Origin of the sequence: Roseibium album (assembly GCF_001404515.1) — a bacterium.
Taxonomy (GTDB): Bacteria; Pseudomonadota; Alphaproteobacteria; order Rhizobiales; family Stappiaceae; genus Roseibium; species Roseibium album.
In genome coordinates, this window is sequence record NZ_CXWE01000006.1 from 57,672 (window position 1) to 115,342 (window position 57,671).

A 57,671-nucleotide genomic window follows, 5' to 3' on the forward strand; every position below is an offset into this window, starting at 1 on the left:
AGTGATGCACACTTGCGTCCACTTCGCAAGAGCCAGATAGGTATTATCACGCAGCTTTTTATTGCTCCGGCCGGGTGGATCGCGCTTATTGTGCCAGCAATTTGAAAACAGACCGAGTCGAACTACGATCAGAAACGTTTTGGATGATTCACTGATTGGTCGAAGACACATGTCAGATACACTCACTATCCGTCGCCTGAAAGAAAACGAGCTTCACATTCTTCTTGAAATGGCAATGCAGGAAGGCTGGAATCCGGGAATTGAAGACGGTCCGGCGTTTTTTGCAGCCGATCCAAACGGTTTTCTTGCAGGTGAAATCGACGGCCAACTGATCAACGTGATTTCTGCAGTCCGGTACGGCGATACTTTCGGATTTATCGGGTTTTACATCTGCAAGCGTGACTTCAGAACAAAGGGCTACGGGCACCAGATCTGGGATCACGCACTGTCTTATCTCGGCCCAAGGTTATTAGGCCTGGATGCCGTCAACGAGCAGACCGCAAGCTACGGCGAGCACGGTTTCAGATCGACCTACAGAAATATCCGGCAGATGGGTGTCTCCGTGTGCGATATGCCGATGGACGCGCGAATTGCGCCTCTCGGCCAGGGAATTTTTCCTTCGGTCAAGGACTATGACCAACGCTTTTTCCCAGCACCGCGCCCCGAATTCCTGACGATGTGGACTGCACCCACTCTGGAGACCAGGCGCGGGTTTGTCTTTGTGGATGACGGTTCAGTCAAGGGTTATGGCGTCATCCGACAGTGTCATGAAGGGTTCAAGATAGGTCCCCTGTTTGCCGATACTCCGGAAATTGCCGATACATTGTTCCGTGCGCTGGCTGGCCAGGTAAAGGGTCAATTCGTGATTCTGGATACGCCCGAACCCAATTCGTCAGCATTGCTGCTGGCTGAAAAGTACGAATTGTCGCCGGAATTCGAAACCTATCGAATGTATCGCGGCCCGGTTCCCGATCTGCCACTGGATCAGATCTACGGCATTACGACATTCGAATTGGGTTGAAGGATCGAAGGATAGGCGTCAATGCTCGACGTTCTGGTAGGCGAGCGTTGCTCCGGCCAGATCCTCCAATGCCGCGCCAACGGACTTGAACATGGTTATGGTTGCGTCCGATTGACGGCCCGGGTGCTCTCCCCGGCAGAGTTCATAGAGGTCAGCCTTGATATCCCCGGGCGTAATCAGGCCGGACTTCAGCGGCTGAACGATGTCGCCTCCTTCCGACAAGCAACCATCACGCGTATCAACATATATCTCGGCACGCTCGATTAGGTCATCGTCGCTTTCGCGCATCGTTGGCTTGAAGGCACCAACAAGATCAACGTGCGCACCGGGCTTCAGGAGATCTCCCTTGATCAAGGGCTCAGTGGACAATGTGGCCGCGCTGACGATGTCGGCCAAACCAAGAGCATCCCGAAGACTGGATGCGGCCTGAATACGAATCGGCAACTGTCCATCAAGATCACGCGCAAACTGTGCCGTCTTCTCCTGCGAACGTCCCCAGATCGTCACTTCCTCGATCGAACGGATAGCCATATGTGCCGCGATCAGGTTCGGCGCAAGACGACCGGTTCCCAGCACGAGCAAGTGTCTGGCGTCTGACCGGGCCAGATAACGGGCTGCAAGAGCTGAAGCTGCTGCGGTGCGCCGGGCGGTCAACTCGCCGCCATCTATCATGGCGAGCATTTCGCCCGTTCTGGCATCGGACAACAGATATTGTCCGTGAACGGCGGGAAGGTTTCGTTCCGAATTTCCCGGAACGACATTCACGACCTTGACCCCCGCATACCCACCCGGCACCCAGGCAGGCATGAGCAGCATGGTTCCATCCGGCTCTCCGGGTATCTTGAAATCATGATGGTGACGGGTCGGCATTGTGCAACCTGACCGGAACATTTCCGCCAGCGCATCGATCAGATCCGGATATGGAAGCGCATTGCGCGTTTGGTCTTCAGACAGGAGCAGCATAGGAGATCATTCGATTACAGTTAAAACACCGCGCGACCAAATCACAGAAGATGTGCCGGACCAAGTCGTTCAAATTGCAGATATGCACTTTCGCCTGCAATTTTCACGATAAATCGAAGATCATCATCACATAGGCGGCAAACAGCGCCAGATGCACAGCCCCCTGAAGATAGCTGGTCGTCCGCGTGCTGAAGGTCAGCAAGCTTACGAACAAGGTCAGGACAAGGAGAATAATATCCGCATATTCGAGGCCCAGTTCCAGCGTATGCCCTGTGACCCAGCTGACGACAAGCACGGCCGGTACCGTCAGACCGATTGTCGAAACAGCTGCCCCGAGGCAGATATTCACGGCTCGCTGCAACTTGTTTTCCAGTGCCGACTGCAAGCCACTCATTCCCTCGGGCATGAGCACCAGAGCGGCAACGATGAACCCGCTCAGCGCCAACGGTGCGCCAATTCCGGATATTCCGAACTCGACGTAAAGCGCGAGTTTCTTTGACAACAAGATAATGGGTATCAAGGCGCCGAACAGCCCCGCGACGTGAAACGGAATCGATCTCACCACCACACCATGATGGCCGTCTTCACCGTCGACCGCATCGGGCTGACGGAAGATATCACTGTGCGTCACTGTCTGCATGGCGAGAAAAACGCCATAGAGCAAAATGGACATTATCACTTCGAAACCGGCCTGGAGCGGGGACAACTCACCTCCGGGCGCGGAATGCGTGACCCTGGGCAGCACCAGTGCGAAGATGGCCAGGGGAACAAGCACGGACAAAAACGCATTTGCCCCTTGGAGATTGTATGTCTGGTTCCCGTGCCGCAGTCCACCTGCCAGGAGGCACAGCCCGATCAGCCCGTTCAACACAATCATAATCACCGAAAACATCGTATCCCGCGCCATCGTCGGCGCCGCCTGACCAGAAATCATGATCGCCACGATCAGTGCCACTTCAATGCCGACAACAGCCAGCGTCAGAATCAGCGTGCCAAAGGGCTCACCCAAGATCGTGGCAAGGCATTCGGCGTGTCTGACAACCGAAAATGCGCACCACATGACAGTGAGGAAAAGAAGAGCAAGCAGACCGAGTGAAGGCCCTACGCCTATCGTTTCGGGATTGAGGACATCACCTGCTGCGGTGAATGCGGCAAAGACAATGAAGCCGGTAAGGCTTGGCAATTCGTTTCTTAAGATGGACACATGACACCAGAGTGCGGGAGTTTGCAGGTTTCAGGCTTGAAACAATAAGGTGTTGACGAGAAAAACTGCAAGTCACACAAAAGCCCGGCGCAATGCACCGGGCTTTTGTTCCCAAACAGACAAACTCAGATAGCCAGATATTCCTGACGCAGCTCCGCGTTGTCGAGTACTTCCTGCGCGGTGCCGTCAAAAACTACTTCGCCCATGTCGAGAATGACCGCACGGTCGGCCAGATGCAGCGCGGCGATCGCATTCTGCTCGACGATAATGGTCGTGATGCCAAGTTCCTTGACACCTTCAAGAATGCGTTCAATTTCCTGCACGATCACCGGAGCAAGGCCTTCGTACGGTTCGTCCAGAAGGAAGAGCTTGATATCCCGGGCCAGGATCCTTGCGACCGCCAGCATCTGCTGCTCGCCACCTGAAAGCGTGACAGCCTCCTGAAGACGGCGTTCCGCCAATCTTGGAAAGTGATCATAGATCCTGTCAATCGACCAACCTTTCGGTTCCGCGATCTGGGAGAGTTCAAGGTTCTCCTGAACCGTCAAGCCCGGAATGATCCGTCGGTCCTCGGGAACCAGACCGACGCCGACACGTGATGCCTGATAGCTTTTCATGTCGTGAAGGGGCTGGTGATCGAGCCAGATCTCGCCATGGGTCAGGTTGGGATCATCCATACGCGCGATTGTGCGCAAAGTTGAGGTCTTGCCCGCCCCGTTGCGACCAAGAAGCGCCAGAATCTCGCCTTCGCGGACATCAAAGCTGACACCCTGCACGATGTAACTTTCACCATAGTAGGAGTGCAGGTCCCAGGCCGAGAAAAATGCCGGCGCCGTTCCCCGCGCTTTTTGCGGTTTCACGGAGGGTGCCGTTTTTCCGGCAAACTGATCTTCGAGAATGGTCACAGGTGTGCTCCTCCCAGATAGGCTTCCTGCACGCGCGGATCCCCCTTGATCTCTTCCGGCTTGCCTTCGGCGATAATCGCCCCCTGGGCCAGAACGGTCACTTTCTCGGCCAGCGAGAAAACAACATGCATGTCGTGTTCGATAACCACCTTGGTGATTCCCCGATCGCCAATCCGCTTCAACAAATCGATCGTGTTGTTCGTATCCGCGCGGGACATTCCCGCGGTCGGTTCGTCGAGCAACAGAAGCTTCGGATCTTGCGAGAGGCACATTGCGAGTTCCAGCCTCCTCTTGTCACCTCGTGACAAAGACCCTGATATGTCGTCCCTTTTTTCCACCAGGCCGACGTCCTCCAGCATATGGAGTGCCTTGTCGCGGACCTCGGCATCCTGATCCAGGCGCTTGAAGGCATGAAGCGCAAACGATCCATCCCGTTTGGCCATGGTCGGAATCATGATGTTCTCGATCAAAGACAATTCGGAGAATATTTCCGGCGTCTGAAAGACGCGGGATACACCGACCTGATTGATCTCGTAGGGTTTCATTCCCGTGAGCGATATGTCGCCGAACATCACGGTTCCGGTGTCCGGAGCAAGACGTCCGATCATGCAGTTCAGGAATGTCGACTTACCGGCGCCGTTCGGGCCGATGATGGCCTGAACGGTTCCCTCTTCTACGGAAAAGTTCACATTGTTGAGGGCTCTCAAGCCTCCGAACGATTTGTTCACGCCCTCTACGCGCAAGATTTCCATGTCTCTTGTTCCTTACTCAGCTGGGGCGGTCGCACCGCTCGGTTCGGCTTTGGAAGACGAACGTTTGAACAAACGCCCGATCCTGGAAACGCCTTCCATGATGCCTCCCGGCAGAAAAATCACGATCAGCATGAACAAGACACCGAGGGTCAAGTGCCAGCCTTCACCGACAAACAGGCCCGCAACGGAAACGACAGGATATTCCAGAAAGTCCGGCAAGAAACTGAATACTTCGTGCAGGGTCTGTTCGTTGAATGCGGAAAAGATGTTTTCGAAATACTTGATGAGCGCCGCACCGAGAATCGGACCGAGCAACGTGCCGGCTCCGCCAAGGATTGTCATCAGCACCACCTCACCCGATGCGGTCCATTGCATGCGTTCGGCACCGGCGAGCGGGTCCGTGATGCACATCAAGGCACCAGCCAGACCTGCATACATGCCTGATATCACGAATGCGGCAAGCGTGTAGGGACGCGGATTGAGCCCCGTGTAGTTCATTCTGTTCTGATTGGTCTTGACGGCACGCAACATGATGCCGAACGGCGAGCGGAATATTCGTTGCGCAATGAAGAAACCGATCAGCAGCACAACGGCGCAGAAATAGAACCCCGCATAACCCGTCATTTCGATCCCGAAGAGGTTGGAAATCAGCGGGCCGTCGGCATTGGCCGAGCTGTCGAACAATCTTGGATCGGATTCCAGGACGCGCAGACCGGTTTCACCGTTGGTGATCGGTGTCAGCACGGAATAGGCCAGATTGTAGGACATCTGTGCAAAGGCAAGCGTCAGGATGGAAAAGTAGATGCCAGATCTGCGCAGGGAGACATATCCAATTGCCAGCGCAAAGACACCTGACGTCACAACCGCCAGAATGGCAGCGGGAATCGGGTTCATGCCCAGCAACTTGAAAGACCAGACGGCAGTATAGGAACCAACTCCAAGAAAGGCCGCGTGGCCGAAGGACAGATATCCGGTCAGTCCAAACAGCAAATTGAAGCCGGTGGCGAAGAGCCCGAAGATTGCAAATTTCTGCAGCAGGTCCGGATATCCGGCCCCGATCGGCGCGAGCCACACGGGCATCGTCAGAACCGCGATGGCAAATACGCCAAACAGGAGATAGTCGCGGGCAGGAGAAATTTTTGTAACCATGTTCTTAGTTCTCCATGACGCCCTTACGGCCCATCAATCCACGTGGACGCACGAGGAGGACAATCACCGCTACGAGGTAAATTATGATCTGGTCGATACCGGGAAAGATCGCCTTAACCTCGTTCATGGAAGCGAAGGACTGCAAAATTCCGAGCAAAAACCCGGCCAGGACGGCGCCGGAAAGAGAGCCCATTCCACCAACCACAACAACAACAAAACTTAGCACTAGGAAGTCCATTCCCATGTGATAGTCCGGTGGCAGGATCGGCGTATACATCACGCCTGCAAGCCCAGCGACAACCGCAGCGATGGCAAAGACGATCGTAAAACGGCGCTCGATGTTGATGCCAAGCAGTCCAACAGTGTCTCGATCTGCCATTCCCGCCCTGACAACCATTCCGAATGTCGTGAATTGCAGGAATGCAAACACTCCAGCAATCATCACTCCGGCAAATGCCAGGTAGACCATGCGCCAGTAGGGATAAACAATCACTCCCGGATCAAACCCAAACAACGCGCCGATATCGGCTGCACCGCGCACTGCAACCGGCGCGGCTTGAGGTATCGGGTTGGCGCCGTAAATCGACTTGATGATTTCCTGTAGAACGATGGCAAGGCCGAAGGTGACCAGGATTTGGTCAGCGTGCGCACGCTTGTAAAAATGCTTGATCAGGCCACGTTCCATGACGAAGCCGACGAGCAGCATCACAGGTATGGCTATCAGGATTGAAACCGGCACAGAGTAGTTCAGGATCCAGGCGCCGAAATCGCCAAGATAAGCTTCGACATAAGGGGTCCTGACTTCAAGCGGCGTTCCCCAGGCCGTGGTTTGGGTTTCATCGACCGTAACCACTTCCAGACCGAGCAGTGCATTGAAGGACACCGCACAGAATGCGCCAAGCATGAACAATGCCCCGTGGGCAAAGTTGACGACCCCCAAGGTTCCGAAAATCAGGGTCAGTCCAAGAGCAATCAGCGCGTACGCCCCGCCCTTATCCAGCCCGTTGAGCAATTGTAGAAGAATCACATCCATAGTTTCGCCGCCAGTTTCTGCACCCCTGCCACAGAAATACAACAGCCGCCGGTGGCCGGGCCTCCGGCGGCTGTTTTATTCATGGCTTTATGCGCCGTTGTTACACGCGCCGAGTTCACCACCGAGCATTTCAGCAGGATATTCAACCTGCGAACGCGGGGTAACTTCCACAACTTCGAGAACGTCGAACTGAGAGCTCGGGTTTTCCTTACCCTTCACAACCAGAACATCCTTGAAGCACTGGTGGTCTTCCGCACGATAAAGTGTCGGACCATTGCCCATGCCGTCGAACTCGAAGCCTTCCAGAGCGGCGGCCAGAGCACAAGGCTCGAAGGTACCGGCCCGCTGCGCGGCATCCGCATAGAGCAGTGCCTGACAATAGGTGGTATGGGCAGCCTGGCTCGGCGGGAAGCCGTATTCCTGGCCAAAGGACTTGACGAACGCCTTTGAGCCTTCGTCCTGTAAGGACCAGTGCCAGTTGGTGGATCCGAAGATCCCCTTGACGTTTTCACCGGCACCTTGAGCCATCAAACGGGAATACAGCGGAACAACGATCGCAAAATCCTTGCCGTTGACCTGTTTGTCCCGAAGACCGAACTGAACCGCCTGAGTCAGCGAATTCACCATGTCCTTGCCGTAGTGGTTGAGAACCAGAACGTCGGCACCGGAATTCAACACAGGCGTGATGTACTGCGAGAAGTCGCCCGCGCCAAGCGGCGTGCGGACGGCTGCTGCCGTGTTCCAGCCCATTCCTTCGGTGTATTTCTTGATCGACCCTTCCTGGGACCAACCCCAGGTATAGTCGGCGGTCAGGTGATAGGCAGTTCGGTCGGTTCCGAATGCATTCTTAAGCACCGGAGCCAGGGCCGCGCCCGACATTTCCGTATTGAAGAAGTGGCGGAACCCGTTCTTGCGCTTGTCCTTGCCGGTCGTGTCATTGGAGTGCGTCAGACCGGCCATGAAAATGACGCCGGCTTCCTGGCAAAGAGACTGCACCGCAATCGCAACACCGGAGGACGAACCGCCCGTGATCATGACCGCACCATCTTTTTCAATCATGCGTTTTGCGGATGCGCGCGCAGCGTCAGACTTTGTCTGGGTGTCGCCCGTCACATAGGCAACCTTCTTGCCGTTCACACCGTTGCCCTGCAACGCCTTTGAACTGAAGGTGTTCAGCATGCCGCCGTCGCCTTCACCGTTCAGGTGTTTCACGGCCAGTTGATAGGCACGCAGTTCGTCGGCCCCTTCGTCGGCGTAGGCGCCGGTTTGCGGGACATTGAATCCGAGAATAACTTCAGCGCCGGTCGGCTCATTCAAATACCCTGCGGACCAGACCTTGCTGGTGAAAATGGTAGGTGTTGCCAACGCGGCTCCGCCAACCGCGCCAGCGCGCAGAATTGAACGACGATTAAGGGGTTTACGAATTAAGCTCATACTTTCCTCCCAGAAAGGCACGGCACGCCCCCGTCGGACGCACCTGCGATAGCTGTACAGCCGCTCGCAATTCTGGACTGTTCCCCGACCGGGAGACCGGCTCCTCAACGCCAAAATCGCAAGCTTCGGGGACTGTAGAAAAAGTCCTTACAAATCAGCAATACGACTATCGGATCGCATCTACTTTTCGCATCATTAGACTTTCGAAGTATTCGCAGCTTCAATTCGATCTTCAATCTGTAATAATATTGCGATGCAACATCGCTTTTTCGAAAACTAAACAATACGTTATTCAATCGAAATTTGGCAGTGCAATATATCGACGGCCAGTTGACTGAAAATGGAAATGTCTTCAGCCACTTAGACCAAAGTTGCACGGGACCGTACCCTTCCGGTTGTATTCGTTGAATTTGACGCGTAACTGCCTGCACATTAAGTGTGCAACAACATCTCCATTCCCGCCAATTTCGATGACAGGACATTCTCATATGGCTGTAATTTCCACTCTTGATGAGCTGCATGATCACTATGGTGTCGTCGGCGAGGCCTCTCTTATCAAAGAGATTGATTCGCTGAGTCCCGCGTATCGCAAAATCGTCGAGGCATCATCGTTCTGCACCCTGGCGACGTGCGGACCGGAGGGACTGGATTGCTCGCCTCGCGGCGATGAGGGCTGTGTTGTCCGAATCCAAGACAACAAGACACTGTTGCTGCCGGACCGTCGCGGCAACAACCGCATCGATTCACTTCGAAACATCGTCCGGGACCCTCGCGTGGCATTGATGTTCATGGTGCCAGGCTGGAACAATGTTCTACGGATCAATGGCAAGGCTGTTCTATCGGTTGATCCGGCCCTCCTCCTCTCCTTCGAGCGCGAAACACACCAACCGCGCTCGGTAGTCGTTGTCACAATTGAATCTGTATATTTTCAATGCGCGCGCGCGATCATGCGGGCTGGGCTCTGGAACCCGGACAGCCAAATTTCGCAGGGCGACCTCCCCTCTGCCGGAATGATCATGCAGGAAATCAAGTCAAGTTTCGATGGCCGGAGCTACGACGCGGAATGGCCAGCACGTGCAGCTAAAAGCATGTGGTGACAAGTCTTGGAATAACGCATCCAGCGCGCCATATCTGGTCCACACACCGCAAATCGGAACAAGAGATCCCACATGACCACAAATCCGCTGCTCACAGACTGGACCACCCCGTTTGAGCTACCGCCATTCGACAAAATCAAGCCGGAACACTTTGAAGAGGCCTTCGAGACGGCGATGGCTGAAGCAAAAGCGGAAAGCGACGCAATCGCGAAACAGTCGGATCGACCAGACTTCGGGAATACGATTGCCGCACTTGAAAAATCAGGTGAACGGCTGACGAAGGTGGCCCGTACCTTTTTCAACCTCACGAGTGCGGACACGAACGAGACGCTTCAACAGATCGAGCGCGACATTGCACCAAAGCTTGCCAGGCATTCGTCCGACATGCTTTTGAACGAAAAGCTCTTTGAGCGTATCGCCGAACTCTGGAACCAACGGGAAACGCTCGGCCTGAACACCGAGGACGCGAAGGTTCTGGAACGCTATCACATGATGTTCCAGCGCGCCGGTGCCGGTCTCGACGAAAACGGGAAATCCCGTATCGCCGAGATTTCGCAACGCCTTGCAACACTCGGCACACAGTTTTCCCAAAACATCCTGAGAGATGAGTCGGACTATCAGCTGGTTCTTGAGACGGAAGAAGACCGTGCGGGTCTTCCAGACTTTCTGTTGACGGCTGCGGCAGAGGCGGCACGTGAACGCGGGCATGACGGCAAACACGTCATCACGCTTTCACGATCCAGTATCGAACCCTTCCTGCAGTTTTCAACCAACAGGAGACTGCGCGAAGAGGCTTTCAATGCATGGAGCGCACGAGGAGAACTTGAAGGAGAAACAAACAACGCAAGGATCATCACCGAAACGCTCGCACTTCGATCTGAGAAGGCAAAACTGCTTGGTTTTGAAAATTTTGCTGCATTCAAGCTCGACGACACGATGGCCAAAACGCCCGACAATGTACGCGACCTGTTGACAAAAGTCTGGGAACCGGCTGCCGCACAAGCGCGCGCTGAAGAACAGAAGCTTTCGAAAATGGCGGCGAATGATGGCGAGAATCACACGATTGAAGCATGGGACTGGCGTTTTTATTCCGAGAAGGTGCGCAAAGAAGAACACGACCTCGATGAAACAGAGCTGAAACCCTATCTGCAACTCGACAGCATGATACAGGCAGCCTTCGACACCGCGACACGGCTGTTTGGGGTTACATTCAGGGAACTCGACGACATTCCGGTTTATCATCCCGACGTCCGGGTCTTTGAAGTTCTGGACCCGTCCGGACAACATGTCGGTCTGTTTTTGGGTGACTATTTCGCCAGGCCTTCGAAACGTTCGGGTGCCTGGATGTCCGGCTTCCGGTCACAACACAAGCTGAACGGCAACGTTGCGCCGATCATCGTCAACGTAATGAATTTTTCCAAGGGCGCTCCTGGAGAAGCCACTCTGCTCACATTCGATGACGCCCGAACGCTCTTCCACGAGTTCGGCCATGGTTTGCACGGACTGCTTTCAGACGTGACCTACCCGATGATATCTGGAACGAGTGTTGCCCGCGATTTCGTCGAGTTGCCGTCACAACTGTACGAACATTGGCTCTCGGAACCGGAAGTCCTTTCGAAATTCGCGACACATTACAAGACCGGCGATAAAATGCCGACGGACCTGCTGGACAAACTGCTTGCTGCCGCGAATTTCAACCAGGGTTTCGCAACTGTCGAATACACGGCATCCGCGTTGATCGATCTGGAACTGCATCTTCTGGATTCGCCAGACGAGATTGACATCGCTGCTTACGAAAAAGCGGAACTCGGCAAGATCGGAATGCCCAATGCGATCACGATGCGTCACCGGATTCCCCATTTTCAACATGTCTTTTCCGGAGATGGTTATTCAGCCGGGTACTACAGTTACATGTGGTCGGAGGTGATGGATGCCGATGCGTTTGGCGCTTTCAAGGAGGCTGGAGACATTTTTGACGAGGAGACGGCGGACCGTTTGCTGACGCATATATACTCCGCTGGAGGGCGTCCGGATCCTGAAGAAACCTACAAGGCCTTCAGAGGACGCGCGCCAAAAATCGACGCCCTCTTGAAAAAACGCGGATTTGCGGCCTGAATATCGACCGGCCGGTGATCAACCGGCCGGTTTCAGAGATTTGGGATCGAAAAATGATAAAACCCATGGCGCCACCGCCTGAACCAACCGCAGGACTGCTGCGTTTTTGTCTCGTGTTGAGCGGCATAGCTGGAGCGGTTGGCATCGTCACGCTTGCGCTATCGGCACATTCCGGCATTTCGGCTTCGCTTGAAACTGCGGCCCAGATGCTGCTGTTTCATGCCCCGGTGTTTCTCGGCATCGGCGTTCTTTCGCAGATACGACAAGTACTGATTCTTCCCTTTACAACACTGAGCATGGCAACGGGATTGACCCTGTTTTGTGGCGACCTCATCACAAACGCCTTGCTCGGCGATGGATTGTTTCCGATGGCTGCTCCGATCGGCGGGATGCTTTTGATTGTCAGCTGGATTGCCCTGGCCCTTGGAGCGCTACGCGTCGTGCCGCGGCAATCCTGATATCTCCGATATCCTGCTTTCAGCCTTTCAACCGCTCAGCGTGCCAGGCAACGTGGTCGCGGGCAAAAGTTGACACGAAATAGTAGGAGTGGTCGTAACCTTCCTGTAGCCGGTAGCAATGTGCCGTTTTTGTTTCGATCAGGGCGTCCGACAATGCACTGGCTTTCAACAGGTCGAAAAACTGGTCATCGGCTCCTTGGTCCACAAGCACGTCGCCGACCCATCCCTTGTCACGCAGCAGCATTGATGCGTCATGGGCTGGCCAGAGTGTTTCGTCAGCCCCCAGATAAGCGCCGAGTTGCTTCCTTCCCCAGTCGGAGTTTGCCGGATTGGAAATTGGAGCAAACGCGGAAAGCGACTGGTAGTGACCGGGATACTTCATTGCAAGCGTCAGCGCACCGTGTCCACCCATGGAGTGTCCGGTGATACCGTGGTGAACGGAAACTGCGAAATTCTCGGTGACGAGATCGCGAAGTTCGCTTGCGATATAGGTTTCCATCTGGAAATGCGGCCCCCAGGGCGCCTCGGTTGCATTGACGTAAAAACCTGCTCCTTGCCCAAGATCGTAAGCATCGTCATTGGCAATATCATCGCCACGGGGACTGGTATCGGGGAAAACAAGAGCCAGACCAAACTCGGCAGCATGCGCCTGCATTCCGGCCTTGGTCATGGCGTTCTCATGCGTGCAGGTCAATCCTGAAAGATACCATAGGCACGGCACCGGTCCTTCCTGGGCCTGTGGCGGCAGATAGACGGCAAAAGTCATCTCGCAGCCACACGCGTCTGACATATGGGTGTAGACGCCCTGAACGCCGCCAAAAGCCTTGTTCTCGGAAATGGTTTTCATGAAATTCCCACCGATTTAAGAATGTGGAAGACGCCAAGGAACACGCTTGGCGTCTTGCGTTGTTTCCCTCCGCCGGTCTCCGCCGTCCCTGCAGCGGTGTAAACCGGGGGAAAGTCCAAAAAAGATTTTCAGCCCGGAGTAATCAATAGACGACAACGGAACGGATCGACTCGCCCGCGTGCATCAGGTCGAAGCCCTTGTTGATGTCTTCGAGCGGCATCGTGTGAGTGATCATCGGATCGATCTCGACTTTCCCGTCCATGTACCAGTCGACGATCTTCGGCACGTCTGTTCGTCCCCGAGCACCTCCGAAGGCCGTTCCCCTCCAGACACGGCCGGTAACCAGCTGGAACGGGCGGGTTGCAATTTCAGCGCCTGCCGGCGCAACACCGATGATGATGCTCTCGCCCCAACCCTTGTGCGCAGCTTCAAGTGCGGTACGCATGACCTGAACGTTTCCGGTGGCATCAAATGTGTAGTCCGCACCGCCTTTGGTCAGATTGACCAGATAAGGCACCAGATCTCCTTCAACCTCGGCCGGATTGACGAAATCAGTCATGCCGAAGCGTGTCGCCATTTCAATTTTCGCAGGATTGAGGTCGACGCCAACGATCTGGTCGGCTCCTGCAAGACGCAAGCCCTGGATAACGTTGAGCCCAATGCCGCCGAGCCCGAATACGATGGCCCGCGAGCCTTGTTCGACCTTCGCGGTATTGATGACAGCACCGATCCCTGTCGTGACGCCGCAACCGATGTAGCAAACCTTGTCGAACGGCGCGTCCGGACGGATCTTCGCCAACGCAATTTCTGGCACGACCGTGTAGTTGGCGAATGTTGAGGTTCCCATGTAGTGCAGGATCGGATCTCCATCCAGCGTCGTGAAACGCGAAGACCCGTCGGGCATCAGGCCCTGCCCCTGGGTCGAGCGGATCGCCTGACAGAGGTTGGTTTTCGGATTGAGGCAATATTCGCAATTCCGGCATTCCGGCGTGTAAAGCGGAATAACATGATCGCCCGGTTTCAACGACGTGACGCCAGGGCCGACTTCAACCACCACGCCGGCTCCCTCGTGCCCGAGAATTGCCGGGAAAAGACCTTCCGGATCGGCCCCCGACAAGGTGAACTCGTCGGTATGACAGATGCCGGTGGCTTTTACTTCCACCAGCACTTCGAAAGCGCGCGGTCCCTCAAGGTTTACCGTTGTGACTTCAAGCGGTTTTCCAGCGCCTACGGCTACAGCTGCACGAACTTCCATGGAAGGTTCTCCCCTGTTTGATCTTTCCGGGAGAGTTACCGCCCCATGTTTCAAATGCAAGAACCGAAACGACCTTTGTTATAGGGAATGCGCAAATCAGCAACAATTCGAGCGAAATTTTCCGGTCCAGCGCGTGCAATGATATTCGGTTCGCCCGTTTTTGGTCCACTTTTTCCACCGGTTCAGATCGTACGCGACACCTATGTCGTATTCTGACAAACAAGCGACCGAAACCTGATACGCAAGTTGCGGCGCAAACATGAATATGCCCGGCAATAGACCGTCCCTGACCCCGTGGTTATGGTAGCGATCTCAAACCTCAACAAGTCAGGCAACACTCTTGCTAGATCCGCAGGAAACCGGCCTGAAACGTGCGGAGCCGCTGCTTCATGAAGCGTTATTCCTTTCTGGAACTGGCGAAAAACGCCTTTTCCGCGCACCAGAACTGGGGACGCCAGTGGCGATCACCAGAGCCAAAGGCCGAATACGATGTCGTGATCGTCGGCGCAGGCGGCCATGGCCTTGCCACCGCCTACTATCTCGCCAAGCAACACGGTATCCGCAACGTTGCGGTCATTGAGAAGGGCTGGCTCGGAGGTGGCAACACAGGTCGAAACACGACGATCGTGCGTTCGAATTATCTCTGGGAAGAAAGCGCTGCACTCTACAATCACGCGATCGGATTGTGGCAAGGACTGTCACAAGACCTGAACTACAACGTCATGTATTCGTCGCGCGGTGTCATGATGCTCGCGCACACCGTCCACGACGTCCAGGTCGCCCAACGGCATATTCATGCAAACCGGCTTGCGGGTGTGCAGAACGAATGGCTGACACCCGAACAAGCCAGGGAATATTGCCCGCCGCTCAACATTTCCAAGAACATTCGCTATCCCGTTATGGGAGCGGCTCTTCAGCGCGTCGGTGGAACGGCGCGGCACGACGCTGTTGCCTGGGGGTACGCACGCGGTGCCGACGATCTCGGTGTCGACATTATCCAGAACTGCGCGGTGACGGGCATCAAGCGCGGCCAGGATGGCGCCGTTGAAGGCGTTGAAACGTCGAAGGGCTTCATCAAGGCGAAGAAGATCGGTGTCGTGGCAGCCGGGCATACCTCGACCGTCATGGATATGGCAGGGGTCCGCATGCCACTGGAGTCCTATCCGCTGCAGGCGCTCGTTTCCGAACCGGTCAAGCCGGCATTCCCATGTGTGGTGATGTCCAACACCATCCATGCCTACATATCGCAATCCGACAAGGGCGAACTGGTGATCGGTGCCGGTACGGACCAGTTCATCTCCTATTCTCAGACGGGCGGCATCCACATCACCAATCACACGATTGACGCAATCTGCGAACTGTTTCCGCATTTCCGCAGAATGCGCATGCTGCGCAACTGGGGTGGTATCGTGGACGTGACACCTGACAGGTCACCAATCCTGTCGAAAACTCCGGTTCCAGGACTATACGTCAACTGCGGTTGGGGCACAGGCGGGTTCAAGGCAACACCGGGCTCAGGTCACGTCTTTGCACACACGATCGCAAAAGACGAACCGCACCGTATCAATGCACCTTTCACCATCGACCGGTTCCGCACCGGACGTCTGATCGACGAAGCGGCTGCCGCCGCCGTCGCGCACTAAGGGGAGTTTTCATCAGATGTTGCTGGTTTATTGCCCCTACTGCGATGTCGAACGGGCGGAAACGGAGTTTTCCTGCCGTGGTCAAGCGCATATCTCCCGGCCCTCGGATCCTTCACAAACAAGCGACGAGGACTGGGTCAATTATCTCTATATGCGAGCCAACACCAAAGGCGTCTATGCCGAACGCTGGCGTCACATTCACGGCTGCGGACGTTTCTTCAATGCCGTGCGTGACACCGTCAGTGACAAGTTTCTGAAATTCTACAAGGCTGGAGAACCGATGCCGGACCTTGAAGCGCTTGCCAAGGAGGCCGGCAAATGAGCCAGCCATTCCGTACTGAAAAGGGCGGCCGGATCGAACGGGCCGAACAACTCACCTTCACTTTCGATGGCGAGGAGATGCACGGGCACAAAGGCGATACTCTCGCTTCAGCCCTGCTTGCCAACGGTGTTCATCTGGTTGGCAGGTCATTCAAGTATCACCGCCCACGCGGGATCCTGACAGCAGGTTCCGAAGAGCCCAATGCGCTGGTTGGCATTTACCGGAACGGTGACCAGACCCCGAACTTGCGCGCGACGCAGGTGGAGCTCTACCAGGGCCTTGAAGCAACTTCACAGAACCGGTTTCCATCGCTCGGATTTGATATCGGTGCAGTCAACGACCGATTGTCGATGTTCTTTCCGGCCGGGTTCTACTACAAGACCTTCATGTGGCCGAAATCGTTCTGGGACAAGGTCTATGAACCTGTCATCCGGTCCGCAGCAGGTCTCGGAAAACCGCCCAAAAATCCGGATCACGATTTCTACGGCAACTTGTACGCTCATTGCGATGTGCTTGTTGCGGGATCAGGCCCGGCGGGCCTGACGGCTGCTCTTGCTGCCGCGGAGACAGGCGCGAAGGTGATATTGTGCGACGAACAGGCAGAATTCGGCGGCTCGTTGCTAAGTGAAGTCAACGCCAGTATCGATGGCAAATCCCCCACTGAGTGGGCCGGAGAAGCAATCGCCAAGCTCGATGCGATGGACAACGTCACTCTTCTGACAAGAACCACTGCATTCGGTTACTTCGCGCACAACTACGTCGCACTCGTTGAGCGGGTCACCGAACACCTGTCGAGCCCTGATCCGAAACTGCCGCGCGAACGGCTTTGGCAGGTCCGGGCGAAAGAGGTCGTCATTGCGTCCGGTGCCATCGAGCGTCCCATGGTCTTTCCGGAAAACGACCGTCCGGGCATCCTGCTCGCCGAAGCTGGCCGGACCTATCTCAACCGATACGGTGTCAAGGTCGGTCACAAGGTCGTTGTCACGACAGCATGTGACACGGCTTGGCAAGCCGCCTTCGATCTTGCCGACCATGGCGTCGAGATCGCCGCAATTGTCGATATGCGCGAAACACCGCCGGAAAGCCTTCTATCGATAGCAAAGGCACGGGGTATCCGGGTCGAAGCCGGTTGTGTCGTCACGGGAACGCTGGGACGCAAGCGCGTCAAGTCGGCATTGATCGGTCGATTGATGACGTCCGGCAAGGTCGCCTCGGGAGGTCAGATCGACTGTGATGCACTGCTCATGTCCGGTGGCTGGACACCGACCGTCAGCCTCTATTCCCAATCCCGCGGCAAAGTCGTCTGGAATGCAGACATGGGAGCATACGTTCCCGGCAAGTCCTTCCAGAAGGAACGCTCTACCGGAGGCGCCAAAGGCCTTTACGGCCTGCAGGCCACACTGGAAGACGGCTATGCTGCCGGTGAAGAAGCTGCCAAAGCTGCCATCGGAAAATCCGTCAAAATCACCTACGCCGCTTCAAGCGGCGGCGAAGCAGGCGAAGGCGGTACCCTCGGAGCACTGCCACACGACCGCAATGCGACAAAGGTCAAGGCGTTCGTCGACTATCAGAACGACGTGACAGCCAAGGATGTGAAACTTGCCGTGCGCGAAGGAATGCAGTCCATCGAGCATATCAAACGTTACACCACAACCGGCATGGCCACTGACCAGGGCCGCCTTTCCAACATGAACGCGCTTCAAATTGCCTCCGGAGCGCTAGAAAAACCCATGACGGATGTGGGACTGACGACTTTCCGGCAACCTTATACACCGACAACTTTCGGTGTCTTTGCAGGCGTCGCACGGGGTGATTTCTTTGATCCTGTCCGCAAGACCCCGTCCCATGACTGGGTGGTGGAACATGGCGGTGTTTTCGAGGATGTCGGCCAATGGAAAAGAACCTGGTACTTCCCGAAGAGCGGTGAGGACATGCATGCCGCCGTCGCGCGCGAGTGCAAAACGGTTCGCGACAGCGTTGGTCTTTTCGACGCGTCAACCCTTGGCAAGATCGAGGTCGTTGGCCCGGACGCTGCCGAATTCCTGGAACGGATGTACACCAATCCCTGGAAGAAACTCGCGCCTGGCCGCTGCCGCTACGGCCTGCTCCTGAACGACGCCGGTTTCATCACGGACGACGGTGTCATCGGCCGCCTTGCCGAAGACAGGTTCCACGTGACGACAACGACCGGCGGTGCGCCGAACGTTTTTGCGACGATGGAAGACTATCTCCAGACTGAATGGCCTGATCTCGACGTCTGGATTACATCAACAACGGAGCAATTCGCCGTTGCAGCGGTTCAGGGACCGAAGGCACGCGAGGTTATTGCCCCATTCATAGAAGGTATCGATCTTTCAAACGATGCTTTCCCGCATATGAGCGTCAAGGAAGCGACGTTCTGCGGCGTTCCCTGCCGACTGTTCCGGATTTCGTTTACCGGTGAACTCGGTTTCGAGATCAACGTTTCGCGCCAGAATGGCACGATGATGTGGGAAACGCTGGCAAAGGAAATCGAAAAACACAATGGCACAACGTACGGCACAGAGACGATGCACGTGCTTCGTGCCGAAAAGGGTTACATCATCGTCGGACAGGACACAGACGGCACAGTAACGCCTCAGGATGCCGGGATGACCTGGGCCATCGGCAAGAAGAAGCTGGATTTTGTCGGCAAACGCGGCCTGGACAGGCCGGATCTTGTTGCCGAGAATCGCAAGCAGTTCGTCGGATTGTTCACCAAGGATCCGCAAGTGAAACTCGAGGAAGGCGCGCAGGTTACGTCGGCAGAAAATCCGGAGACCGGAACGCCTGCCGAGGGACATGTGACCTCGTCCTATTTCAGTCCTGCGCTCGGCCGAAACATTGCGCTGGCGATTGTCAAGAATGGTCACGCGCTGGACGGCAAGACACTGTACGTACCGATGCCGGACGGAAGCATTCCGGTCGAAATCACCGGACCCGTGTTTTATGACAAGGAAGGAGCACGGATCAATGTCTGACACTCTGGCAAACGATCTGATTACGCCTGACGTGGACGCTGCACCGCTCCTGAGCCAACCCGGCGTCTCTATGCTGAAGGCTGCGCCAATCACCCGCTTGTCCCTGCGTGCAAGAGAGGCCACGCTGAAAGATGCCGGATCAGCTTTCGGTGTCGAACTTCCGGTCAAGCCGATGACCTGTAACACGGGGCAGAAGCGTGCTGTGCTCTGGATGGGGCCGGATGAATGGACGCTACTGGCACCGGCGGACGACCTGAAAGCAACCTTCGATGCTATCGAAGGCAAACATGAGTCCCACTCTCATGCACTGGTCGATATCTCTGAAAGATCAGAGGCGGTCATCGTAAGCGGAGAAAAGGCGGTCTGGTTGCTCAATACCGGCATCTTCATCGATTTTTCGCTCGAGACCTTTCCGGTCGGCACCGTCACCCGGACGATTTTTCACAAGTCTCCCGTTATGGTCTGGCGCACGGGCACCGATACCTTCGTCGTCGAGGCCTGGGTGTCCTTCATGGATTATGTTTCAGGTCTCCTGGTACAATCGGCACGCGAACTGGAAGCTGCCTGAGGACGCAGTCTTCGTCCAAAGAAACACAAACCCTTGTGGGATCCTCCGCAAGGGTTTTTCATTGGGCTGGTGAGCGCAGAGAAAACCCAGACCAGGGTGACTTCACGAATTCTCCCGGCAACCTATCAATCCGTTTACTTGCAAACCGTCCGCAAATCCCGCAAGTGTGGTCTGCATGCTCAAAATTGGTTCCTATAACATTCAAAAGGCCATCGGCCTGGATGCTCGCCGAAGACCGGACAGAACACTCAAGGTGATTCAGGAGTTGAATTGCGACGTTCTTGCGCTTCAGGAAGCAGACAAGCGGTTTGGACCGCGCGAGAGCACTCTGGACAGGGACACCATTCTCTCGGAGACGGACTATCGACCCGTTCCATTCGCGAAGCGCGAGAAGAGCCTTGGCTGGCACGGCAATGCGATCCTTGTTCGCAACTCGATCGGGATCCTCGACTTTCGCAGACTGGATCTGCCGACGCTGGAACCGCGGGGCGCGGTAGCAGCGGACCTGGAAATCGAAGGAGTCAAAATCCGCGTCGCCGCGATGCACCTCAGCCTTGTCAGTCATTTCCGGAAAAAACAGATCACCTCGCTCATGCACCAATTGCATGAGCATCTGGAATATCTGCCCACGGTGCTCATCGGCGACCTGAATGAATGGCGGGACACGGCAAGAAGCCTGAAGCTGTTCGAAGAAAGATATGAGGTCACGACACCCGGCAAGAGTTTTCCAAGTCCCCTGCCCGTCGGCAGCCTGGACAGGATCATTACAAGTCCTGAATTCACCGTAAGCCAGGCAGGCGTCCACACGTCCAAGACCGCGCGTATCGCGTCTGATCATCTGCCGGTGTGGGCCCATCTCTCTCTCGGGACGGCAGGTCATCTGGCTCCAGCACCGGATGCGCACTAGAGCGCATCCATTGAATGTTGGTTCGTTTGATGCCGGAAAGCAGGTCACTCGGCAAGGCGCGTCACGAAGGGCGATGTGGTGCATCGGTCAAGTGGCGCAACGCTGCCGATGCGCTGCTTTCCGGCACCCGAAGGGCCGGGCTCTTTCTCCCGCTGACTGCGTTGGCTTGCGCTTGTGGTGGGGTACACCGCTGCACACAAGCCGCCTGGTCAGCCGAAGAAAGCGCGCCGGTCAAATGATCCAACATTCGATGGATGCGCTCTAGGTCCAGAAATACCCCAGTATGTTGTACAAGACTGCCGCCAAAAGCGCTGCTGCCGGTACCGTCACAATCCAGGCTGCAACGATGGAAAACAGAGCCGTTCGTCGCACCAGCAGACGTCGCCTGCGTTCCTCGCGATTGCGAACAAACTTGCGTTGCCTGAGCTTTCCGCCTTCAGGAATGTACCTGTTACGATGCCACTCGCGATAGAACCCGACACCAAATACAGCGCCGACGGCAATATGAGTGGTTGAGACCGGCAGACCAAGACCTGAGGCCGTCAGAACAGTCGCTGCAGTTGCCAAAGTGATGCAGAACGCGCGTATGGGACTGAGTTTGGTGATCTTTTTTCCGACCACCGTTACGAGACGACGGCCGAACAACAGCAGGCCTGCCGAAATTCCGAATGCCCCGACAGCTGTCACCCAGATTGGTACTCGCGTTTCTTCGACACTTCCAAACCAGGTGCTCAGATCCTGTAGTTCCAGCGATTGACTTTGCACGATCGCGGCCAACGGTCCGATCGCATTTGCCACGTCATTTGCACCATGAGCAAAGGAAAGGAGGGCTGCGGTGACCATAAGCGGAATTGTAAACAGATCACGTAACGCGCGTGCGCTGTTTTCCAGGTCGTACAGTTGAGAGGCAACAATACGGCGATACCCCCACCAGATTACGAACCCAATTGCCAACGACAACGGCAATGCCAGCCAATCCGGCACCATGGATGCACGATCTGTCGCCTTGAAAAACACATATGCGGAAAAGACACCTCCAAGAGCGCCAAGAAGCGCAGGTAGCCAGAAACGAGCCGCTTCCAGCTTATCGTCCACATAGAGAAGCCGCGCATTGATGAAAGCCATCAGCGCGGCGGCAACCAATCCCCCCAATACCGGTGAAATGACCCAGGTTGCGGCGATGGCAGAAAACGTCGTCCAATTGATTGCCGCAACACTGCTGGCTGCAATGCCGGCGCCAACAATGCCACCGATAATCGAGTGGGTCGTGGAAACCGGTGTCCCCACATAGGTTGCAAAATTGATCCAAAGCGCGGCTGCAACCATCGCTGTCAACATCGCCTGCACAAACGAGAAACTGTCGGGAACGTCGTCCGGGCTGAATATATCCCTGGAAACCGTCGACACCACTTCGCCTCCAGCCAGCAAAGCTCCGGCACTTTCGCAAATCGCTGCGATAACCAGCGCTCCGGTCAGACTGAGAACGCGCGCACCGACAGCCGGTCCCACATTGTTGGCGACGTCATTTGCACCGATGTTCAAGGCCATGTAGCCCGCAATTGCGCTTGCAGATGCGAGGATCAAAGCATCTGAAAGTTCAACAGATGTCACCGTGAATGCGGCAACCGCCACGCAGAGCGTCAGGAATACCAAAGCCAGGCCAAGACCGCTTAGGCGACGTCCCATTGCTTCAGCGGCATCACCGAAAAAACCGAGTCGTTCCAGATCCTTATCTATACTCTTGGTGTCTATATGCTTGTTTGACAGCAACTAAGAGACCTCATTCAACAGGGAAGATTCCAGGACAGGGAAAACGGGTGTTGAAAAGCCGTTTTCTGCACTTGGTGCACAGACTTCGCCGTATAAAAAACAACGACACGCACGCTACGCTTTGAAAGAATTATTCCGGGAAAGCTAACCGATTTCAGCTCTGTGACGCCGAAGGAAGCGCTTCAAACCGGTTTCGTCGGCCATTTCAATGGCTTCTGATACTGGAGCCCAGACACACTTTCGCTGTCCGACCTCAGGAAACTTGTTGAGTTGTTTTTCGAATTGAAGTTTGAAAACCAGAACTTTGGTCCTGATCTTCAGCCCGCTTGCCAATCCCTTGAAAGCGCGAAAACTGCCCATTGCGCGCGGGTCCGACCTTCCCACGACGCCTGCTTCCTCGTACGCTTCAATAACAGCGGTCTCGTAGGCTTTCTTGTTTTTTTCCGGCCACCCCTTGGGCAAGATCATGCGTCCGGTGTCCCGCGTGGAAACGAGAAGAACCTCGGTTTCCACCTCTCCTGGCCGAACACACAGAGCCGCGATCTGCAAACGGGCCGGCTTGACAAACAAACCGCTAAGACCCTGCAGCCACGAAACATCATGTGCCATGATTGACCTGGCGAGACTCATTTCCACACCTTTCATCGAGTGGCGCGTGTATAAAGATTTTTGATTTGTCCGTCCAGTCAAAAGTGCACAAAGTGCACTATATTGTTAACGGGCAGGCTCATGATATTCGCTCGTTTTCAACGCATATTGAAACATGACCGGCGCTCCAAGCCCCTGGCCATACTTCAGCTTTTCCATTTTTGAGGCGTCGCAGCTTTTGAATTGGAACATTCACATTCAACAAAATGTCATCGCCCGCATTTCCATTAGACGGCTTAATTTCCGCACCTATTCCGTCAAACCCGAATTCCTCTTCGCAAGGCAGGTACAGCGCGGCTCCCGAAACATTCGATTCGTTTTGTGTTGTTCCCTTGGCAGCGCCGATAACACCGCATACCGCAACAGCGCACATGTGTTCGATCGCTCGCGCCTTGGCGCATCCATAGACCCGGTGATAGCCGGACAGTTTTTCCGTCATGGAAGGAACCAGCAACAAATCCAGTTCCTGTTTAGCCAGCAGGCTGCTGAGTGCCGGCATCTCGACATCGAGGCAAATCAGAATTGCCATCTTGAGCCCGTCAAGCTGAAAGACGGTGAGACTGTTTCCCGGTGTCAGCATCCAGGTGTCCGCGCTTTGCTCGAATGGTGTCAGGCAAAGCTTGTCCTGACGGATTTCCCTGCCATCCGCCGTAAACAGAATTGCGGTGTTGGTTATGCCGGCCGCCGACTTGACCGGCATCGTTCCAGCAAGGAGCGAGATTCCGTAATCAGTCGCCAATGGCGCAATGCGGGAGATTAGCTCAAGGCCGGTATCTGCAAGAAAAGCCATTTCCTGGTCAGGCCGCAATCCCTGCGGCTTGAAAGCCAGACAACACTCTACAAGGTATTCTGGGAGCATCAGGAGCTTTGCTCCGGAACTCTTGGCCCTTGCCATGCCCGCACCAATTTCGTCTGCAAGCGCGTCAACAGATGCCGGCGCCTTGCCGAGATTAAACGACCAGAGCGCAATGGGATAATCTGTCATAATGCCGACGGCCTTCATCAACTGGTACGACAGACATAGGAGCGCATGTCACACAATTTCAAGTGTGATAATGCGAACCTCGATCAATCGAAAAAAAGCCCCGCAAAGGCAGCCAGGACAACAAGAAGCCCTGTACCAACGGCAGAACCGTTCGGCTCCTTTGGCAAGGCCTTGAGTTTCGCGGAACGGCGAATTTGCCGTATGCCCTGCAACGCGTTGTCGGTTCGCTTGTCGATTTCCGCAAAATACGGCGAAAGCTCATTCTGAGCGCGCATGCCATTTCCCCACGATTCCTTCGTAGGGAAAAAGCTAGTTCAGGACCCTTAGATTTTGGTTAATGACCTGTTGACCGGATTTCGATCACAAGCGGCTCTTTTGAGGATCAGCAACGTCCAATATGCGCAGTTGGACTTTGGGTGTCCCCTGCCAGGTGTCGATTGAAAGGGTGCCTGTGACGTGAAGGTTCCTTCCCCGGCCCTCGAGCAGCATTTTTCCGTGCGGCTTGTCCTCGGCCTTGAAGCAGATTGCCTTCAGTGTGGTCCCATCTCCCGCTGCAACAGACGCACGAACGTGCCCCTTGCCGACAACATCCGCGAACGCGACGCGATGGGAAGGAAATGCAAAAACCGGTTCTGAATGCCCAGCTCCGTATGGACCCGCTTTTTCAAGAAGTTCAAGAAGATCCAACGTCGCGCCAGTTGCCGTCAGAGCCGCGTCAACCTTGATTTCCCTTTTTGCCGTAGCAGCTTCAACATCAGATTTAAGAGTTTCGTTGAAGAATATTCCCAACGCTTCGGCTTTGTCCCTTTGCACAGTGAGGCCGGCTGCCATCGCATGGCCACCTCCCTTTTCAAGCAAACCGTTGTCAACAGCTTGCCGGACTACTTTGCCGAGATCAACTCCCGGAACAGACCGTCCGGAGCCAGTTCCTTTCCCTGTCGCGTCATAGGCAATCGCAAAGGCCGGACGTCGGTGTGCATCCTTAAGCCGGGAGGCGATCAAGCCGACAATTCCAGGGTGCCAATCTTCTGACCCTGTCAGCAAAACGGCCGGATCCCGGTCATCAATGGCTGCGGCAGCCTCTGCACCGGCCTGTTCAAGCATCAAAGCTTCCATCGCCTGACGCTCGCTGTTCAGCTGATCCAGCCTTTCAGCGATCGCACGGGCTTCATGCGGATCTTCCGTGGTAAGCAGCCTTGCACCAAGAGCTGCGTCGCCGATCCGGCCGCCGGCATTGATCCGGGGACCGACTACGAAACCAAGGTGATAGGGAGCCGGTTTGCCATTCACCCGAGTAACATCGGCAAGAGCGGTCAGTCCGTAGTTTCGCCTCTGGTGCATTACGGCAAGACCGCGTGTCACAAAGGCCCGGTTCAATCCCTGAAGCGGAACCACGTCACAAACGGTTCCAAGAGCAACAAGATCCAGTAATGCCATCAAGTCAGGCTGCGACCGATTTTCAAACGCTCCGCGCCGACGCAACTCCCGATTCAGGCCCACCAAGAACAAGAATGTGACGCCGACCGCCGCCAGATGCCCCTGGCCGGAAAGATCGTCCTGCCGGTTCGGGTTGACGAGTGCATCAACTTCGGGAAGCGTTTCCCCGACCTGGTGATGGTCAATGACGACCACATCAAGACCAAGCTTGCGCGCCGTTTCGAACGCTTCGAAGGACGTACTGCCGCAATCGAGCGTCACCAGCAGTTCCGCACCGTTTTGATGGAGATGTTCAATTGCAGGCCCGTTGGGGCCATATCCTTCGATAATCCGATCTGGAATGTGAATTATCGGTTCAAGTCCAAGCCATTGGACGTATTTGGCAAATATCGCCGAGGACGTTGCGCCATCGACGTCATAGTCGCCGAAGATCGCAATCTTCCGGCCTGCCTGCAGTGCGTCGGCAATCCTGGCGACCGCGTCGTCCATGTCCTGAAGCCTGGAAGGGTCCGGCATCAGGGACTTGAGCGAGGGGGTCAGAAAGTCCCGTGCATCGTCCTGCTGGACACCGCGCGCGGCAAGGACCCGTGCCAGAACGTCCGGTAGCCCGTGAAGCTGGGCGATAGCCATGGCGGTTCTGGCCTCAGCAGCGCTCAGTCTCTCCCGCCAGGCATTGTCGTTTGCGGAACGGGCGACCCCGAGTACGAGCCGCCTGTCATCCTCACCATTGTTTCCGAGCATGCATTACCCGCTCTTGATCGGACCTCAATCCAGGTGGAACTTTTCCAGATCCGTACTCTGGGCCTTGATGTAACGGACAGTTCCAGTGGACGACCGCATGACAACCGTGTGGGTGGTGATGTGTTCCCGCCCAAAGCGGACACCCTGCAGGAAGTTCCCGTCGGTCACCCCGGTTGCCGCAAACAGAACGTCCGGGCCAGCCATTTCCTCAAGCGTATATTTCTTCTTGATGTCTTCGATGCCCATCCGGTGCGCGCGCTCGACCTGTTCTTCGCGCGTAATGACGAGCCGGGTTTGCATCTGACCGCCAATGCATCGCAAGGCCGCAGCCGCAAGAACACCTTCCGGCGCTCCGCCTATACCTGCATAGATGTCGATGCCTGTCTCGTCCGGATCGGTCGTGTGAATGACACCGGCGACATCGCCATCGCCGATCAGACGAATTGCAGCGCCCGTCGCACGGATATCTTCAATGAGGCGGGCGTGGCGCGGGCGATCGAGCACACATGCGGTCACTTCATGAACGTTGACGCCCTTTTCCTTTGCAACGGCCGCAATATTGTCGGCGACCGGCGCATCGATATCGATCAGGTTTTCGGGGTAGCCCGGACCGATTGCAATCTTGTCCATGTAACTGTCCGGCGCATTCAAAAGGTCACCGGCAGGAGCAAGCGCAATAACCGCCAGCGAGTTAGGCAGGTTCTTGGCGCAAATGGTCGTGCCTTCCAGCGGGTCAAGCGCAATATCCACCTTGGGACCCTGCTTCGTCCCGACATTTTCGCCGATATAAAGCATGGGAGCCTCGTCGCGCTCACCTTCTCCGATCACGACCGTGCCGTCGATCGGAAGACGATTAAGCTCCCGGCGCATTGCGTCCACTGCCGCCTGGTCAGCTGCCATCTCGTCACCATGACCGCGCAGACGAGCTGCCGAAACAGCCGCTCTCTCACTGACGCGCGCCAGTTCAAGGGTCAGAATACGGTCCAGTCCGCTTGACGGCTGATTTTCAGAATTGGACATCAAAATCTCCAGTTTCTCCTCCCGGAACGAAACCCGGGCAGGCACATATACGTCAATTCAGTTTTTCAATTCGGATCATCTGGGGCTCTTCAGCGACAACCCCTTTGGACATGATCACATCCAGGGCTTCCTTGATGGCGACTTCGGTCGTTTCATACGTGATCAAGATGACCGGTTGTGGTTGATCCGTGTCATGTTTTGCCTGGACTTCTTCCAATGCCTGGCGCTTTTGAACGATCGATTCCAGAGAAATTCCGGCGTCGCCCATGCAACGTGCTATTTCAGCAAACGCGCCAGGACGGTCGAACACAGACAGACGGATATAGTACCCGCCCTCATGGAGGCGCATGCGCGCGCGCTCATAAGGCTTCAAATCCGCTGCAGGCATTCCAAGGACAAGGGTTTTGTCGCCCCGCGCAATATCACCAATGTCTGCCACTACGGATGAAGCCGTTGCGTTACCCCCTGCTCCCGGTCCGACCAGCACGATTTCGCCGACAAAGTCACCGTCAACCGCCACTGCGTTCAATACGCCGTCAATACGGGCTATCGCAGAGGATTTGGGTACCATCGTCGGGTGAACGCGTTGTTCAATTCCGGTTTCGGTGCGCTGCGCGACGCCGAGCAGTTTGATCCGGAAACCCAGTTCGTCGGCGGCCTGAATATCGGCTGTCGCGATCGAGGTGATGCCTTCCATGTAAATATTGTCGCTTGAGATCCGGGTTCCAAATGCAAGGCTGGTCAGGATCGCGAGCTTGTGAGCGGTATCATTGCCTTCAATGTCGAAAGTCGGATCGGCTTCCGCGTAGCCCAGGCGCTGTGCATCGGCAAGACAGTCCTCGAAGCTGATGCCGTCGGCCTCCATCCTCGTCAGGATGTAGTTGCACGTACCGTTCAAAATACCGTAGACGCGACTGACGTCGTTGCCCGTCATGGATTCGCGCAAGGTCTTGACGATCGGAATACCGCCGGCAACTGCAGCTTCATAGTTGAGGCAGGCATTATTCTCTTCAGCGACTTCCGCGAGATCGACACCATGACGCGCGAGCAGCGCCTTGTTGGCCGTCACGACGTGAACGCCTCGTGCAAGTGCGGCTCTGACACTGTCCTCTGCCGCCCCTGTATCCCCGCCAATCAACTCGACAAAAATGTCGATATCAGCCTGTTTCGCCATCTCAACCGGATCTGAAAACCAGTCAAAAATCGAGACATCGATCCCACGGTCCTTGGTTCGGCTACGTGCGCTGACAGCTGTTACTGTCACAGCGCGACCGGTCTTACGCGCAATTTGCGTTCCGTGTTTTTCCAGGAGTTGCACCACGGACGTGCCTACCGTGCCAAGGCCAGCTACGCCAACTTTCAATGCTTCAGCCATTGAGAATTTTGTCCAGTTCTATTCAGCCTGATGTCTCGAGCGGGATGACGTTGTGCAGCTTTTGATCTGCAGTTTCAAGGAAACGGCGAATATTTCTGGCTGCCTGCCTGAGGCGCTGTTCGTTTTCCACCAGTCCGATACGCACATAGTCATCGCCATGTTCGCCAAATCCTATGCCCGGTGCGACTGCAACGTCGGCACGCTCGAGCAGCAATTTGGAATATTCCAGGCTCCCCAGAGACCGGAACTTTTCCGGTATCGGAGCCCAGCAGAACATGCTTGCCTCAGGAGCAGGAACATCCCATCCCGCGCGGCTGAAACTGTCGACAACAACATCACGGCGTTTTCTGTAGACATCACGGGTTTCGACAATGCAGTCTTCCGGCCCGTTCAATGCTGCGGTTGCCGCAACCTGAATGGGGGTGAATGCTCCATAGTCGAGATACGACTTCACACGTGCCAGTGCTGAAACCAGCCGTTCATTTCCCACCGCAAACCCCATTCGCCAACCGGGCATGGAAAAGGTTTTCGAGAGCGACGTGAACTCGACCGTTACATCCATCGCGCCGGGCACCTGAAGCACGGAGGGAGGCGGCGTCTGTCCGAAATAGACCTCTGAATAGGCAAGATCGGAGAGAATGAAGATGTTGTGCTTGCGCGCGAACGCGACCACGTCCCTGTAAAACTCGAGATCGGCACAATAGGCCGTCGGGTTTGCCGGGTAACACAGTATGATTGCGATCGGCTTGGGCACAGAATGTATGACCGCCCGCTCAAGCGCATCGAAGAATGCCGGTCCGGGTTCGGCAGGAACGTTGCGGATGGACGCGCCAGCCATCAAAAAACCGAAAGTGTGGATCGGATAGCTCGGGTTCGGGCTCAGGATCACGTCTCCCGGCGCCGAAATCGCCTGAGCCATGTTTGCAAAACCTTCCTTGGACCCGAGCGTCGCAATGACCTGCGTGTCCGGATCAAGCTTTACACCGAAACGGCGGCCGTAGTAGGCGGCCTGCGCCTTGCGCAGTCCCTGAATGCCCTTTGAAGCTGAATACCGGTGTGTCCTGGGGTCCTGAACGACTTCGGTCAGCTTGTCGACGATGTGTTTCGGTGTGGGCAGATCAGGATTGCCCATTCCCAGATCAATGATGTCCGCCCCTGCCGCGCGCGCCTTGGCCTTCAAGCGATTGACTTGCTCGAAGACATACGGCGGAAGCCGTTTGATCTTATGGAATTCCTCCATGACGCGGATCCTTGCGAGTTGACGAAGCTGCGGCACCAGCACAAATGACAGTGCGCTTGGCGGGGCTCTTTTAGCAGCCTCGAACCGATTGCGCATCTGTCTTTGCGAAACTAGACACCTAATTTTGGAGTGTTTGTTAAAATGGAATTCCGGTGCCTTTTCAATCCGCCTGACCTAAAACGATTAGACTGACTGCAGAGTGCCAAAACTGCCAAAGTTCATGATCCGATTGCTGACTGAGAACGGCCAAGCAGCTTTCCTCTTCAATGGAAAAAGTCTCTTGCCGCTGCGCAGCTCGCCGGATTTTTCGCGTCTTGCGAGATACCAAGTGACAACTGGGCACTGCACTAGCGGCACGCATTGCCGAGATTGGCGGATGCATGCCCTTGCCGGTTTGATCTCGCCGGATCCAAGAGTTGGCGCTGTTAAAGGAAGACTTAGCTGAGAGCCACAAAACTGGCGAGAACACGAACGCCGTCACATTGCACTTGCCGGGAGTTTCGATGTCTGCGGATCCGGCTTCACTGCGGCGTTGTGAGAGACTCCAGATAGGTTGCGGTCTCTTCCCGGTCCTCCGGATTGATGAGACCGCTGGACACACCCGCATTCACCGGAGGGCCATAACCCTTCGGCTTGGGAACGTTCCCGTTCAACTGGCTCTTGTCTGCCTTCAGGGCAACGATTAGTGGTGTGCCAGGCCCGACACTGCATGCAGACAGTGCGAGGGACAACACAATGAAAACCGGGACCTTGCTTCCCCTGAACATGTTGACTGCCGAACTCTCTGTATCGAGGCGCGGTGCGCGACCTCTGCTTCTTATGCAAAATGCTATCAGATCACGTGCGATCATGCTTCTGTCGTGGCCGGTTATCCAGCATTTTGAGACCACACACGCCACCAGATCAGATCTCAGTGTCCTTCCCCATGTCATGAATCGCTTCCAGCCAGAGTGCGATCCATACGCCTCAATACCAATCGACGGCACCAATTCCATGTGTCATAAATAAGTTCATGATGAAAATACCGGCGAAGAATTAACGAGATAACGTTACTTGGGTCGCCACGGCTCTCTGACCTTCCCCTGGCCGGCGGGCAAAAATTACCGGAGGGACTCCCGTCCATGTCTGACGATCGACCGCATCCGATGTTGCAGTACATCATCAACAACCCGGAAGCGTTTGCCCAAAACCTGGCAAAAACACTTGAACAGGCCGGCAAGGCAATGGCGGCATATATCGAGCCGCGTGAACAGGGGAAAATCAAAACCGATTCGACAGATGAACTGACAGGTGTCGTGAAGACGCTTGCTCAGGTAAGCGAATACTGGGTTTCAGACCCCCAGAGAGCCATCGAGGCACAATCCCGGCTCTGGGGCGGATATATCGAACTGTGGAATTCGTCGCTCAAGCGGATGATGGGTGAACCCTCCGAGCCTGCCGTTGCAACACCGCCAAGGGACAAACGTTTCGCAGACCCGGACTGGGAGAACAATCAATTCTTCGACTTCGTGAAACAGCTTTATCTGATCACCAGCAAGTGGGCCGAGGACATGGTCCACGAAGCTCAGGGACTGGATGAACACACGCGCCACAAGGCCGAATTCTACGTCACCCAGATCGCCAACGCGATCTCACCGTCGAATTTCGTTCTGACAAATCCCGAGTTGCTGAGACTCACGATGGAAAGCAACGGGGAAAACCTGGTCAAGGGAATGCAGCATCTTGTCGAAGATCTGAAGTCGGGTCAGGGCGAACTCAAGATCCGGCAAACGGACCCGTCGAAATTCAAGCTCGGCGACAATCTCGGAAATACACCGGGCAAGGTGATCGCGCAGAACGACGTTTGCCAGGTTATTCAATATACGCCGACGACAACAGAGGTTCTGAAACGCCCTCTCCTCATCGTGCCGCCCTGGATCAACAAGTTCTATATCCTTGACCTCAATCCCGACAAATCATTCATCAAGTGGGCTGTCGATCAAGGACATACTGTGTTCGTCATTTCCTGGGTCAATCCTGATGAAGGTCAGGCCCAGAAAAGTTTCGAGCACTATATGAAGGAAGGCATACTCGACACGCTCGATGTCATCAAACGCGCCACCCGGCAGGAAGAAGTCAATACGATCGGATATTGTGTCGGCGGCACACTGCTTGCGGTCACTCTGGCCTATATGGCAAAAACCGGTGACGAGCGCATCAAGACAGCAACCTTCTTTACAACTCAGGTCGACTTCACCTTTGCAGGCGATCTGAAGGTTTTCGTGGATGAAGAGCAGATTTCGATGCTGGAAAAGCGGATGGCGGAACATGGCTATCTGGACGGATCGAAAATGTCGTCTGCATTCAACATGCTGCGCTCAAACGATCTGATCTGGTCGTATGTTGTGAATAACTATCTGAAGGGAAAGGAACCCTTTCCCTTCGATCTGCTTTACTGGAATTCGGATTCCACGCGCATGCCCGCTGCAAACCATTCCTTTTATCTGCGCAATTGTTATCTGGACAACAAACTGTCCAAGGGAGAGATGGAAGTCGCCGGCGAAACGCTCGACCTCTCCAAAGTGACGATACCGATCTTCAACCTGGCCACGCGCGAGGATCATATCGCGCCGCCAAAATCGGTCTTTCTCGGGTCGGGCTGTTTCGGTGGGCCGGTGAATTATGTACTTGCAGGTTCCGGCCATATCGCCGGCGTCGTCAATCCTCCAGCCAAAAACAAGTACCAGTACTGGACCGGCGGAGACCCCAAGGGCTTGCTCGAAAACTGGCTCAAGAATGCGGAAGAGCACCCCGGGTCGTGGTGGCCTTATTGGGACGAATGGATCCGCTCGGTCGACCCGACCACGGCCAAAGCGCGCAAACCCGGTGCGAACCGCGTGAAAATACTGGAAGATGCGCCCGGCTCTTACGTCATGAAGAAAGTGTAGACTCGGAAAGAACGATTTACGGATCCAACCTCTTTCACGCAACGACCTTCAACAATGAGGCCTGCACCACGTGTACGGAAGCGCTGAATTGATTGCTTTAATGAGGATTGGTGCAGCGCTGCTGATCTTTGCTTCTACGAGTTCAATTTCACATGCTTGTAGCGGGCGCGGGATCGAACTTCGGATCGCACTGGATGCAAAGACAGCGTTTTTTGGAGAGCTGCTACAAGCTGGTCCGGTGTCGAAACGAGACGACCGCGCCTATGAGCAGACACTTGTTTTCAGTGTAAGACAAAGTTTTAGAGGCAATTTTCGAACAAACGATATTGCAGTCATCAAGTTCCAGTCGCATGAGAACTTAATGAAGCAGTCCTCGGAGAGGCCGTCTCATGTAGAAATTGGTCAGAAATACGCCATTGTGACAAGCCGGCTCTTACCTCAGTTGACCAACGGACTGGCCACCCGACATGAAGGTCATCTCAACCCACGGAACACTTACCTATCCCCGAAGTCTCCCTGCGTGAGAATGGATCTTCGTCTTGTCAAGGAGACCCATCCGATCGGAAGGGCACTCTGGGTTATCTACACAGGCGATCGCCAGACGCATGAAACGAGGGCGGATGTTCTTACTGAATATTTGCGGACAGACGGTCGTTTTTAGTGCTATCGTTCAAGCGAGCCAAAGAGGTTGTCAGCCAAAGCGGGCATTTATTGTCGTGAGCGACATCCCGAGCAACTTGCCGAGCTTTTCAGCCGACATCGGTCTTCCGAAGTGGAACCCCTGTACAGTCTCGCATTTACAACTGGCCAGGAATGCCTGTTGCTTTGCAGTCTCAACCCCCTCCGCAACAACGTTCAAACCGAGTTCTCGTCCCAATGAAATGATGGCACGAGCGATGCTGCGGTCGTTTTCGTCGGTCTCCAGGTCCCGGATGAAGCTCTGGTCGATCTTCAGGCGGGTCAATGGAAAGCTTTTCAGCGCAATCAGACTTGAAAATCCGGTGCCGAAATCGTCAATCGCAAGTTTCAAACCGATCTTTCGAAAATCGTCCATAAGCCGAACCGCCTGGTCGGCATTCTGCATAAGCAGGCTTTCCGTGACTTCCAACTCCAGATAGTTGGCAGCCAGACCGGTCCTTCCAAGTGTTTCACGAACATCCGTAATCAAGCCCACATCACGAAACTGACGGGCGGAGACATTTACGCCAATGGTAATCGGAACCAACCCTTCCCTCTGCCATTCCCTGTTCTGGCGGCAGGCTTCAAACAGCACCCAGCGCCCGAGTGGAACGATCAGGCCACTGTCTTCCGCCAGCGGTATGAACTGCTCCGGCATCAATTCACCAAGAACCGGATGTTGCCAGCGTGCAAGTGCTTCAGCTCCGACAATCCTACCGGTAAAGAGATCGTATTGTGGTTGATACTTAAGGTGGAATTCCCCCTTCGCGATGCCACTGCGCATGTCTTCCAGCAGTGTCAGTCGATTAACCGACGTTCCCGGTCTTGTATTTTCAAAGACCTTGTAACCGTCCCGTCCCTGAGACTTGGCCTCGAACATCGCCTTGTCGGCGTTCTTGAGGAGTTGCTCGGCATTTTCCGCGTCGAGCGGATGACAAGCCGCACCAATGCTGCAAGTGACATGGAAGGAAAGATCGCCGATTCTGATTGTTTTGGTGATCTCGTTCTTCAACCGTGCCATCAAGTCAATGAGCGCGGGCTTGTCGGCGTCCTTGCCCTCGACAATCAACACGAACTCGTCACCACCAAAACGGATAGACTGGTGCCTTCGGTCGTGGACCGAAAGGATCCGTTCAGCGACGATCGTCAATACCCGGTCGCCGATTGCGTGACCAAAGCTGTCATTGACAAATTTGAAGTTGTCGAGATCGACGAAAAGTACGGCCACCGGATCACCGGTTTTTCTACTGCACTCGATTTTTTCCGCGAGCTTCGCCTTGAAGTCATGCCTGTTGGGCAGACCCGTCAGCACGTCGTGGCTTGCGAGAAACCGTATTTCCTTTTCCGCCCGCTCTCTTTCAACTGCAATCGACGCCAAACGCGCGGCTTCCACGGCAAGCTTTTTTTCATGTTCCGTCGGGCTCCGGACCTCGTTGGAATACAGTCCGAAGGTGCCCAGGACCTGCGTGTCTTTTCCAAAAAACGGCACCGACCAGCAAGACCGCATTTCAAACCGACTAACGGCCTCCCGAAAATCTTCCCACAATTCGTCTTCGTGAATGTTTTCAACAAAAACGCTCTCTCGTCTGTAAACAGCCGTGCCGCAGGACCCGACCTTTGGTCCGACCGGAAGGCCGTCACACAGGTCCACATACTCGCTGGGCAGGTTTGGAGCCACAGCGGCCTGAAGGTTTTTGCCGTTTTCGGTGACCAGCATGACCGACCCGACAACCCCATCCATCTGGCTTTCGATTGTCAGAACAAGCGTTTCGAGTACATCCTGAAGAGGCTTTGCATTCGCAATTTCCTGCAAAACCTTGTTTTGTCCCTGCTGCAGCAAATCGGACTTCTTGCGCTCTGTGATGTCACGAGAGATACCGACGATACCAACAACCTCGTTCTGATCGTTCAAGACCGGAAACTTCGAGGAAGACAGCCAGCGACGTTTGCCGTTTGCAAGGATCAGCTTTTCTTCATAGTCAATGCTCGCCTCTTTCGAGGCCATGATCGCCACCTCGGCAGCGGCGAACTTGCTTCCGGTATCCGGCAGGTGGAGCTCAATGTCGGTCTTGCCGATGACTTGCGTAGGTTCGTGAAATCCCAGGTCAAAGGCAACCTGATGGTTGGCCGCGACAAAACGGTGGCGCCGATCCTTCACATAAACATAGTCCGAGACATGATTTACGAGCGTCTGCACCCAATCGCCGCTCAAGTGCAATTGATCATCCTTGCTCAGATGATCGAGTTGATTGATGCGTTCCAGTTCCTCGGCAAGAGTTTTCCCGCTCGTCAACAAACCAGCTTGCGCTGCCGTGAGGCTGTTCTCCTGGGCCATGCCGTCGCCGAATTGCCTTTATGATTTATGCCTATAAAAACGCCATAATATGTATTCACCAACTAATAAACAATAAACGAAAAGAAAATTTCGAAAATACACAATCTACTTACGTAGAGAATACTAAACATAACCACTGGTTGTATTTTCAGTTTCCGCGGTTGAAGTTACCGACTCCATCGCCGCCCTCCACACGACCGCGCAAGGGAAACCCATGTCAGCTGACTACCAGTTGATGAGCATGCGATTGCCAAGCGTCGGGGTCTGGGAGTAAGGTGGCAGCTCGTTCGTAAGCGCAGCGTTAACCATGCAGACCAATCAACGTCATCAGTTTTCACGCCCCCGGCCAACCGGGTTCAGCGCTCATCGTCCGAATTCCGGCTTGTCCAATCTGAGTTCAGGCGGGAGAATGCCAGCGGGCGCACTGTCGACATACACAAAGATCATTGCACCCGCGCTTCTTACGGCAACCTTGTGGTCGCATGTCTCCCTGGGAATGATGACAGCAATTGTGGCGACGTCGCTTGCAATAGTCTGCCTGATACTGCTGCAGCGCATCCCCGCCAAACGAAACGGCAAATGCGGTTGGGCAAAATCGGTCGGGCTTGGCGAACGGATTTGGCTGAACAGACTTTCAGTCCCTATCCCCTCCCAACTGGGCACACGCATCACAACGCTTTACGTAGTTTTCTGGCTTGGCTCGCTGATTGCACTACTTGGTGGAGCGACAGCCTCGCCCGTTCTTGCGGCGACAGGCCTTGCTGTCGCCTATTGCACCCAGTTCGTATGCTTTCACAAGCTGATCCAGCTATTCCGGCAAATGAAGGACAAAGCGCCTCTGTACAGGTTCTGGCTGGCTACTCCGGGCAACGACAATGCCAGAGCAAAGCCTTAGATACTCCGGACAACCTTTTTCATTGCCCTTTGCGTATCCGTTTCTCTGCGAGAAGACCTATGTAGGTCAAGGCAACACTCGCACCTGCAATCGAGGTGATATCGGCGTGATCGTATGCAGGCGCAACCTCGACCACGTCCCCGCCGACAAAGTCAAGTTTGCCTAGTCCACGCAGGATGGAAAGCGCTTCTCGCGATGACAAGCCGCCGGACACCGGCGTACCGGTGCCGGGAGCAAAGGCCGGGTCGAGACAATCGATATCAAAGGTCATGTAGGCTGGTCCGGAACCGACACGCTCGACGACACGATTGATTACGCCCTTGATGCCGAGCTCATCCATTTCCTCACCGAATATCATGTCCAGACCACAAGTTTCGGGAGCGTGCGTGCGAATACCGATCTGAATCGACCTGGCGGGATCAATCAGCCCCTCCCTCACTGCCCTTCCCGTAAAAGTCCCGTGGTCGATCCGGTCGCCCTCATCGGGCCAGGTGTCCTGGTGCGCATCGAACTGGACCAGGGCCAGAGGACCGTGCGCGGCAACGTGGGCCTTCAAAAGCGGATAGGTGACAAAATGGTCCCCGCCGATTGAAAACAGATGCGTGTCAGTCGCGAGGATTTCCGCTGCCTGCGCTTCAATATGACCTGGAATATCCGCATTGCGACCGTAGTCAAAGACACAGTCGCCATAGTCAACGCAGGCAAGCTCTTCAAAAGGATCCATATGAAAAGGATATTGCGGGTCACCGTCAAATATCGCCGATGCACGGCGCACACCCTGAGGACCGAACCGGGCTCCGGGCCGGTTGGAAACGGAAGCGTCGAACGGAATACCCCATACAGCCAGGTCGACACCCTGCAGATCGCGGCTGTACCGGCGTCGCATGAAGGAAAGCGCCCCGGCATAAGTCGACTCGTGCGACCCGCCCTTCAAGGACTGACCAAGAAAGGCATTATCCGTCGGGCGGGGTAATTCAGCAGACATTCTGACATCCTGATATCGGGTGGCCGGCAATTCCAACAAACAGATCCCTGCCCTTCGTTGTTCTGACCGGCATTTGCTCCTCCACGGTCTTAACAGAAGGCATCTGTGGCTGCCAATCGAAACAGTCGAAGTCCCTGGCGGGCCTTGTCGAACCTGCTCTCACTCAGGCTGGCACATGCTTTTTCAACAGGTCTGTAGCTAACCATTGTTCGTTGCCGCCCGCAGGATTAAAACTTGTCTAACTTGTTTCCAAATCCCACAAGACCGATCAAGGATCTCAGCCTGTGGCAAACCAGAAACCCATAATCCTGCGCGGCAGAACGCTGACCTTCCACGCGGCGCCGAACGGACCTGAAGACATAACCGCCTTTTCATACGAGGAAGATGGCGCATTGCTGCTTTCGGACGGCAAGATCAAAGTGCGTGGGCCATTTGCGGAAGTTCAATCAGGCGCACCGGACGGGACGGAAATCGTTGATCATCGCCCTCATCTTCTCCTGCCCGGGTTCATAGATACGCATATCCACTTTCCACAGGCTCAAGTGATTGCATCGTGGGCTGATCAATTGCTGGACTGGCTGAACGACTACACCTTTCCGGCCGAATTACGGTTCGCCGACAAGGCTCACGCTGACCGGATCGCAAACGGTTTTTACGATGCACTCATCGCACATGGCACGACCACCGCTGTTGCCTATTGTTCCAGCCATCCGAATTCCGTCGATGCCTATTTCGAAGAGGCAGAACGCCGCGGCATGATGATGCTCGGCGGCAAGACGATGATGGACCGGAACGCGCCTGAAGCGCTTTGCGATACGGCACAAGGTTCTTACGATGACAGCAAGGCACTACTTGCAAAGTGGCACGAAAGGGGCCGCGCGCGATATGTGATCACGCCACGCTTTGCCATTACGTCAACACCTGAACAGCTTGATGCCGCCGGAAGCCTACTGAGAGAAAATCCGGACTGCCATCTTCAAACGCATATCAACGAGAACCACAACGAAATCGCTTTTACCCGAGAACTCTATCCGGATGCCGCCCACTATCTGGGCGTTTACGAAAGTTTTGATCTCCTTGGGTCCAAGACCCTGCTCGGCCATTGTATTCACATGACCGGGCATGAGCTTCAGGTCATGCGTGAAACGGGTGCTGTCGCCGTCTTCTGTCCGACATCCAACCTCTTCCTCGGCAGCGGGCTTTTCGACAAATCAGGCATTGAAAGCGCAGGCATCAGAACCGCGATCGCAACGGATGTCGGAGGGGGCACCAACTATTCGATGCTGCGCACTTTGGACGAAGGCTACAAGATCCTGCAACTTCAGCGCCAACGCATGCACCCGCTGACGAGTTTCTACTGGGCAACACTTGGAAATGCCAAGGCCTTGTCGCTGTCGGACAGAATCGGCACGCTAGACGCCGGTTCTGACGCTGACGTTGTGGTTCTAAACGCCGGCGCGACACAAACGATGGCACTCAGGATGGAAACCGTCGAGACCCTGTCGGAGGAATTGTTTCTGCTGCAGACGCTCGGTGACGACCGGGCCGTCGTTGAAACCTATGTCGCGGGAAACAGACAGAAGTCAGTTCGTCTGAAACCCTGATTCGAATGTCATCCGATCAGGTTGCACCGGATTTCTTTTCCAGACGAAGAAACGCCGGTAACAACGACAATACGGCGAGCAACATCAGGACAAGCGCGATACCGAAAAAGACCACGCCGAAACCTTCAATTTGCAGGAATGGTGTCATGACAATCGGCGAAATGACCTGGCCAAGAAACATGCCGGTGGTCACGAACCCCGAGACAGTTCCCCGTCGCTCCGGTGGTGCCACCTTAAGAGCGAGAAGCAGAAACCCCGGTTGGACGAACGCATAGCCCGCACCGATCAATGCAGCACCAGCCAAGATAAAGACCCACGTGGCCTCCACGGCGAGCGCAACAAATCCGCCTCCCATCACCAGATATCCAACCGACAAGGTCAATGCCAGTCCCAGTCGACTGCAAACCCTTTTGAATATCAGCGCGACACACCCTCCAACCAGGGTCAATGTACCCAATGCGACGGCCGTTGCAGATGCACTCTCAAAACCACTCCGGTCCAGGTAGAACGGCAACTGGCTCGGCATCAGGAAGAAAAGTGAAACCGTCGTCATTGCCAGTGCGGCAACCATGAGGGCCTGTATCACCCACCTCTGATTGGGCGTGACTCCCGTGGAGCTCGCCGGCACTCCTTCAACCCCTTCGCCCGCATGTTTTTCGCGATGACCAATGGACACGAGCAACGGCAGGAGAAGTATTGGAATTGCGTAGATCAGGAATGGCAGACGCGGAGACAGGCCTGCCAGATATCCGGCGAACCCAATGAAAATGAACCCACTGAAATTGACGGTCGCAGTCTGCCATCCCAGGAATGAGCTGCGGCGCTCGCCGGTGAAGAGATCACCGACAAGCGAGACCTGCGCGGTCATCGTCATTGCGACAGCGACACCCAGCAAAAGCCGGCTCACAAGAATTGAGTTCAGGTCCGGCAGGTAAGCCCCTGCGCTTCCGGCAATTGCAAAAAGCGTGACACCGGCAATCAGCAACGGCCCGCGCCCATGGCGATCTGCAATCAATCCCGCGATGGGAGCAACAAGTACGACCGTCAGCGAGGGCGCAGACACCAGGAACCTGACCAGATAGTCCGCGCCAGGGACATCGGCAAAACTTGCTTCCAGCGCGGGCAGCGCCGGGCTGATCGTCGCATTCGCCATGATCTTGAAGGTGGCAGTCATCAGGAGCGCAACCGCCACCGCATCCATCCAGAGCGGACGTTGCTTGAATAACCTATCGTCTGACACGGGAATTTCCTTGCCTTTGTGAAAATGTCCCGCCACTCTACAAATTCAAGTCGACTTGAGGTCAAGGCATGAAATTACTGGATATTTCGGAAGTTTCTCAACAGAGCGGGATCGCTGCATCCGCGCTCCGGCATTATGAGGAAAAGGGCCTCATCACTTCCCTCGGGCGCCGTGGCCTGAAACGGCTGTTCGGCCCAGAAGTTCTGGACCAGCTGTCGCTGATCACACTTGGGAAAACTGCAGGGTTTTCACTTTACGAAATCAAGGCCATGTTCGGCTCCGACGGCAGACCTTACATTTCCCGGGAGACGTTGAAAAAAAAGGCGGAAGATCTCGACCGGCAGGTCGAGAGACTTGCCGGCCTCAGGGACATGATCCGTCACGTAGCGGATTGCTCTGCGCCCTCGCACATGGAGTGCCCGAAATTTCGCAAGTTGCTGCGAGTGGGAGGCAAGCGAAAACCTGTAGGTGCGAAGAAAAGAAAGAACATTGGCCAGCTTTAAATCCCAGATTGAACTGCTTAAGTTTTTGCAACGGCCGCCACGCGGCATTGAATGCGAATTCCTTCTATCAATTCTCGAATAATGTACATTCGGGTGGTTCATTCAAAGATTTTGAAATGTCGATCATAAACTGGCTGTTTCGCCGACAAAAAATTCCAAAAGTCTGCCTTGGAGACGTTCAGATGCATCTGGACTGGAACATCGTCAGTTCTTTTTGTGAATTGGTCGGAACAACGGCCGGCCGGCAACCAAGCCAGGAAGAATTGAAACAATATTTCTCTGCTGCACTGGGTCTTGCAGCCTATGTGCCGAACGATCAGGAAATGTCAGGAGGTCATCTTTATCATTTCGCGATCACCGACCTTCGACACGGTTATTTCGGGCCATTTGGAGAAAGCGACTATTGGGTACCAATTGTTATTCGTCCTTCCATTACCGTGAAGGGATTCCTGATCGACATTGATACCGGACGCATAATGGCCACGCGCACACACACTCAAAAAACACCCTGGAAGAGGTACAAGAACCCTGTCTTTCTCGCCTGGAGTTTCTTTCTGGGAACAACCGACCCGGACGCAGCTCAGCCCATGGGTGACATGGCTGCGATCAAAACCCTGAAAAAACTCAAGGCGCTTGCAAAGAAGCAGGCAAGGGTCGACTACCTTCTTGAAAAGAACAGGGTCACCTGACGGGCCTGGCGCTGGAAAAGGCTCGGGCCTTTGGGTTCTTCGTGGTGGATTTCGACATCCTTCATCACTCTGCGCACCAACAGCAGGGCGAGCACGCCGAAGACGACGCCACCGGCGGCTTGCCCGATCAGAACGCCGGGCGCGCCAAGATAGGCCCCGCCAAGCCAGACGAAAGGGATGGTGCCAAGTGTATGGCGACCCCAGTTTATCCAGGTCGAATAGAAGGGACGGCCAAGATTGTTGAAAAAGGCATTCGAAACAAAAAGCACGCCGTTGAAGAAGAATGCCAGGGCCAGTGGACCGCAAAAAAGATAGATCAGCGTGAGTGCCATGCCTTCGGCCTCGAACAACCGGGCAATCGGCTCCCGCAGGAGGAAGAGAACAAGTGCTGCCAGTCCGACAACAAGCGCTGTAAACAGCAAGGCTTCGCGCAAGGAGCCGCGAACCCTGTCAAAGCGGCCTGCGCCGTAATTCTGTCCAACGATCGGACCGATGGCACCCGACAGCGCAAAAATCGTCGCGAAGGCAAGCGGTGACATGCGGGCGACTACCGCCATGCCGGCAACTGCATCTTCACCGAATTCCGCCATCGACCGCGTCACCCAGGCCTGGCCTACCGGCGTTGCCAACTGTGTGAGGATCGCAGGAAACGCGATCGCGGAAATCGGCGGCAAATCCTTGAAGATCTGCAATGGCCTCGGCAGGCTGAGGCCACCGTGAAAGCGGAAGACCGGCGCCAGGGCAAAAGCTGCGATCGCCAGTCTTGACGCGGCACTCGCCAGTGCAGCCCCGGTCAACTCCAGATCAAGTCCGAAGATCAGGATCGGATCAAGCACCGCATTCACAAGACCACCCATGATTGTCGACATCATCGCACGTCTCGCGTCCCCGTGCGCCCGCAGGATGGCCCCTCCGGCCATGCCCAGCAGAAGCACGGGAAGGGTCGGAACGATGATGGCGAGGTAGTGAACGGCCAGCCCGTGGGTCACACCCCTGGCTCCGATCAGGTCGACAAGCGCATCCAGTGACAGCCAGACGGCCAGTGCAAAGATGGCCGCAAACAGAAATCCGACCGTCAACGCGGTCGATGCCCGCTGGCGGGCTCTTTCCTTGTCCCCGGCCCCGAGTGCCTGTGCCACAAGAGCGCCGGCGGCAATGGCCACGCCAATGTTGAAGGATGTCGTGAAGAACAGGATCGCCCCGGCATATCCGATCGCTGCGGCCAGTTCATCCTTGCCGAGCATCGATATGAAAATCATGTCGACGAAATCGACGGCAAAGATCGCCATCAGACCGACTGATGACGTCAGCGACATCACCGTCACGTGACGAAACAGACTACCTTCGATAAATCTTGCCTGGGACATGAAACCTGAACGACTGGGGCGCGCTGGAATGACTGGGGGCGGAATGCGTGCGATGTTTTGACCGGACCAGCTCTAGCCGAAAACTCCGGGATACAGAAGTCTCACATGAATCGATTGCAGGTAGCGCGAACAAAAAACCCGCCGGATCGCTCCGGCGGGTTCTTCGAAATCTGAAACCAGTTTCTTCGGCGATTAACGCTTGGAGAACTGGAAGGACCGACGGGCCTTGCGCTTACCGAATTTCTTACGTTCGACAACGCGGGCATCACGGGTGAGAAAACCGTTCTTTTTCAGGACGCCGCGCAGTTCCGGCTCATAATGGGTCAGGGCCTTGGAAAGGCCGTGGCGCACAGCACCGGCCTGACCGGAGAGACCGCCACCGGTGACAGTTGCGACAACGTCATACTGGCTGTCACGATCGGTCAGCATCAGCGGCTGACGCAGGATCATCTGCAGGACAGGACGCGCGAAATACTCGGTGAAGTCCTTGCCGTTGACGGAGATCTTGCCAGTACCCGGCTTGATCCAGACACGAGCGATCGCGTCCTTGCGTTTGCCGGTTGCGTATGCACGGCCCTGTGCGTCCAGCTTCTGGACGTGGACAGGTGCCTCGGGGGCTGCGGTCTCGACCGCGCCGCCCAGTTCTTCCAGGGATTGCAGCTCAGCCATTCTTAAGCCCTCTTGCCGTCATTCTTTGCGTTGAGGCCCTTGACGTCGACCAATTCAGGTGACTGAGCTTCATGCGGGTGTTTCGGACCAGCGTAAACCTTGAGGTTCTTCAGCTGTTTGTTGGACAGGGGACCGCCAGGCATCATGCGCTGGACAGCCTTTTCCAGGACACGCTCAGGGAAACGGCCTTCCAGGATACCGCGCGCTGTGCGCTCCTTGATGCCGCCCGGGTGTCCGGTGTGCCAGTAGTATTTCTTGTTGTCGTACTTGCGACCGGTGAGAACGACCTTGTCGGCATTGATGACAATGATGTTGTCGCCTGTGTCGACATGTGGCGTGTAGGTCGGCAGATGCTTGCCGCGCAGATGGTTGGCGATGAAAGCGGCAAGACGGCCGACAACCATGCCTTCTGCGTCGATCAAGATCCACTTTTTCTCGACCTCAGCCGGCTTGGCAGAGAAGGTCTTCATGTGTTTGATCCAACTTGGTCAGTTACAGAAAAGGCCCGCGCGGCTTCGATTGAGCCAGCGAACGGACCTGAATTCGTTCGAGGCAGCTTATACGCCGGCGAAAATATGCCGTCAAGAACCTTGTTTGAACCATCGGTCAATTTAGTCCAATAAATTCAATAAGTTAAAAAAACGGTACTCTGCTACCGCACTCTTTTATCTAAATATTCCTACATCGTTTGGATTTATTCGAAAATTCTCAAACCTGCGTCACGCCTGACAATTATCGTCTATTTTACCTAGTCTTAATTCCCGCCACCTAGTTTGCCTCCTGCAATCACTGAAAGAATGCATGATGGGTCTTGGCAGCCTCCGGCGAATAAAACCGAACCCGTTGCTCGCAGCACTGTTGAGTACGTTCGTTCTTGTGTCAGTCGTTTATTATTCTCTGGATGCGCTGATCGATTGGCAGGTCCGTATCGCGATCCAGAAAGACGCTGAAATCCGGTCGAAAAAGTGGACCGAAAACTTCTTTGAAACAACACCGTCTGTCAGTCAGATGATTGAATCCGGAGTCGCTCCGGAAAAGGATTTCGCCAAGCTGGAAAATTCGTTTGTGCTCACTGGCGTGATCCGCATAAAGCTGTTCGACAGTGAAGGTATGCTGGCGTTCATGTCCGACAACGGTGTTCTTGCGCCAACACAATTCTTCAGCGAAAGAGCACTCGGCGTGTTTGATTCCGGAGACAGCATCGTCTTCCTGCATGCGCCAGAGGAAAAACTTGGCCATCCGGAGCACCTGCGGACGTATGTCGAGATCTACACGCCCGCCGTCCTCCCCTCCGGCGAGTGCATCGGTGTCGTCGAGGTCTATTTGGATGTCAGCGTCCTGGAGGCAGCACTGCAGGATTCGTTTCGACAGATCAGCGGTTACTTGATCGCCGGAACGATCGCGGTTCTGTTGATCCCGGCAGGAGCCTATGTCGGAATCACACGTCAGATCATCCGGAAGGATCGACAGTTTCTGGAGTTCACGCGATATGACCAACTCACGGGTGCTCTGAGTCGCAACAGTATTTCCGGAATTCTGACCAGGCAATTTTCAGAACCGCAGACACTCAGTCGCCTCGGTGTTCTGTTCGTTGACATCGACCACTTCAAACAGGTCAACGACAAATATGGGCACTCATTTGGCGACAGTCTGTTGCGGCACATCTCGCACATTCTCATGGCCAACCTGCATGGCAAGTCCGATGCAGTCGGACGTTTTGGCGGCGATGAGTTTGTCGTGCTTTGTCCCAACATAAACCCGCACGACTTTCGAAAACTGTACGGGCGCGTGATGGACGTGGCGCAAAAAGCTTTTCAACACGATGGCAACAGCTACATTCCGAGCTTGAGCATAGGGGCTTATCTTACCGCCGAGGGCGATACGGAAAAGACCGCGCTTCATCGCGCCGACCTTGCCGTCTACGCTGCTAAACGCAACGGGCGCGGTCAGGTTTTCGAATACTCCGAGGAACTGGAAGGACTGTTTACGCAGGAAGATCCGAAGCAGACGGCCTAGGATACTCTCTACCGCGGAGGCACCGAATAGGTCGCCGTCGCATGCGCGACAAGTTCCTCTTCCCCTGCCCCGGCAATACCGCATTCAACCACTGCCAATCGCTTGCCAAGTTTCAGAAGCCGGCATGTGCCGAGCAAATCTCCAGCCTCGGGTTTGCGCAGGAAGTTAATGCTGAAGTTGGTCGTTACTGCCAGTGCGACCGGACCGATATGCGCCAGGATCACGACATAGGCTGCCAGATCTGCAAGTGCCATCATGGAAGGACCCGAAATCGTTCCACCGGGACGCAGATGGAGGTCGGTTGCCGCAAGGCGCATGACCGCTTCGCCAGACGAGACACTGTCGATGGAATATGCACGTCCACCGGCATGGATCTGCGGAAATTCCCGATCCAGGAACCCGGCGATCTCCTGAGCTGTCATTACCGGCTGCATCGGTGTCTCCTACCTCTTTCAATTCATGCCGGTAATCCGACCTGCTTTTACGTAAACGTCAAAGCAAATTGATTGCAAGGGCAGTTGCTGACAAAACGTTACTCTGCAGGCTGGGTCCGCGCAGCACGCCTCTTTTCAATTGCGTAGATACCACGGTCCCAAAGCCATTCAGCAAGAGTGCTGAGGCCGATACCGGTACGCATCTGAAATTCCTCGAAATGAAAGCGCGAGGCGCGCAGGCCTTTCAGCACGAGGCCGCGCCGCAATGCCTTTCGCATGGCAACAGGACCGCAAAAAAAGACATGAGCCTGTGAAAGATCGCCACCCAGATCGGTTGCAACGCGATCTGGCGTCAGGCGAACACCTTCTGCGGAATTGACGATTATCAGTTCAAGGCCAGAGACCTCTTCCGCAATTTTCTCAAGTTCGACCACGTAAGGAATGTCGTCCCGTTCGCGAACACAGTAGTAGAGTTTTACCGGGCCGGTTTCCCGAGATTTCAAGCTTTCGGCAAATGCGATGAAGGGTGTGATACCGACGCCGGCACCGATCCAGATCTGCGGGTCCCTGCCGAACGGCATCGAAAAGTGACCGAATGGTCTCGTGACGGTCGCCTCCATGCCTGTTTCTACTTCGCGACGAAGTCGCCGAGTGTAGTTGCCGAGATCCTTGATCGAAAATCGCAAGCTTCGATCTTCATGGGGTGCCCCGCTCAATGTGAAGGGATGTTCTTCCGACAGTCCGCTCCCGTTGATTGAAAGAAAGGCGAATTGTCCGGGTTTGTGCTTCAGGCCACGGCCTTTGGGTTTCAACTCGATTTCCGTCAGGCCGCCCAGATGCCTGACTGCAGAAATCTTGTAGCCGTGTCCACGCGGTACCATTGGCCGGAACAAGGACATCCAAAGATAGCTGATGATACCGAGCAGACAGAAGGCCGAAATATAGAGCCCAAGCGGATCTGCAACGGAGAAAGGTTTCTCGATGAAAAAGAAGTGAAAGGCCGCAAGGGCGAAAAAAATGCCGATCAGGCGATGGCTCCATTTCCACAAATGATAGGGAATGAAGGTTATGACCGACGCAAGGGCGAGAACAAGAAGTCCGTAGAGACTGATTTCACCAATGTCTTCGGCGATTCCGGCGAGCGGGCCGCCCCGAAGGCCGTTCATTTCCGCATCGACAATATCGTGCAGACCCATTGCGACCATGGCGATGACACCGAGCCATTTGTGCAGGACATAAATCCGGTCAAGCGAACCAAATACCGTTTCGAGACCCGGCATCCGTGTCGCGATGAACTGGTTGATACCCATCAGGACCAGCGCTGAAGACCCGAGATACTGGCTGAATAGCGCGACCGGGTCGCGCGTTGCCGCGAGAGGAACAAACCAGATAATTGGCAAGAGACATGCCAGGGCGATCAAAACCAGTCCGGATATTCTCAAGTCACTCTCCCGATTCGAAAGCTCCGTTCAGCGCCTGGAAGCAAATTCAGCGCTGAAGTAGCAGGAGATGGTTCAATTACAATAAACCTTGGTTTAATTCACTTTCGGTCAGCTGATTTTTCGAGTGTTGCAGCCATGGTGTCCTTGCGGCCCGGCGCTCCACTATATTTGACGACGAAGATTTCGTATTGTCGGCTCACTCTTTGTATTCATGTCGGAAAAAGAGAAATACCTGATGCTCAATTCACGCGCCGCTGGCCAGTTTGCAACAAAAACTTCGACCGTCCTGGCCGTGCTTTTCCTGTCCGGACTGGCACACGCCGATGACTGGACCTTCATGGATGACCGGTCGAGTCCACAGAAGCTGGTTGAAAGCTACTATTTCGCCATAAGCAACGGGTATTACGTGCAGGCCTACGGTTATTTCCAGAAAAGTTCGGCTCCACAGAATTTCGAAACCTGGGCCAAAGGCTATGCGGACACCAAAACGGTGAGCGTGAAATTCGGACCTACGGAACCTGACCCGGGTGCCGGACAAATCTACTGGGCCCTGCCGGTGGCAATCGACGCCATACAGACCAACGGCAAGAGCAAGGTCTTTACCGGGTGTTACAAGATCCACATGATCAATCCCGGCATGCAGAGCGATCCGCCCTATCAGCCAATGGGGATCGTCTCCGCATCGCTCAAGGAAACCAAAGAGTCCTACAAGGACGCAAAGCCCGGCAGTTGCTGAGCAGCGACGTTAGCGCACACGAACTGGTTGTCAGATGCCCGCCCTGTCACCCGGGATGGACAAACTCAGCCTCGCCTGCGCCCACGCCTCCGACCTGCAGATCCTGCTGCCTCGCTTTCAGCCCGCGCTGCATCAGCAGCCTTGTTGGGAGGCGACACAAGCGGACCGATCTCGCTCAACACCTCGTCAAGCGTTGGCCGTTGCCCGTCAGAATGGGCGTCCAGTGCGTTTCGCATGGCAGCAAGATGAACCGGAGATGTTCCGCAACATCCTCCGATGATCCGGGCGCCTGCATCCAACGCCATGTGTGTGTATTTTGCCATCAGTTCGGGCGTTCCGGTGTAGACAACCTCATCGCCACGGATCTGCGGAATGCCGCAGTTGGCCTTCGCGACGACAATCGCATCCGGATAGGCCTCGGTGATTTCCATGATCGCTGCCAGCAGGTCTGAAGCACCAACCCCGCAATTGGACCCTATTGCGACCGGTGTGCACGCGAAATCGGATTGCAGATCGCCTAACCCCCTGGGTGCAAGGCCCATCATGGTTTTTCCGGCGGTGTCGAAACTGGCCGTGATGACCAGTGGAAGGTCGAAATCCTTCGCCGCCTCCGCGACTGCCTTCATTTCTTCGATGGCCGACATGGTTTCTGCCCACAGAATATCGGCGCCGCCTTCGACGAGGCCTTCTATCTGCTCGCGGAAAGCAACGACGCCTTCCTCGTAGCTCAGCGCACCAAGCGGCTGGAACAATTCGCCTGTCGGGCCGATCGAACCGCCGATCAGCACTTCCCGGTCGACTGTCGCGGCCACTTCCTTCGCCAGTTCCACACCGGCGACATTGAGTTCCTTCACCCGGCCTTCAGCCTTGTGCAACTTCAGGCGATGACGGTTACAGCCGAAAGTATTGGTCAGGATGATGTCGGATCCGGCATCGACAAAGGATTGGTGCAGCGCCCTGATTTTCTCCTGTTCGTCTACATTCCAGAGCTCCGGTGCATCACCGGACAACAGCCCCATCTCGAACAGATTGGTCCCAGTTGCACCATCGGCAAGGAGTGCTCCCTTGCGCGCCAAAAGGTCTTCAAATTTCGACATTCGGAGGTCTTTCGTGTTCCGGCTTCGTCTTGGTTGCCTTGGCTGCCTGCAATAGCAGAACCCGCGCGGATGTCCACGCGGGTTTTGACAGTTTTCCAGATGATGTGCCCGCGCCGTCAGGGTCGGTCGCGGGTATCCCCTGTCACGTCAGAAAGAGGTCAGCTCCTCGGCTTGAGGTTCTCCGGATCGTAGAGAGGCTGATAGCCGACACCTGCGACTTCCGCCGGATAGGTTTCTGACATGTATTCGACAGTCAGCTTGCGACCGACTTCACAATAGTCCTGCGGCAGATAGGCCAGCGCGATGTTCTTTCCGATCGTCGGACCGTAAGCAACGGAGGTCGTGTAGGAAATCCGGCCGAGGCTGTCTACAAGTGTCTTGCCGGTCTCCGGATCCATCACCGGCATTGCCCCAACCGGATAACGCTTCACGCCGCTGGCATCGGTGTTTTCGGTCATCACCAGTGTACAAAGCATGGCGGGCTGCCTGTCACGGGCACGGTATTCAAGGTGCTTGGCCTTGCCGCGGAAATCGGCCTCCTTCACCTTCGGGCGCGCCAGATCCGCTTCATAGAGATTGTACTGGGTCAACAGGTCGGCATTCTGCAAACGCAGGCTCTTTTCCATGCGCCTGGAGTTTGCGTAGGTTTCGACGCCAACAGCCATGACACCAACCGCGCGCAAAGCATCCCAGACAGCAAGCCCGTCCTCATATTTCATGTGCAGTTCCCAACCCTGTTCACCGACATAGGAGAGACGGAGCGCAGAGACCGGTTTGCCGGCGATCTCGATCGACCGGATTGCCGCGAATGGGAAGTTATCCGGATCGAGCGCAGCTGGGTCAGACACGACTTTCTTGAGGTTGTCGCGCGCGTTCGGTCCCCAGATACCAATGGTCGTGAATGTCTCGCTCACATCGGTAACAGTAACCTTGAAGCCTTTTTCCTCGGCTACGCGCTTCACGTAAAGACAGTCGCGTGGCCCGGCATCGGCCCCATCGACGATGCGGCACCGATCGGCCATGCGGAACACGGTCAGGTCCGCACGCACATTGCCTTCGTCATCCAGGAAATGGGTGTAGATCCCCTTGCCCACGTTGTTGTCGCCACCGATCCTTGCGGCGCATAACCACTCCATCAGCTCGACGTGATCCGGACCTTCGACGTCGAACATGTAAAAATGCGACAGGTTGATGATGCCGCAATCTTCACTCAGGGCAAGCTGTTCGGCATTCGAGACGCGCCAGAAATGACGACTGTCCCACTCCGACTCGCGAACCGGGACCCTGTTGCCGTATTTTTCCAGCAGATGCTCATTGGCGGCGTAGCCGTGCGCACGCTCCCAACCGCCAAGCTCCATGAAGTGCCCGCCGAGTTCAACTTCCCGTTCGTAAAACGGGGATCGCTTGACGTTTCGACCGTTGGCATAGGGTTCGCGCGGGTGAATGGCCGGGAAATAAATCTTCTGAGCGGCCTCATAGCAGCGACCCTCGATGAATTCTTCGGTGAGCTGGTGCGCATAGAAACGCGAATAATCGATCGTGGCATGGTCGATTTCCGTCCGGCCGTCGGTAATCCAGTCAGCAATCAGTTTGCCGTAACCCGGTCCGTCCTTGACCCAGATGGCAACACAATACCAAAGACCACGGACCTTCTGGCTTTCTCCGCAAGACGGTCCTCCGGCGGCCGAGACCTGAAGCAGACCATTGAAGGAATGGCCCTCGTTGTAACCAAGCTCGCCCAGGATCGGTGTCAGTTCCATCGCGCGTTCTAGCGGTTCGATGACCTGTTCCATTTCAAGATCGCGCTGGGAAGGCGACAGCCGTGCCTGGTTCTTTTCCAGAATATCGCGCGGATGACACATGCGCGGATGCGTCGTTTCGTAATAACCCCACTCGATCTGGCCGCCTTCGGCCGTCTTCGGATCACCCGTATCACGCATATAGGCCGAATTGCCCTGGTCACGCAGTAACGGATACCCGATGTCCTTACCGGTCCCCTCGAATTCGTTGTAGGGGCCAAAGAACGTCAAGGGGTGGTCGACGGGCATGACCGGGAGATCCTCTCCGACCATTTCGGCGATCTGACGTCCCCACAGTCCAGCGCAAACGATGACATGGTCGGCCGTGATCGTGCCGCGGTGCGTAACAACGCCCTTGATGCGGCCACCTTCAACAATCAGGGACTGTGCGGATGTGTTTGCGAATGCCTTCAGTTTTCCGGTCTTTTCCCCCTCGTCAACGAGCTTGCCGGCGACAGTCTGCGACCGCGGTATGACAAGGCCAGCGTCCGGATCCCACATGCCGCCCTGAACCATGTCTTCTTCGATCAGCGGAAACTTTTCCTTGATCTCGGCAGGGCTGACAAGACGTACATTCGTGCCGAACGCCTTTCCCGATGTCACTTTCCGCTTGATTTCCTCCATCCACGCGTCGTCGCCGGTTCGAGCGATCTCAAGACCGCCAACGCGGGCGTAGTGTCCCATCTTTTCAAAAAAATCGATGGAATACTGGGTCGTCCAGACGGAAAGGTAGTCGTGGCTTGTCGTGTAGCAGAAATCGGAAGCGTGCGCTGTTGAGCCGATATCTGTCGGAATGCCGGACTTATCAATGCCAACGATATCATCCCAACCGCGCTCTATGAGGTGGTGTGCAACTGACGCGCCGACAATGCCGCCCAGACCAACGATGACAACTTTTGCCCTGTCAGGAAATGCTGACATGATTCATTCCTTTTCATTAAAGTGAAAGCGACCAGACAAGTCCGCTTCCTTCAACATGTGACATCCGCGACGGATTGACCGAACAGAAACCCGGTTGCGGCTGGCCAGGAGCCCGTGCCGGATCTCAATCTTTGGCCGGCAGTATCGCGATAGATCAAGGGGCAAAATAGCTTGAATGCGTCATTGCGGCATTATCACCACGACACGACAATCCAAAAATCCTAAACCGGGAAGGTTCAATAGCGGCCGTTTCAGCTCATAAGCACCGGCAGCCACCGATTTTGAATGGTACCGATCGACCTTGTTGAGGGTCGTGCACCATGCGACCGCATCATGCCTGCCCAAAAAGAACCAAATGCGCGCGAATCCACGTGGTGATGAAGGGATTTGCAGGATAAAATCGATCAAGCAAGTAACATGACGCATTTATAGCAATGTGCGACGCTTCTGGAGCCGGGTTGCACATGTGCCTGATAAAGACTACGCCAAACAAAAAAACCACCTTTGGAGCTGAAGTAATGTCAGACGCCGCCCCGTCAGGCCGCCGAGGACGATCCGCCCGCCGCGAACGCCGGCAATCGGGTCCCGCAGGTCAGGCTGTTCCCTATATTTCCAGAAACATCCCGAATTACGACGTCCTCAGCGAGGAAGGCGTTGAAAGGATCGAAGCCAACGCCGACCGAATTCTTGCGGAAATCGGTCTGGAATTCCGGGAAGATCCGGAAGTCCTGGAAATCTGGAAAGATGCCGGAGCCGAAGTCGACGGTGAGCGCGTTCGTTTTCCCAAAGGAATGCTGCGCGAGATCCTGAAGACCGCACCGTCGCAATTTACGCAACACGCTCGAAATTCCGCCCGGAATGTGGAAATCGGCGGCAACAATCTTGTGTTTGCGCCTGTCTACGGACCTCCATTTGTCACCGACCTCGACCAGGGGCGGCGCTACGGCACGATCGAGGATTTTCGAAACTTCGTGAAGCTGGCCTACATGTCACCCTGGCTGCATCATTCAGGCGGAACCGTTTGCGAACCTGTGGACCTGCCGGTGAACAAGCGCCATTTCGACATGGTCTATTCCCATATCAAGTATTCCGACAAACCGTTCATGGGATCAGTCACTGCACCGGAACGTGCGGAAGATTCAGTCAAGATGGCTCAGATCGCATTTGGCGAAGAGTTCGTCGACCAGAACTGCGTCATGATCCAGCTGATCAACGCAAACTCGCCGCTTGTGTTCGATTCGACCATGCTTGGCGCACTCAAGGTCTATGCCCGCCATAATCAGGCCTGTATCGTTTCTCCGTTCATTCTGGCAGGCGCCATGAGCCCTGTAACCGTAGCGGGGACACTGTCACAGGTCTTGGCGGAGGCCATGGCCGGTTGCGCATTGACACAACTTATTCGCCCTGGAGCTCCTGTCGTTTTCGGCGCGTTCGTCAGCTCGATCTCGATGCAGTCCGGAGCTCCGACATTCGGCAGTCCGGAAGGATCGTTGCTGCTCAATGGTGCCGCGAAACTGGCTCGCCGGCTCAAATTGCCCTTCCGTTCCGGCGGTTCGTTTACTGCGTCCAAACTGCCCGACGCACAATCCGCACAGGAATCGGCACAAACGATCCTTGCAACACTTCATTCCGGCGTGAACTTCGCCCTGCATTCGGCAGGCTGGCTGGAAGGCGGACTGTGTTCTTCCTACGAGAAATTCGTGATGGACGCAGACCAGCTCGGCATGATGCACGTGCTTGCCAAGGGTATCGAGATTTCAGAGGAAACCCTTGCGATGGATGCCTTGCAGGAGGTCGGTCCTGGCGGCCACTTTCTTGGCGCAGCGCACACGCAGCGCAATTTTGAAGCCGCGTTCTACCGGTCGGCGATCGCCGATAACAACTCGTACGAACAATGGCTGGCCGATGGTGAGCTCGACTCGGCGGCCCGTGCCAATTCAAGGTGGAAGGAGATGCTCAGGTCGTATAGCGGGCCGGAGCTCGACCCTGGCATTGACGACGCCCTGCAGGCCTATATCACCGAGCGCAAGGCCTCATTCCCGGACAGCAACGTCTGAAGCAAGTCACCCAGGTGCCCCGGTCTGACCGGGGCACTTTTGTTTTCAAGACGAATTTCCGGCTATCATCCAGCACCTCAGATTGCCCCCGCGCAGTTTCATCGTGATAAGTCCAGATTCCGCATTATTGTCTTCAGACTGATCAAGAATCTCTGTTACCGATTCTGACCGATTGTTCATCTCTGCGGCCAATGAGGAATTTGATGGAATACGCGAACCAGAACACCGGTGTTCAACCGCTGCATCCAATCTCGTCGGAACTGACCCGTTGGCTGACCGAAAAGGCGCTTCCGGTGTGGTTCACCTGCGGGGTCGACCTTGCCAAAGGAGAGTGTTTCGAAGCCATCGACCTGATCGATCAAAAACCCACGAAGGATCCGCGGCGTGCGCGTGTTGTTCCGCGTCAGATATATTCATTTCTTGAAGGAGCTAAACTTGGCTGGGAAGGTCCAGCCGACGAGGTGGCCACGTCCCTCTTCGACTGGTATTTGCAGAACTACCTGACCAGAAGCGGTTATTTCGCTTCGGCGGTCGACATCGAAAACAAGATCGTTGACGACACATTCGATCTCTACAATCAGGCTTTCGCGCTGTTCTGTTTTGCAAATGTTGCTTCTCATCTTCCGGCCAGGAAGGCGGAGGCCACCGAACAGGCCGCCAATCTGGTGAATTTCCTTGTAGAACATTACAAGAAACGGGAAGGTGGTTTCCGCGAGGCAAATCCTGACCGCCGCCCGCTTTGCTCCAATCCCCACATGCATCTGTTTGAAGCCTGCCTTGCCTGGGAGGACACCTCGGATGATCCCATCTGGGCGGAACTTGCCGATGAAATTGCAGAACTTGCGCTGAACAGCTTTATCGATCCGGTCAGCGGTGGTCTTCGCGAATTTTTTGACCTGGACTGGACCCCCTTGCCCGGAGACAGGGGGCGCATCATGGAACCGGGACATCAGTTCGAATGGGCATGGTTGTTGTGCCGTTGGGGACGATCGCGCCGGGATGCCGGAGCGATCATAGCGTCCCGGAGGCTATACGACATTGGCTGGACCTACGGTATCGACGAGAACCGGGGCGTCACTTTCATGGCGCTGAACGACGATTTCACCGTTCAAAATCCGCTCGCTCGCCTTTGGGGACAAACAGAGTGGATAAAAGCAGCGATTGCGCTGACCGAAGTCTCTGGCGGAGCGGAAAGAGAAGCCTATTTCACGGACATCCCGGCGGCGGTCAGTGCATTGCGCATCTATCTGGATAAAGCTCCAGACGGGCTATATCTCGACAAGATGGACCCGGCCGGCTCGTTCGCCGACGAACCGGCACCTGCCAGTTCTCTTTACCACATCGTTTGTGCTGTATCCGAACTGGACCGATTTACCGGCGGGTCCTGAGCGTGGTGTTTTTGCAAACAGTCACAATGGCGAAACCAGAGTAGGAAACGACGCAAACAGCCTTTCTCATTTCAGCAGGTCATCCTATAGCTTGTCGCCGGATTTGATCGACACAACCGTACCAGCGACAAGGAGGCTGAATGCCCCAGGCCCAAATCATCGATGGCAAGGCCATTGCAGAATCTGTTCGGGACGAAATCACACGCCGCGCAGCCGCATTGCTTGAAACCACCGGCAAACGTCCAGGTCTTGCGGTCGTTCTCGTTGGGGAAGACCCGGCAAGCCAGGTTTATGTACGCAACAAGGACCGCGCGGCAGAGGCCTGTGGTTTCCACTCGGTCAAACATACGCTAGCTGCGGATTCGAGCGAGGCAGAGGTCCTCTCGCTCGTCGAGCAGTTGAACAATGATCCCGACATTCACGGTATCCTTGTACAGCTTCCCCTGCCCGGCCACATCGAGGAAAGCAAGGTTCTTCGGCTGATTCGCCCGGAGAAGGATGTTGACGGTTTTCATCCGGTGAATGTCGGTCTTCTGACCGCTGGCGAGCGCGACAGCGCACTCGTCCCCTGTACACCGGCCGGCAGCCTGGTTCTCCTGAAGCGCACACTCGGGGACACACTCTCCGGTAAAACCGCCGTTGTCGTCGGACGGTCCAACATTGTCGGCAAACCCATGGCGAGCCTGCTTTTGCAGGAAAGCTGTACGGTCACGATCGCGCACAGCCGAACGAAGGACCTTCCCGACGTTGTTCGCGGTGCCGATATCGTCGTAGCTGCTGTTGGCCGTCCGGAGATGGTCAAGGGAAGCTGGATCAGGGACGGGGCAACCGTGATCGATGTCGGCATCAATCGGATCCCTGCTCCGGAACGCGGCGAAAGAAAGTCCCGGCTTGTGGGCGACGTTGCCTTCGATGAGGCGGTTGGTCACGCCGGCGCGATTACACCAGTTCCGGGAGGTGTTGGTCCCATGACAATTGCAATGCTGATGGTCAACACGCTCACCGCTGCCAGACGTCTGCTGGGTCTTCCTGAAGAAGAACCCCTCTTCTAGTTCATCGGAACAGTTATTTGACAGTAATACACGCCGGGCACATCCGGCGTGTTTGTTTTTGTCGATCATAAGCACGGTTCAATTGGCAAAAAACCCTAGTATCAACAGTTCTGGCCAAGCCATTGGATCACCTTGGCTCTTGCTTTCAGCTGTACGTCATGGTCTATCGAGATTCAGCAAGATTTAACCATGGCAGCCTACATTGGCTTTCGTAGGGGCTGCGTTAGCAGTTCAGCCGAAGCGCCATATCAAAGGATGAGTGCGCTCCGGCAGGACCAACCCGTCAGGCGGCAGTAAGTGAAGGGTCTACCGTCTTGCAATTCCGGCCGATGCCGGAACACGCGGTTGTGCGTGGAAAAGAAGCGGGTTGCTCTCTCAGCGACCGGCCTTTTTGTCGTTGTTAAACATACTTTTGCATTCGGCCTCGTTTTTCTATCTCTTTTTGCTGTTGCCCTGCCTGCGAATGCCTTCGATATCTTCGGCTGGAAACCCTTCGGCGGGGCGGAAGAAGAAGGGGAAGCTGTTCCTGATCCAATTCCCTATGAGGCGGAGCTTGCCGTCTCGACCGGGAATGAAGATCTGACCAGCGACATGAAGAGCACTTCCCTGCTACTTCAGCAGCAGGACAAACCGCCATCCGGCGAAGCCGGGCTCATCGCACGCGCGCTTTCGGACCGTGAACGGCTGGTGGCAAAACTTTACGCCGATGGCCGCTACGGCGGGACCGTTTCAATCAAGCTTGCCGGACTGCCGCTCGAAATCGCACTTGAACAAAGCGACCTTCCGGATGGGCGCCCGGTGAAAGTTTCCATTCTGGTCGACCCGGGTCCGGAATTTACATTCGGAAATGTCTCGATCTCCTCAACGGGCGGTGACCTGTCGACTGATCCATCCTTCTGGGGACTGGCACCCGGTGAGACCGCCGGCTCGGGCAAGATATTATCGGCAG

The 57,671-nt window shown here is 55.4% G+C and carries 49 protein-coding genes (1 of these 49 only partly in view); 21 read left to right on the forward strand and 28 right to left on the reverse strand.

Annotation, left to right across the window (positions count from 1 at the left end):
* The first annotated feature begins 169 nt into the window (after positions 1–169).
* The gene (locus LA5095_RS20025; RefSeq protein ID WP_055118184.1) at positions 170–1,021 is read left to right on the forward strand and encodes a GNAT family N-acetyltransferase; all 852 of its coding nucleotides are present in this window, start codon (positions 170–172) and stop codon (positions 1,019–1,021) included.
* Positions 1,022–1,039: 18 nt separating this feature from the next.
* On the opposite strand, the gene lhpI is transcribed toward LA5095_RS20025, so the two are convergent.
* The 7 genes from lhpI to LA5095_RS20060 all read right to left on the reverse strand — a co-directional run bounded on the left by lhpI (position 1,040) and on the right by LA5095_RS20060 (position 8,461).
* Positions 1,040–1,984, reverse strand: a complete 945-nt coding sequence (lhpI, locus tag LA5095_RS20030; protein WP_055118186.1) for a bifunctional Delta(1)-pyrroline-2-carboxylate/Delta(1)-piperideine-2-carboxylate reductase — start codon at positions 1,982–1,984, stop codon at positions 1,040–1,042.
* 103 nt (positions 1,985–2,087) lie between these two features.
* The gene (locus tag LA5095_RS20035) at positions 2,088–3,167 is read right to left on the reverse strand and encodes a calcium:cation antiporter (protein WP_082443015.1); all 1,080 of its coding nucleotides are present in this window, start codon (positions 3,165–3,167) and stop codon (positions 2,088–2,090) included.
* Between the two features lie 146 nt (positions 3,168–3,313).
* Positions 3,314–4,093: an ABC transporter ATP-binding protein gene (locus LA5095_RS20040; protein WP_055118190.1), complete on the reverse strand. Its 780-nt coding sequence runs from the start codon at positions 4,091–4,093 to the stop codon at positions 3,314–3,316.
* Positions 4,090–4,845 carry an ABC transporter ATP-binding protein gene (locus tag LA5095_RS20045; RefSeq protein ID WP_055118192.1) on the reverse strand — a complete coding sequence of 252 codons (756 nt, stop codon included), beginning with the start codon at positions 4,843–4,845 and terminating at the stop codon, positions 4,090–4,092. Before LA5095_RS20045 ends, LA5095_RS20040 begins: the two co-directional genes overlap by 4 nt.
* A 12-nt stretch (positions 4,846–4,857) precedes the next feature.
* Positions 4,858–5,994 (reverse strand): branched-chain amino acid ABC transporter permease, encoded by a 1,137-nt coding sequence (locus LA5095_RS20050; protein WP_055118194.1) that lies wholly within the window; start codon positions 5,992–5,994, stop codon positions 4,858–4,860.
* A 4-nt stretch (positions 5,995–5,998) separates the two neighbouring features.
* Entirely contained in the window at positions 5,999–7,027 is a 1,029-nt protein-coding gene (locus LA5095_RS20055) for a branched-chain amino acid ABC transporter permease (protein WP_055118196.1), read from the reverse strand.
* Between the two features lie 87 nt (positions 7,028–7,114).
* Positions 7,115–8,461 (reverse strand): substrate-binding protein, encoded by a 1,347-nt coding sequence (locus tag LA5095_RS20060; protein ID WP_029066038.1) that lies wholly within the window; start codon positions 8,459–8,461, stop codon positions 7,115–7,117.
* A 488-nt stretch (positions 8,462–8,949) separates the two neighbouring features.
* On the opposite strand from LA5095_RS20060, the gene LA5095_RS20065 reads away from it, so the two are divergent.
* The 3 genes from LA5095_RS20065 to LA5095_RS20075 all read left to right on the forward strand — a co-directional run bounded on the left by LA5095_RS20065 (position 8,950) and on the right by LA5095_RS20075 (position 12,131).
* Entirely contained in the window at positions 8,950–9,558 is a 609-nt protein-coding gene (locus LA5095_RS20065) for a pyridoxamine 5'-phosphate oxidase family protein (protein WP_055118198.1), read from the forward strand.
* 72 nt (positions 9,559–9,630) lie between these two features.
* Complete coding sequence (locus LA5095_RS20070; RefSeq protein WP_055118200.1) at positions 9,631–11,673, forward strand: M3 family metallopeptidase; 2,043 nt, start codon at positions 9,631–9,633, stop codon at positions 11,671–11,673.
* Positions 11,674–11,726: 53 nt separating this feature from the next.
* The gene (locus LA5095_RS20075) at positions 11,727–12,131 is read left to right on the forward strand and encodes a DUF423 domain-containing protein (protein ID WP_235808914.1); all 405 of its coding nucleotides are present in this window, start codon (positions 11,727–11,729) and stop codon (positions 12,129–12,131) included.
* Between the two features lie 19 nt (positions 12,132–12,150).
* Here the strand turns inward: LA5095_RS20075 and fghA are convergent, their stop codons facing one another.
* On the reverse strand, positions 12,151–12,978 hold the full coding sequence (gene fghA / locus LA5095_RS20080) for an S-formylglutathione hydrolase (protein ID WP_055118202.1): 828 nt from the start codon (positions 12,976–12,978) through the stop codon (positions 12,151–12,153).
* A gap of 142 nt (positions 12,979–13,120) precedes the next feature.
* Complete coding sequence (locus tag LA5095_RS20085) at positions 13,121–14,233, reverse strand: S-(hydroxymethyl)glutathione dehydrogenase/class III alcohol dehydrogenase (RefSeq protein WP_055118204.1); 1,113 nt, start codon at positions 14,231–14,233, stop codon at positions 13,121–13,123.
* Between the two features lie 389 nt (positions 14,234–14,622).
* Between LA5095_RS20085 and LA5095_RS20090 the strand changes: the two genes are divergently transcribed.
* The 6 genes from LA5095_RS20090 to LA5095_RS20115 all read left to right on the forward strand — a co-directional run bounded on the left by LA5095_RS20090 (position 14,623) and on the right by LA5095_RS20115 (position 20,911).
* Positions 14,623–15,876 (forward strand): sarcosine oxidase subunit beta family protein, encoded by a 1,254-nt coding sequence (locus tag LA5095_RS20090; protein ID WP_029066045.1) that lies wholly within the window; start codon positions 14,623–14,625, stop codon positions 15,874–15,876.
* Positions 15,877–15,892: 16 nt separating this feature from the next.
* Complete coding sequence (locus tag LA5095_RS20095; protein WP_055118206.1) at positions 15,893–16,198, forward strand: sarcosine oxidase subunit delta; 306 nt, start codon at positions 15,893–15,895, stop codon at positions 16,196–16,198.
* Positions 16,195–19,197 (forward strand): sarcosine oxidase subunit alpha family protein, encoded by a 3,003-nt coding sequence (locus LA5095_RS20100; protein WP_055118208.1) that lies wholly within the window; start codon positions 16,195–16,197, stop codon positions 19,195–19,197. Before LA5095_RS20095 ends, LA5095_RS20100 begins: the two co-directional genes overlap by 4 nt.
* Positions 19,190–19,765, forward strand: a complete 576-nt coding sequence (locus LA5095_RS20105; protein WP_055118210.1) for a sarcosine oxidase subunit gamma — start codon at positions 19,190–19,192, stop codon at positions 19,763–19,765. Before LA5095_RS20100 ends, LA5095_RS20105 begins: the two co-directional genes overlap by 8 nt.
* 175 nt (positions 19,766–19,940) lie before the next feature.
* On the forward strand, positions 19,941–20,672 hold the full coding sequence (locus tag LA5095_RS20110) for an endonuclease/exonuclease/phosphatase family protein (protein WP_055118213.1): 732 nt from the start codon (positions 19,941–19,943) through the stop codon (positions 20,670–20,672).
* 14 nt (positions 20,673–20,686) lie between these two features.
* A complete protein-coding gene (locus LA5095_RS20115) occupies positions 20,687–20,911 on the forward strand; it encodes a hypothetical protein (RefSeq protein ID WP_055118215.1) in 225 nt (74 codons plus the stop codon).
* Positions 20,912–20,933: 22 nt separating this feature from the next.
* On the opposite strand, the gene LA5095_RS20120 is transcribed toward LA5095_RS20115, so the two are convergent.
* From LA5095_RS20120 to LA5095_RS20160, 9 genes are all read right to left on the reverse strand, one after another.
* Entirely contained in the window at positions 20,934–22,442 is a 1,509-nt protein-coding gene (locus LA5095_RS20120; protein ID WP_235808860.1) for an inorganic phosphate transporter, read from the reverse strand.
* Between the two features lie 144 nt (positions 22,443–22,586).
* On the reverse strand, positions 22,587–23,072 hold the full coding sequence (locus LA5095_RS20125; RefSeq protein ID WP_055118933.1) for an NUDIX hydrolase: 486 nt from the start codon (positions 23,070–23,072) through the stop codon (positions 22,587–22,589).
* A 97-nt stretch (positions 23,073–23,169) separates the two neighbouring features.
* Entirely contained in the window at positions 23,170–24,075 is a 906-nt protein-coding gene (locus LA5095_RS20130) for a nitrilase-related carbon-nitrogen hydrolase (RefSeq protein ID WP_055118935.1), read from the reverse strand.
* 83 nt (positions 24,076–24,158) lie between these two features.
* Positions 24,159–24,350 (reverse strand): hypothetical protein, encoded by a 192-nt coding sequence (locus LA5095_RS20135; RefSeq protein WP_055118216.1) that lies wholly within the window; start codon positions 24,348–24,350, stop codon positions 24,159–24,161.
* 85 nt (positions 24,351–24,435) lie between these two features.
* The gene (recJ, locus tag LA5095_RS20140) at positions 24,436–26,253 is read right to left on the reverse strand and encodes a single-stranded-DNA-specific exonuclease RecJ (RefSeq protein ID WP_055118218.1); all 1,818 of its coding nucleotides are present in this window, start codon (positions 26,251–26,253) and stop codon (positions 24,436–24,438) included.
* 24 nt (positions 26,254–26,277) lie between these two features.
* Positions 26,278–27,273 carry a class II fructose-bisphosphatase gene (glpX, locus tag LA5095_RS20145; RefSeq protein ID WP_055118937.1) on the reverse strand — a complete coding sequence of 332 codons (996 nt, stop codon included), beginning with the start codon at positions 27,271–27,273 and terminating at the stop codon, positions 26,278–26,280.
* 52 nt (positions 27,274–27,325) lie between these two features.
* Entirely contained in the window at positions 27,326–28,648 is a 1,323-nt protein-coding gene (locus LA5095_RS20150; RefSeq protein WP_055118220.1) for a homoserine dehydrogenase, read from the reverse strand.
* 22 nt (positions 28,649–28,670) lie between these two features.
* Complete coding sequence (locus tag LA5095_RS20155) at positions 28,671–29,888, reverse strand: LL-diaminopimelate aminotransferase (protein WP_055118940.1); 1,218 nt, start codon at positions 29,886–29,888, stop codon at positions 28,671–28,673.
* Positions 29,889–30,409: 521 nt separating this feature from the next.
* Positions 30,410–30,820 carry a hypothetical protein gene (locus LA5095_RS20160; protein ID WP_144436182.1) on the reverse strand — a complete coding sequence of 137 codons (411 nt, stop codon included), beginning with the start codon at positions 30,818–30,820 and terminating at the stop codon, positions 30,410–30,412.
* Between the two features lie 189 nt (positions 30,821–31,009).
* On the opposite strand from LA5095_RS20160, the gene LA5095_RS20165 reads away from it, so the two are divergent.
* Positions 31,010–32,815 (forward strand): PHA/PHB synthase family protein, encoded by a 1,806-nt coding sequence (locus LA5095_RS20165; RefSeq protein WP_055118224.1) that lies wholly within the window; start codon positions 31,010–31,012, stop codon positions 32,813–32,815.
* Positions 32,816–33,506: 691 nt separating this feature from the next.
* On the opposite strand, the gene LA5095_RS20175 is transcribed toward LA5095_RS20165, so the two are convergent.
* On the reverse strand, positions 33,507–35,828 hold the full coding sequence (locus LA5095_RS20175; protein WP_055118229.1) for a sensor domain-containing protein: 2,322 nt from the start codon (positions 35,826–35,828) through the stop codon (positions 33,507–33,509).
* Positions 35,829–36,237: 409 nt separating this feature from the next.
* On the opposite strand from LA5095_RS20175, the gene LA5095_RS20180 reads away from it, so the two are divergent.
* On the forward strand, positions 36,238–36,723 hold the full coding sequence (locus tag LA5095_RS20180; RefSeq protein WP_055118231.1) for a DUF6653 family protein: 486 nt from the start codon (positions 36,238–36,240) through the stop codon (positions 36,721–36,723).
* Between the two features lie 19 nt (positions 36,724–36,742).
* Here LA5095_RS20180 and speB read toward each other — a convergent pair whose 3' ends face one another.
* On the reverse strand, positions 36,743–37,708 hold the full coding sequence (gene speB, locus LA5095_RS20185; RefSeq protein ID WP_055118233.1) for an agmatinase: 966 nt from the start codon (positions 37,706–37,708) through the stop codon (positions 36,743–36,745).
* A 284-nt stretch (positions 37,709–37,992) separates the two neighbouring features.
* On the opposite strand from speB, the gene guaD reads away from it, so the two are divergent.
* Positions 37,993–39,312, forward strand: coding sequence for a guanine deaminase (gene guaD / locus LA5095_RS20190; RefSeq protein ID WP_055118235.1), 1,320 nt, complete (start codon positions 37,993–37,995; stop codon positions 39,310–39,312).
* A gap of 16 nt (positions 39,313–39,328) precedes the next feature.
* On the opposite strand, the gene LA5095_RS20195 is transcribed toward guaD, so the two are convergent.
* The gene (locus LA5095_RS20195) at positions 39,329–40,552 is read right to left on the reverse strand and encodes an MFS transporter (RefSeq protein WP_208992786.1); all 1,224 of its coding nucleotides are present in this window, start codon (positions 40,550–40,552) and stop codon (positions 39,329–39,331) included.
* Between the two features lie 68 nt (positions 40,553–40,620).
* Here LA5095_RS20195 and LA5095_RS20200 point away from each other — a divergent pair, with 68 nt between their 5' ends.
* Complete coding sequence (locus LA5095_RS20200) at positions 40,621–41,055, forward strand: helix-turn-helix domain-containing protein (protein ID WP_055118237.1); 435 nt, start codon at positions 40,621–40,623, stop codon at positions 41,053–41,055.
* Positions 41,056–41,237: 182 nt separating this feature from the next.
* Positions 41,238–41,744 (forward strand): hypothetical protein, encoded by a 507-nt coding sequence (locus LA5095_RS20205; protein WP_144436183.1) that lies wholly within the window; start codon positions 41,238–41,240, stop codon positions 41,742–41,744.
* On the opposite strand, the gene LA5095_RS20210 is transcribed toward LA5095_RS20205, so the two are convergent.
* The 3 genes from LA5095_RS20210 to rplM form a co-directional block, all read right to left on the reverse strand.
* On the reverse strand, positions 41,714–43,111 hold the full coding sequence (locus LA5095_RS20210; RefSeq protein WP_055118241.1) for an MATE family efflux transporter: 1,398 nt from the start codon (positions 43,109–43,111) through the stop codon (positions 41,714–41,716). The two genes, LA5095_RS20205 and LA5095_RS20210, sit on opposite strands and share 31 nt — an antisense overlap.
* Before the next feature lie 192 nt (positions 43,112–43,303).
* A complete protein-coding gene (gene rpsI, locus LA5095_RS20215; protein WP_035900212.1) occupies positions 43,304–43,780 on the reverse strand; it encodes a 30S ribosomal protein S9 in 477 nt (158 codons plus the stop codon).
* Between the two features lie 2 nt (positions 43,781–43,782).
* A complete protein-coding gene (rplM, locus tag LA5095_RS20220) occupies positions 43,783–44,250 on the reverse strand; it encodes a 50S ribosomal protein L13 (RefSeq protein WP_055118243.1) in 468 nt (155 codons plus the stop codon).
* A gap of 331 nt (positions 44,251–44,581) precedes the next feature.
* On the opposite strand from rplM, the gene LA5095_RS20225 reads away from it, so the two are divergent.
* Positions 44,582–45,796, forward strand: coding sequence for a GGDEF domain-containing protein (locus tag LA5095_RS20225; RefSeq protein WP_055118245.1), 1,215 nt, complete (start codon positions 44,582–44,584; stop codon positions 45,794–45,796).
* Between the two features lie 8 nt (positions 45,797–45,804).
* Here the strand turns inward: LA5095_RS20225 and LA5095_RS20230 are convergent, their stop codons facing one another.
* Both LA5095_RS20230 and LA5095_RS20235 read right to left on the reverse strand, forming a co-directional pair.
* On the reverse strand, positions 45,805–46,230 hold the full coding sequence (locus LA5095_RS20230; RefSeq protein ID WP_055118247.1) for a PaaI family thioesterase: 426 nt from the start codon (positions 46,228–46,230) through the stop codon (positions 45,805–45,807).
* A 98-nt stretch (positions 46,231–46,328) separates the two neighbouring features.
* Positions 46,329–47,672: a ferredoxin reductase family protein gene (locus LA5095_RS20235; protein ID WP_144436184.1), complete on the reverse strand. Its 1,344-nt coding sequence runs from the start codon at positions 47,670–47,672 to the stop codon at positions 46,329–46,331.
* A gap of 235 nt (positions 47,673–47,907) precedes the next feature.
* Between LA5095_RS20235 and LA5095_RS20240 the strand changes: the two genes are divergently transcribed.
* The gene (locus LA5095_RS20240) at positions 47,908–48,408 is read left to right on the forward strand and encodes a hypothetical protein (protein WP_055118944.1); all 501 of its coding nucleotides are present in this window, start codon (positions 47,908–47,910) and stop codon (positions 48,406–48,408) included.
* 65 nt (positions 48,409–48,473) lie between these two features.
* Here the strand turns inward: LA5095_RS20240 and bmt are convergent, their stop codons facing one another.
* Positions 48,474–49,505 (reverse strand): betaine--homocysteine S-methyltransferase, encoded by a 1,032-nt coding sequence (gene bmt / locus LA5095_RS20245; protein WP_055118251.1) that lies wholly within the window; start codon positions 49,503–49,505, stop codon positions 48,474–48,476.
* A gap of 158 nt (positions 49,506–49,663) precedes the next feature.
* Positions 49,664–52,225, reverse strand: coding sequence for a GcvT family protein (locus LA5095_RS20250; protein WP_055118253.1), 2,562 nt, complete (start codon positions 52,223–52,225; stop codon positions 49,664–49,666).
* 518 nt (positions 52,226–52,743) lie between these two features.
* Between LA5095_RS20250 and LA5095_RS20255 the strand changes: the two genes are divergently transcribed.
* The 4 genes from LA5095_RS20255 to LA5095_RS20270 form a co-directional block, all read left to right on the forward strand.
* Positions 52,744–54,282 (forward strand): trimethylamine methyltransferase family protein, encoded by a 1,539-nt coding sequence (locus LA5095_RS20255; protein ID WP_055118255.1) that lies wholly within the window; start codon positions 52,744–52,746, stop codon positions 54,280–54,282.
* Positions 54,283–54,485: 203 nt separating this feature from the next.
* A complete protein-coding gene (locus LA5095_RS20260; RefSeq protein WP_055118946.1) occupies positions 54,486–55,670 on the forward strand; it encodes an AGE family epimerase/isomerase in 1,185 nt (394 codons plus the stop codon).
* A 140-nt stretch (positions 55,671–55,810) separates the two neighbouring features.
* Complete coding sequence (gene folD, locus LA5095_RS20265) at positions 55,811–56,722, forward strand: bifunctional methylenetetrahydrofolate dehydrogenase/methenyltetrahydrofolate cyclohydrolase FolD (protein WP_055118257.1); 912 nt, start codon at positions 55,811–55,813, stop codon at positions 56,720–56,722.
* A gap of 351 nt (positions 56,723–57,073) precedes the next feature.
* Positions 57,074–57,671, forward strand: partial view of an autotransporter assembly complex protein TamA gene (locus LA5095_RS20270; protein ID WP_082442843.1) — the start only. The gene runs 1,331 nt beyond the window's last position; the window shows 598 of its 1,929 coding nt (coding positions 1–598); its start codon is at positions 57,074–57,076; the stop codon falls past the right edge of the window.

Bases quoted from the DNA above. Each gene is read 5' to 3' on its own strand.
- rplM (WP_055118243.1), bottom strand. From the start codon at position 44,250: ATGAAGACCTTCTCTGCCAAGCCGGCTGAGGTCGAGAAAAAGTGGATC.
- LA5095_RS20230 (WP_055118247.1), bottom strand. From the start codon at position 46,230: ATGCAGCCGGTAATGACAGCTCAGGAGATCGCCGGGTTCCTGGATCGG.
- LA5095_RS20165 (WP_055118224.1), top strand. From the start codon at position 31,010: ATGTCTGACGATCGACCGCATCCGATGTTGCAGTACATCATCAACAAC.
- LA5095_RS20065 (WP_055118198.1), top strand. From the start codon at position 8,950: ATGGCTGTAATTTCCACTCTTGATGAGCTGCATGATCACTATGGTGTC.
- LA5095_RS20155 (WP_055118940.1), bottom strand. From the start codon at position 29,888: ATGGAGGAATTCCATAAGATCAAACGGCTTCCGCCGTATGTCTTCGAG.
- bmt (WP_055118251.1), bottom strand. From the start codon at position 49,505: ATGTCGAAATTTGAAGACCTTTTGGCGCGCAAGGGAGCACTCCTTGCC.
- fghA (WP_055118202.1), bottom strand. From the start codon at position 12,978: ATGAAAACCATTTCCGAGAACAAGGCTTTTGGCGGCGTTCAGGGCGTC.
- LA5095_RS20240 (WP_055118944.1), top strand. From the start codon at position 47,908: ATGCTCAATTCACGCGCCGCTGGCCAGTTTGCAACAAAAACTTCGACC.
- LA5095_RS20160 (WP_144436182.1), bottom strand. From the start codon at position 30,820: ATGACATGGGGAAGGACACTGAGATCTGATCTGGTGGCGTGTGTGGTC.
- lhpI (WP_055118186.1), bottom strand. From the start codon at position 1,984: ATGCTGCTCCTGTCTGAAGACCAAACGCGCAATGCGCTTCCATATCCG.
- LA5095_RS20150 (WP_055118220.1), bottom strand. From the start codon at position 28,648: ATGGCTGAAGCATTGAAAGTTGGCGTAGCTGGCCTTGGCACGGTAGGC.
- LA5095_RS20205 (WP_144436183.1), top strand. From the start codon at position 41,238: ATGCATCTGGACTGGAACATCGTCAGTTCTTTTTGTGAATTGGTCGGA.
- LA5095_RS20125 (WP_055118933.1), bottom strand. From the start codon at position 23,072: ATGAGTCTCGCCAGGTCAATCATGGCACATGATGTTTCGTGGCTGCAG.
- LA5095_RS20175 (WP_055118229.1), bottom strand. From the start codon at position 35,828: ATGGCCCAGGAGAACAGCCTCACGGCAGCGCAAGCTGGTTTGTTGACG.
- LA5095_RS20255 (WP_055118255.1), top strand. From the start codon at position 52,744: ATGTCAGACGCCGCCCCGTCAGGCCGCCGAGGACGATCCGCCCGCCGC.
- LA5095_RS20115 (WP_055118215.1), top strand. From the start codon at position 20,687: ATGTTGGTTCGTTTGATGCCGGAAAGCAGGTCACTCGGCAAGGCGCGT.
- LA5095_RS20210 (WP_055118241.1), bottom strand. From the start codon at position 43,111: ATGTCCCAGGCAAGATTTATCGAAGGTAGTCTGTTTCGTCACGTGACG.
- LA5095_RS20070 (WP_055118200.1), top strand. From the start codon at position 9,631: ATGACCACAAATCCGCTGCTCACAGACTGGACCACCCCGTTTGAGCTA.
- rpsI (WP_035900212.1), bottom strand. From the start codon at position 43,780: ATGGCTGAGCTGCAATCCCTGGAAGAACTGGGCGGCGCGGTCGAGACC.
- LA5095_RS20260 (WP_055118946.1), top strand. From the start codon at position 54,486: ATGGAATACGCGAACCAGAACACCGGTGTTCAACCGCTGCATCCAATC.
- LA5095_RS20045 (WP_055118192.1), bottom strand. From the start codon at position 4,845: ATGGAAATCTTGCGCGTAGAGGGCGTGAACAAATCGTTCGGAGGCTTG.
- LA5095_RS20130 (WP_055118935.1), bottom strand. From the start codon at position 24,075: ATGACAGATTATCCCATTGCGCTCTGGTCGTTTAATCTCGGCAAGGCG.
- LA5095_RS20110 (WP_055118213.1), top strand. From the start codon at position 19,941: ATGCTCAAAATTGGTTCCTATAACATTCAAAAGGCCATCGGCCTGGAT.
- LA5095_RS20105 (WP_055118210.1), top strand. From the start codon at position 19,190: ATGTCTGACACTCTGGCAAACGATCTGATTACGCCTGACGTGGACGCT.
- LA5095_RS20100 (WP_055118208.1), top strand. From the start codon at position 16,195: ATGAGCCAGCCATTCCGTACTGAAAAGGGCGGCCGGATCGAACGGGCC.
- LA5095_RS20075 (WP_235808914.1), top strand. From the start codon at position 11,727: ATGATAAAACCCATGGCGCCACCGCCTGAACCAACCGCAGGACTGCTG.
- LA5095_RS20050 (WP_055118194.1), bottom strand. From the start codon at position 5,994: ATGGTTACAAAAATTTCTCCTGCCCGCGACTATCTCCTGTTTGGCGTA.
- LA5095_RS20250 (WP_055118253.1), bottom strand. From the start codon at position 52,225: ATGTCAGCATTTCCTGACAGGGCAAAAGTTGTCATCGTTGGTCTGGGC.
- folD (WP_055118257.1), top strand. From the start codon at position 55,811: ATGCCCCAGGCCCAAATCATCGATGGCAAGGCCATTGCAGAATCTGTT.
- LA5095_RS20225 (WP_055118245.1), top strand. From the start codon at position 44,582: ATGATGGGTCTTGGCAGCCTCCGGCGAATAAAACCGAACCCGTTGCTC.
- recJ (WP_055118218.1), bottom strand. From the start codon at position 26,253: ATGCTCGGAAACAATGGTGAGGATGACAGGCGGCTCGTACTCGGGGTC.
- LA5095_RS20180 (WP_055118231.1), top strand. From the start codon at position 36,238: ATGCCAGCGGGCGCACTGTCGACATACACAAAGATCATTGCACCCGCG.
- LA5095_RS20095 (WP_055118206.1), top strand. From the start codon at position 15,893: ATGTTGCTGGTTTATTGCCCCTACTGCGATGTCGAACGGGCGGAAACG.
- LA5095_RS20200 (WP_055118237.1), top strand. From the start codon at position 40,621: ATGAAATTACTGGATATTTCGGAAGTTTCTCAACAGAGCGGGATCGCT.
- LA5095_RS20090 (WP_029066045.1), top strand. From the start codon at position 14,623: ATGAAGCGTTATTCCTTTCTGGAACTGGCGAAAAACGCCTTTTCCGCG.
- glpX (WP_055118937.1), bottom strand. From the start codon at position 27,273: ATGTCCAATTCTGAAAATCAGCCGTCAAGCGGACTGGACCGTATTCTG.
- LA5095_RS20135 (WP_055118216.1), bottom strand. From the start codon at position 24,350: ATGCGCGCTCAGAATGAGCTTTCGCCGTATTTTGCGGAAATCGACAAG.
- LA5095_RS20060 (WP_029066038.1), bottom strand. From the start codon at position 8,461: ATGAGCTTAATTCGTAAACCCCTTAATCGTCGTTCAATTCTGCGCGCT.
- LA5095_RS20025 (WP_055118184.1), top strand. From the start codon at position 170: ATGTCAGATACACTCACTATCCGTCGCCTGAAAGAAAACGAGCTTCAC.
- speB (WP_055118233.1), bottom strand. From the start codon at position 37,708: ATGTCTGCTGAATTACCCCGCCCGACGGATAATGCCTTTCTTGGTCAG.
- LA5095_RS20085 (WP_055118204.1), bottom strand. From the start codon at position 14,233: ATGGAAGTTCGTGCAGCTGTAGCCGTAGGCGCTGGAAAACCGCTTGAA.
- LA5095_RS20055 (WP_055118196.1), bottom strand. From the start codon at position 7,027: ATGGATGTGATTCTTCTACAATTGCTCAACGGGCTGGATAAGGGCGGG.